The organism is Vibrio sp. Isolate33 (assembly GCF_022397895.1).
GTDB lineage: Bacteria > Pseudomonadota > Gammaproteobacteria > Enterobacterales > Vibrionaceae > Vibrio > Vibrio pomeroyi.
In genome coordinates this window covers 57,672-115,342 of the sequence record NZ_JAKEUP010000006.1, presented here as the reverse complement: position 1 = coordinate 115,342, position 57,671 = coordinate 57,672, and the positions used below count along the sequence as shown (strand labels likewise).

The 57,671-nt window shown below is 43.1% G+C and carries 54 protein-coding genes and 1 riboswitch (1 of these 55 only partly in view); of the genes, 25 read left to right on the top strand and 29 right to left on the bottom strand.

Annotation, left to right across the window (positions count from 1 at the left end; all coding sequences use genetic code 11):
- The 9 genes from rfbC to tviB form a co-directional block, all read right to left on the bottom strand.
- Positions 1-302: the 5' portion of a dTDP-4-dehydrorhamnose 3,5-epimerase gene (gene rfbC / locus L1D37_RS11660; protein ID WP_239847984.1), read on the bottom strand. Its footprint begins 256 nt before the window's first position; 302 of the gene's 558 nt are visible here — the first part of the coding sequence; its start codon is at positions 300-302; its stop codon lies beyond the left edge, outside the window.
- Between the two features lie 5 nt (positions 303-307).
- Positions 308-1,189, bottom strand: coding sequence for a dTDP-4-dehydrorhamnose reductase (gene rfbD, locus L1D37_RS11655; protein WP_239848038.1), 882 nt, complete (start codon positions 1,187-1,189; stop codon positions 308-310).
- The gene (gene rfbA, locus L1D37_RS11650) at positions 1,189-2,076 is read right to left on the bottom strand and encodes a glucose-1-phosphate thymidylyltransferase RfbA (protein ID WP_239847983.1); all 888 of its coding nucleotides are present in this window, start codon (positions 2,074-2,076) and stop codon (positions 1,189-1,191) included. The genes rfbD and rfbA overlap by 1 nt, the downstream gene beginning before the upstream one ends.
- Entirely contained in the window at positions 2,076-3,173 is a 1,098-nt protein-coding gene (gene rfbB, locus L1D37_RS11645; RefSeq protein ID WP_239847982.1) for a dTDP-glucose 4,6-dehydratase, read from the bottom strand. Before rfbB ends, rfbA begins: the two co-directional genes overlap by 1 nt.
- 7 nt (positions 3,174-3,180) lie before the next feature.
- Entirely contained in the window at positions 3,181-4,344 is a 1,164-nt protein-coding gene (locus L1D37_RS11640) for a glycosyltransferase family 4 protein (RefSeq protein ID WP_239847981.1), read from the bottom strand.
- Positions 4,337-5,425 (bottom strand): glycosyltransferase family 4 protein, encoded by a 1,089-nt coding sequence (locus L1D37_RS11635; RefSeq protein ID WP_239847980.1) that lies wholly within the window; start codon positions 5,423-5,425, stop codon positions 4,337-4,339. Before L1D37_RS11635 ends, L1D37_RS11640 begins: the two co-directional genes overlap by 8 nt.
- Positions 5,426-6,579: 1,154 nt before the next feature.
- A complete protein-coding gene (locus L1D37_RS11630) occupies positions 6,580-7,863 on the bottom strand; it encodes an O-antigen polymerase (protein ID WP_239847979.1) in 1,284 nt (427 codons plus the stop codon).
- A 426-nt stretch (positions 7,864-8,289) separates the two neighbouring features.
- Positions 8,290-9,339 carry an NAD-dependent epimerase/dehydratase family protein gene (locus L1D37_RS11625; protein WP_239847978.1) on the bottom strand — a complete coding sequence of 350 codons (1,050 nt, stop codon included), beginning with the start codon at positions 9,337-9,339 and terminating at the stop codon, positions 8,290-8,292.
- A 101-nt stretch (positions 9,340-9,440) separates the two neighbouring features.
- A complete protein-coding gene (gene tviB / locus L1D37_RS11620) occupies positions 9,441-10,721 on the bottom strand; it encodes a Vi polysaccharide biosynthesis UDP-N-acetylglucosamine C-6 dehydrogenase TviB (RefSeq protein WP_239847977.1) in 1,281 nt (426 codons plus the stop codon).
- A gap of 615 nt (positions 10,722-11,336) precedes the next feature.
- On the opposite strand from tviB, the gene L1D37_RS11615 reads away from it, so the two are divergent.
- The 5 genes from L1D37_RS11615 to L1D37_RS11595 all read left to right on the top strand — a co-directional run bounded on the left by L1D37_RS11615 (position 11,337) and on the right by L1D37_RS11595 (position 15,687).
- Positions 11,337-11,771 (top strand): rhodanese-like domain-containing protein, encoded by a 435-nt coding sequence (locus tag L1D37_RS11615; protein WP_132940412.1) that lies wholly within the window; start codon positions 11,337-11,339, stop codon positions 11,769-11,771.
- 82 nt (positions 11,772-11,853) lie between these two features.
- Positions 11,854-12,321 (top strand): protein-export chaperone SecB, encoded by a 468-nt coding sequence (secB, locus tag L1D37_RS11610; protein ID WP_004741403.1) that lies wholly within the window; start codon positions 11,854-11,856, stop codon positions 12,319-12,321.
- Positions 12,322-12,515: 194 nt separating this feature from the next.
- Positions 12,516-13,562: an NAD(P)H-dependent glycerol-3-phosphate dehydrogenase gene (gene gpsA, locus L1D37_RS11605; protein ID WP_239847976.1), complete on the top strand. Its 1,047-nt coding sequence runs from the start codon at positions 12,516-12,518 to the stop codon at positions 13,560-13,562.
- A gap of 47 nt (positions 13,563-13,609) precedes the next feature.
- Complete coding sequence (gene cysE, locus L1D37_RS11600; RefSeq protein WP_048612489.1) at positions 13,610-14,431, top strand: serine O-acetyltransferase; 822 nt, start codon at positions 13,610-13,612, stop codon at positions 14,429-14,431.
- Positions 14,432-14,535: 104 nt separating this feature from the next.
- Entirely contained in the window at positions 14,536-15,687 is a 1,152-nt protein-coding gene (locus L1D37_RS11595) for a peptidoglycan DD-metalloendopeptidase family protein (RefSeq protein WP_239847975.1), read from the top strand.
- A 321-nt stretch (positions 15,688-16,008) separates the two neighbouring features.
- Here the strand turns inward: L1D37_RS11595 and L1D37_RS11590 are convergent, their stop codons facing one another.
- A complete protein-coding gene (locus tag L1D37_RS11590) occupies positions 16,009-16,644 on the bottom strand; it encodes a TetR/AcrR family transcriptional regulator (protein WP_239847974.1) in 636 nt (211 codons plus the stop codon).
- Positions 16,645-16,752: 108 nt separating this feature from the next.
- Complete coding sequence (locus L1D37_RS11585) at positions 16,753-17,916, bottom strand: nucleotide sugar dehydrogenase (RefSeq protein WP_239847973.1); 1,164 nt, start codon at positions 17,914-17,916, stop codon at positions 16,753-16,755.
- 152 nt (positions 17,917-18,068) lie between these two features.
- Here L1D37_RS11585 and rfaD point away from each other — a divergent pair, with 152 nt between their 5' ends.
- The 4 genes from rfaD (at position 18,069) to L1D37_RS11565 (ending at position 22,035) form a co-directional block, all read left to right on the top strand.
- Positions 18,069-19,010: an ADP-glyceromanno-heptose 6-epimerase gene (rfaD, locus tag L1D37_RS11580; RefSeq protein ID WP_239847972.1), complete on the top strand. Its 942-nt coding sequence runs from the start codon at positions 18,069-18,071 to the stop codon at positions 19,008-19,010.
- A 124-nt stretch (positions 19,011-19,134) separates the two neighbouring features.
- Positions 19,135-20,091 (top strand): lauroyl-Kdo(2)-lipid IV(A) myristoyltransferase, encoded by a 957-nt coding sequence (lpxM, locus tag L1D37_RS11575; RefSeq protein WP_239847971.1) that lies wholly within the window; start codon positions 19,135-19,137, stop codon positions 20,089-20,091.
- 113 nt (positions 20,092-20,204) lie between these two features.
- On the top strand, positions 20,205-20,951 hold the full coding sequence (locus L1D37_RS11570) for a glycosyltransferase family 25 protein (RefSeq protein WP_239847970.1): 747 nt from the start codon (positions 20,205-20,207) through the stop codon (positions 20,949-20,951).
- A gap of 4 nt (positions 20,952-20,955) precedes the next feature.
- Positions 20,956-22,035 (top strand): glycosyltransferase family 4 protein, encoded by a 1,080-nt coding sequence (locus tag L1D37_RS11565; RefSeq protein WP_239847969.1) that lies wholly within the window; start codon positions 20,956-20,958, stop codon positions 22,033-22,035.
- Positions 22,036-22,486: 451 nt separating this feature from the next.
- Here the strand turns inward: L1D37_RS11565 and L1D37_RS11560 are convergent, their stop codons facing one another.
- Positions 22,487-23,254 carry a glycosyltransferase family 2 protein gene (locus L1D37_RS11560; protein WP_239847968.1) on the bottom strand — a complete coding sequence of 256 codons (768 nt, stop codon included), beginning with the start codon at positions 23,252-23,254 and terminating at the stop codon, positions 22,487-22,489.
- 9 nt (positions 23,255-23,263) lie between these two features.
- Positions 23,264-24,295, bottom strand: coding sequence for a UDP-N-acetylglucosamine 2-epimerase (locus L1D37_RS11555; RefSeq protein WP_239848037.1), 1,032 nt, complete (start codon positions 24,293-24,295; stop codon positions 23,264-23,266).
- Positions 24,296-24,427: 132 nt separating this feature from the next.
- Here L1D37_RS11555 and waaA point away from each other — a divergent pair, with 132 nt between their 5' ends.
- Positions 24,428-25,690: a lipid IV(A) 3-deoxy-D-manno-octulosonic acid transferase gene (gene waaA, locus L1D37_RS11550; protein ID WP_239847967.1), complete on the top strand. Its 1,263-nt coding sequence runs from the start codon at positions 24,428-24,430 to the stop codon at positions 25,688-25,690.
- Between the two features lie 16 nt (positions 25,691-25,706).
- Here the strand turns inward: waaA and L1D37_RS11545 are convergent, their stop codons facing one another.
- The gene (locus L1D37_RS11545; protein ID WP_239847966.1) at positions 25,707-26,420 is read right to left on the bottom strand and encodes a 3-deoxy-D-manno-octulosonic acid kinase; all 714 of its coding nucleotides are present in this window, start codon (positions 26,418-26,420) and stop codon (positions 25,707-25,709) included.
- Positions 26,421-26,516: 96 nt separating this feature from the next.
- Between L1D37_RS11545 and L1D37_RS11540 the strand changes: the two genes are divergently transcribed.
- The 3 genes from L1D37_RS11540 (at position 26,517) to L1D37_RS11530 (ending at position 29,060) form a co-directional block, all read left to right on the top strand.
- A complete protein-coding gene (locus L1D37_RS11540; protein WP_239847965.1) occupies positions 26,517-27,581 on the top strand; it encodes a glycosyltransferase family 9 protein in 1,065 nt (354 codons plus the stop codon).
- A 1-nt stretch (position 27,582) separates the two neighbouring features.
- Positions 27,583-28,065, top strand: a complete 483-nt coding sequence (coaD, locus tag L1D37_RS11535; protein ID WP_239847964.1) for a pantetheine-phosphate adenylyltransferase — start codon at positions 27,583-27,585, stop codon at positions 28,063-28,065.
- 242 nt (positions 28,066-28,307) lie between these two features.
- Positions 28,308-29,060 (top strand): glycosyltransferase family 25 protein, encoded by a 753-nt coding sequence (locus L1D37_RS11530; RefSeq protein WP_239847963.1) that lies wholly within the window; start codon positions 28,308-28,310, stop codon positions 29,058-29,060.
- Positions 29,061-29,140: 80 nt separating this feature from the next.
- Here L1D37_RS11530 and L1D37_RS11525 read toward each other — a convergent pair whose 3' ends face one another.
- From L1D37_RS11525 to radC, 6 genes are all read right to left on the bottom strand, one after another.
- Positions 29,141-30,145, bottom strand: coding sequence for an NAD-dependent epimerase (locus tag L1D37_RS11525; protein ID WP_239847962.1), 1,005 nt, complete (start codon positions 30,143-30,145; stop codon positions 29,141-29,143).
- Positions 30,146-30,236: 91 nt separating this feature from the next.
- Positions 30,237-31,046 carry a bifunctional DNA-formamidopyrimidine glycosylase/DNA-(apurinic or apyrimidinic site) lyase gene (gene mutM, locus L1D37_RS11520; protein WP_239847961.1) on the bottom strand — a complete coding sequence of 270 codons (810 nt, stop codon included), beginning with the start codon at positions 31,044-31,046 and terminating at the stop codon, positions 30,237-30,239.
- Between the two features lie 3 nt (positions 31,047-31,049).
- Positions 31,050-31,586, bottom strand: coding sequence for a hypothetical protein (locus L1D37_RS11515; RefSeq protein ID WP_239847960.1), 537 nt, complete (start codon positions 31,584-31,586; stop codon positions 31,050-31,052).
- 204 nt (positions 31,587-31,790) lie between these two features.
- The gene (gene rpmG / locus L1D37_RS11510) at positions 31,791-31,958 is read right to left on the bottom strand and encodes a 50S ribosomal protein L33 (protein WP_002535344.1); all 168 of its coding nucleotides are present in this window, start codon (positions 31,956-31,958) and stop codon (positions 31,791-31,793) included.
- A gap of 13 nt (positions 31,959-31,971) precedes the next feature.
- On the bottom strand, positions 31,972-32,208 hold the full coding sequence (gene rpmB / locus L1D37_RS11505) for a 50S ribosomal protein L28 (RefSeq protein WP_004728407.1): 237 nt from the start codon (positions 32,206-32,208) through the stop codon (positions 31,972-31,974).
- A 291-nt stretch (positions 32,209-32,499) separates the two neighbouring features.
- Positions 32,500-33,174 carry a DNA repair protein RadC gene (gene radC, locus L1D37_RS11500; protein WP_239847959.1) on the bottom strand — a complete coding sequence of 225 codons (675 nt, stop codon included), beginning with the start codon at positions 33,172-33,174 and terminating at the stop codon, positions 32,500-32,502.
- 225 nt (positions 33,175-33,399) lie between these two features.
- On the opposite strand from radC, the gene coaBC reads away from it, so the two are divergent.
- The 3 genes from coaBC to lpxL all read left to right on the top strand — a co-directional run bounded on the left by coaBC (position 33,400) and on the right by lpxL (position 36,391).
- A complete protein-coding gene (coaBC, locus tag L1D37_RS11495; RefSeq protein ID WP_239847958.1) occupies positions 33,400-34,641 on the top strand; it encodes a bifunctional phosphopantothenoylcysteine decarboxylase/phosphopantothenate--cysteine ligase CoaBC in 1,242 nt (413 codons plus the stop codon).
- Between the two features lie 139 nt (positions 34,642-34,780).
- Entirely contained in the window at positions 34,781-35,371 is a 591-nt protein-coding gene (gene slmA, locus L1D37_RS11490; RefSeq protein ID WP_004741428.1) for a nucleoid occlusion factor SlmA, read from the top strand.
- A gap of 39 nt (positions 35,372-35,410) precedes the next feature.
- Positions 35,411-36,391 carry an LpxL/LpxP family Kdo(2)-lipid IV(A) lauroyl/palmitoleoyl acyltransferase gene (gene lpxL, locus L1D37_RS11485; RefSeq protein ID WP_239847957.1) on the top strand — a complete coding sequence of 327 codons (981 nt, stop codon included), beginning with the start codon at positions 35,411-35,413 and terminating at the stop codon, positions 36,389-36,391.
- A gap of 132 nt (positions 36,392-36,523) precedes the next feature.
- Here lpxL and pyrE read toward each other — a convergent pair whose 3' ends face one another.
- On the bottom strand, positions 36,524-37,165 hold the full coding sequence (pyrE, locus tag L1D37_RS11480; protein WP_239847956.1) for an orotate phosphoribosyltransferase: 642 nt from the start codon (positions 37,163-37,165) through the stop codon (positions 36,524-36,526).
- A gap of 106 nt (positions 37,166-37,271) precedes the next feature.
- Positions 37,272-37,988: a ribonuclease PH gene (rph, locus tag L1D37_RS11475; protein WP_019826449.1), complete on the bottom strand. Its 717-nt coding sequence runs from the start codon at positions 37,986-37,988 to the stop codon at positions 37,272-37,274.
- A gap of 248 nt (positions 37,989-38,236) precedes the next feature.
- On the opposite strand from rph, the gene L1D37_RS11470 reads away from it, so the two are divergent.
- A complete protein-coding gene (locus L1D37_RS11470) occupies positions 38,237-39,103 on the top strand; it encodes a YicC/YloC family endoribonuclease (RefSeq protein ID WP_239847955.1) in 867 nt (288 codons plus the stop codon).
- 279 nt (positions 39,104-39,382) lie between these two features.
- On the opposite strand, the gene L1D37_RS11465 is transcribed toward L1D37_RS11470, so the two are convergent.
- From L1D37_RS11465 to L1D37_RS11455, 3 genes are all read right to left on the bottom strand, one after another.
- Entirely contained in the window at positions 39,383-39,595 is a 213-nt protein-coding gene (locus L1D37_RS11465; protein WP_017071067.1) for a cold-shock protein, read from the bottom strand.
- 313 nt (positions 39,596-39,908) lie between these two features.
- Positions 39,909-40,334 carry a phosphate-starvation-inducible PsiE family protein gene (locus L1D37_RS11460; RefSeq protein ID WP_026084101.1) on the bottom strand — a complete coding sequence of 142 codons (426 nt, stop codon included), beginning with the start codon at positions 40,332-40,334 and terminating at the stop codon, positions 39,909-39,911.
- Positions 40,335-40,549: 215 nt separating this feature from the next.
- Complete coding sequence (locus L1D37_RS11455; protein WP_239847954.1) at positions 40,550-41,920, bottom strand: NCS2 family permease; 1,371 nt, start codon at positions 41,918-41,920, stop codon at positions 40,550-40,552.
- A 58-nt stretch (positions 41,921-41,978) separates the two neighbouring features.
- Positions 41,979-42,078, bottom strand: a riboswitch (purine riboswitch).
- A gap of 301 nt (positions 42,079-42,379) precedes the next feature.
- Between L1D37_RS11455 and gmk the strand changes: the two genes are divergently transcribed.
- The 4 genes from gmk to recG all read left to right on the top strand — a co-directional run bounded on the left by gmk (position 42,380) and on the right by recG (position 48,058).
- Complete coding sequence (gene gmk, locus L1D37_RS11450) at positions 42,380-43,003, top strand: guanylate kinase (RefSeq protein ID WP_017629495.1); 624 nt, start codon at positions 42,380-42,382, stop codon at positions 43,001-43,003.
- Between the two features lie 116 nt (positions 43,004-43,119).
- Positions 43,120-43,392: a DNA-directed RNA polymerase subunit omega gene (gene rpoZ, locus L1D37_RS11445; RefSeq protein ID WP_009848003.1), complete on the top strand. Its 273-nt coding sequence runs from the start codon at positions 43,120-43,122 to the stop codon at positions 43,390-43,392.
- Between the two features lie 39 nt (positions 43,393-43,431).
- On the top strand, positions 43,432-45,558 hold the full coding sequence (spoT, locus tag L1D37_RS11440; RefSeq protein ID WP_017629494.1) for a bifunctional GTP diphosphokinase/guanosine-3',5'-bis pyrophosphate 3'-pyrophosphohydrolase: 2,127 nt from the start codon (positions 43,432-43,434) through the stop codon (positions 45,556-45,558).
- 421 nt (positions 45,559-45,979) lie between these two features.
- Positions 45,980-48,058, top strand: a complete 2,079-nt coding sequence (gene recG / locus L1D37_RS11435) for an ATP-dependent DNA helicase RecG (RefSeq protein ID WP_239847953.1) — start codon at positions 45,980-45,982, stop codon at positions 48,056-48,058.
- Between the two features lie 280 nt (positions 48,059-48,338).
- Here the strand turns inward: recG and envZ are convergent, their stop codons facing one another.
- Entirely contained in the window at positions 48,339-49,634 is a 1,296-nt protein-coding gene (gene envZ, locus L1D37_RS11430; protein ID WP_176680708.1) for a two-component system sensor histidine kinase EnvZ, read from the bottom strand.
- A gap of 155 nt (positions 49,635-49,789) precedes the next feature.
- Positions 49,790-50,509 carry a two-component system response regulator OmpR gene (gene ompR / locus L1D37_RS11425; RefSeq protein ID WP_008218409.1) on the bottom strand — a complete coding sequence of 240 codons (720 nt, stop codon included), beginning with the start codon at positions 50,507-50,509 and terminating at the stop codon, positions 49,790-49,792.
- A 177-nt stretch (positions 50,510-50,686) separates the two neighbouring features.
- Between ompR and greB the strand changes: the two genes are divergently transcribed.
- A complete protein-coding gene (greB, locus tag L1D37_RS11420) occupies positions 50,687-51,166 on the top strand; it encodes a transcription elongation factor GreB (protein ID WP_239847952.1) in 480 nt (159 codons plus the stop codon).
- A gap of 662 nt (positions 51,167-51,828) precedes the next feature.
- Positions 51,829-54,159, top strand: a complete 2,331-nt coding sequence (locus tag L1D37_RS11415) for a Tex family protein (RefSeq protein ID WP_239847951.1) — start codon at positions 51,829-51,831, stop codon at positions 54,157-54,159.
- Between the two features lie 127 nt (positions 54,160-54,286).
- Here L1D37_RS11415 and L1D37_RS11410 read toward each other — a convergent pair whose 3' ends face one another.
- Together L1D37_RS11410 and bioH are read right to left on the bottom strand one after the other, a co-directional pair.
- Positions 54,287-54,760, bottom strand: a complete 474-nt coding sequence (locus tag L1D37_RS11410; protein ID WP_017063078.1) for a hypothetical protein — start codon at positions 54,758-54,760, stop codon at positions 54,287-54,289.
- Positions 54,761-55,099: 339 nt separating this feature from the next.
- A complete protein-coding gene (gene bioH / locus L1D37_RS11405; protein ID WP_239847950.1) occupies positions 55,100-55,876 on the bottom strand; it encodes a pimeloyl-ACP methyl ester esterase BioH in 777 nt (258 codons plus the stop codon).
- Between the two features lie 93 nt (positions 55,877-55,969).
- Between bioH and L1D37_RS11400 the strand changes: the two genes are divergently transcribed.
- Complete coding sequence (locus L1D37_RS11400; protein ID WP_239847949.1) at positions 55,970-56,683, top strand: ComF family protein; 714 nt, start codon at positions 55,970-55,972, stop codon at positions 56,681-56,683.
- Positions 56,684-56,792: 109 nt separating this feature from the next.
- Positions 56,793-57,377, top strand: a complete 585-nt coding sequence (gene nfuA, locus L1D37_RS11395) for a Fe-S biogenesis protein NfuA (protein WP_026084098.1) — start codon at positions 56,793-56,795, stop codon at positions 57,375-57,377.
- The last annotated feature ends 294 nt before the right edge of the window (positions 57,378-57,671 follow it).

The following is a 57,671-nucleotide window of genomic DNA, read 5'->3' as shown; positions in this document are numbered from 1 at the left end:
TCACCAACCCATTGACCAAACGTCGGAGAGCCCTTTCGAATATCTACTGCCACATCAAATACCTCACCTGATACTACACGAACAAGCTTACCTTGTGTGTTTTCGGTTTGGTAATGCAAACCACGCAAAATACCTTGTTTAGATTTGGAATGGTTATCTTGTACAAATTGAGTCGGTTTTCCCGTTACTAGTTCTTCAAATTTTTTTTGATTCCAGGTTTCCATAAAGAAACCACGGTCATCACCAAACACACTTGGTTCTATGATTTTCACATCAGGAATACGAGTATCGATTACTTTCATTTTTGTTATTCCGTATACGCTTGAATATTGTTTAATGCAGCCTTCCAATCGCTCGCTTTAACCGAGAAACCTAGAGTTATTTTTTTGGTACCTAATCGAGAATTGTTTGGGCGCTTAGCTGGTGTTGGGTATTGGTCAGTGGTAATACTCGTTAAGCTTGGTTTATTTGCAAGAACTCCATGCTCAACGGCAACCCCAAAAATGGTATCAGCAAAGTCAAACCAACTCACATGTGGTAAACCCGAGTAATGGTAAACACCGTAATCCACCGCATCACCTTGGGTAATGCACTTAGCGATTTGAATCAATGCACCCGCAATATCGCCCGCATACGTCGGTCCACCAAACTGGTCACCAACAATACTTAATGCGTCTCTATTTTCTCCTAAACGCAGCATTGATTTCACGAAATTGTTGCCGTTCTCACCAAAGACCCATGCCGTACGAAGTATAATGTGTTTATCACACGCCTCGGCAACAGCGATTTCACCGGCGAGCTTACTTTTACCGTAAACCCCTTGCGGGTTTGTAGCATCTGTTTCCACATACTCACCCGCTTTATTGCCCTCAAAGACATAATCGGTCGAGATGTGCAGCATTGCAGCACCTACACTCTGAGCGGCTTGCGCCAAGTATTTAGGGCCATCACGGTTTATCGCGTAAGAAAGGTCGACTTCCTCTTCAGCTTTGTCAACAGCGGTATGAGCCGCGGCATTAATAATGATGGTTGGTTGAAATTCGGTAACAGCAGAATAGACCGCCTCTTGATTAGTAATATCAAGATGCTCTCTATCCAAGCCGCGTATCATGATATTTTCCTTATTGACCAACTGATCAGTTAAACAAGAGCCCACTTGACCATAACAACCAGTAATGAGTACTCGCATCATTTTACCGCCTTGTTCTGAGTTTCGCTCACTAATCGCGTCAAATATTGGCCATATTCATTTTTCATCATTGGTTTGGCTAGACTAAGAACTTGCTCATCACTCAACCAACCGTTACGCCATGCAATTTCTTCTAAACAAGCTACTTTCAAGCCTTGAACATTTTCAATTGTTTGAACGAAAGAAGACGCTTCATGCAGGCTCTCATGCGTACCAGTATCTAACCAAGCAAAGCCACGACCAAGTAGCTCTACGTTTAATGAGCCGTCATTTAAGTACATTTCATTTAGTGTCGTAATTTCTAGCTCACCACGATGAGATGGCGTCACTTGCTTAGCCATTTCCACCACGCGATTATCGTAGAAATACAAACCCGTTACTGCATAGTTGGACTTTGGTGCTTCCGGTTTCTCTTCAATTGAAACGGCTTTCATCTGTTCATCAAATTCGACCACACCAAAACGCTCAGGGTCTTTCACTTGGTAACCAAACACGGTTGCACCCGACTCTCTTGAAGCGGCGCTTTGTAGCGTTTTGGAAAAAGATTGACCATAGAAGATATTATCACCCAGTACTAAACAAACGCTGTCATCACAGATAAACTCTTCACCGATAATAAACGCTTGTGCTAAGCCATCAGGGCTTGGTTGAATTGCGTATTCAAGGTTGATACCAAAATCAGAGCCATCCCCCAGCAGGCGCTTAAAACCTGCGTTGTCTTCTGGTGTCGTGATTATTAAAATATCTTTTATACCAGCAAGCATTAACGTCGAAATTGGGTAAAATACCATCGGCTTATCGTAGATAGGCAATAGCTGCTTGGATACGCCGCGGGTCAATGGATATAAACGTGTGCCGGAACCACCCGCTAATACAATACCTTTCATTAGTTACCTTCCTTTGATTCAACGGCTTCTACACCCAAACGCTCACGTTGGTAGCTACCATCTTGCACGTTTTGACACCATTTTGAGTTGTCTAAGTACCATTGTACTGTTTTACGAAGACCTGTTTCAAACGTCTCTTCTGGCGTCCAATCTAGTTCACGTTGCATTTTAGATGAGTCAATGGCGTAACGACGGTCATGACCGGGACGATCTTGAACGTAAGTGATCTGCTCTGCATACGCTGACTCTTTAGGTACTAGCGTATCTAAGATGTCGCAAATTGTATTAACGACTTCGAGGTTTTTCTTTTCGTTATGGCCGCCGATATTGTAGGTCTCACCTACTTTACCTTCAGTGACTACTTTGTAGAGCGCTCTTGCATGGTCTTCGACAAATAACCAGTCACGAATTTGATCACCTTTTCCGTAAATAGGAAGATCTTTTCCTTCCAGAGCATTTAAGATGACCAGTGGGATCAGTTTTTCAGGGAAGTGATATGGGCCGTAGTTATTTGAGCAATTAGTAACGATAGTTGGCAGGCCGTAAGTACGCAACCATGCGCGAACTAAATGATCACTTGATGCTTTTGAAGCAGAGTACGGACTAGACGGCTCATAAGGTGTCGTCTCTAAGAACATTGGTAACTCCTCCCCTTCTGGCACCTCATCTGGATGCGGGAGGTCACCATAAACCTCATCAGTCGAGATATGATGGAAGCGAAACTCTGCTTTTGCTTTGTCTGAAAGCGTATTCCAGTACTCGCGAGTAGCTTCCAGTATGGTATATGTACCAACGACATTGGTTTCAATAAACGCAGCGGGACCAGTGATTGAGCGATCAACATGCGATTCAGCTGCAAGGTGCATTACCGCATCAGGTTGATATTGCTCAAAAACACGGGCAAGCTCTGAACGATTGCAGATATTCACTTTCTCGAATCCATAACGTTCGTTCGAATCGACTTCAACAAGAGACTCTAAATTGCCAGCGTAGGTTAGGCAATCCACATTAACAACTTCATCGTTAGTGTTCTCTATTATATGTCTAATAACAGCACTTCCTATAAATCCAGCACCGCCTGTTACCAAAATTTTCATTAATCAATTACTCACAGTCAAAATAGCAACCTAAAGTTTGCTTTACAATATGTTTAGAATGATACTTTCTATCAAAAAGAATCTTCGAACGCCCTTTATTTCTATCAATCAAAGCGCTATCTATATTAACAATAGCTGATGCTAATGAAATAGACGATTTAGGCTTAATAAGATCGCCATTCCAACGGTCAATAACAGTTTCATTACAACCAGGAGCATCGGTAGTCACGATATATTTGTCGTAATATAGGGCCTCGATTATAGCGCGGGGAGTTCCTTCTCTATAAGAAGGGAGTACTACCACATCACTCAATTGGAAATATTGAAAGATATTAGGCTTGTGTTCAAAAAAAATCGAATTTCTTAATTTCGTGTTGGAAATTTTTGTTTTTGTCATACCTGATGCTTCATCTAGCGATGGAGAACCTATATGTAGAAAAACGAAATCATCTCTTACCAGATTGATACGTTCAATAGCTTCTATATACTCATTGATACCTTTTTCAAACAATGCTCTGCTAGGGTATAAAACAAGTAACTCATGCCCCGAGAATCCATGCTGTTTTAAAAATTCCACCTTGCTTATAGGTTTAACCTCATGGCTTGGAACCATGCTTGGATCAAATCCGGAACCGTTAGTTACTAAGACCTTATCTGACTTCAGTAGTCCCTTAGATAGAAAGTAGTTTGCATCATCATGATTCTGAAAGAATATATTATTAGATTTCCTACCCAAAATACGATAGACCCAATTAACTAATAATCGGCCAAACCGATAGCTAACTTTATCGTAGGAATAGAGGAGTCCCATCCCCGTTACTGATAGGTATAGTCTATTTTTATTATTAGATATAATACTAGCAAGCCCGCCAACAACATTAGCTTTATGTGTAAAACAATGAATAATATCTGGTTTAAGTTCTAATATTTTTTTTAATATAAACATAAACAAATTTATAATCGATAGTAACCCAATAGACCTTCCAGAAAAGTCTGCAGTATGCGTTATAACGCCCATACGTTTCAAGTCACCAATAAAACTACCTTCCGGACTAGATGCAGTAGAAATACTATGTACTTCATGTCCTTGCTCAATCAAGGCTTTGATAATTGGATAACGAAACTTGTATAAAGCGCCATCAGAGTTACAGATTAATAGACATTTAGCCATTAAAATCACCTTCAATAAAGTCTAAGTATCTATCGCATTGTGACTCAAGAGTATACCCCTCCCTTACCACACGATTACCTTCAAGTCCTATTTTTAACCTGAGCTTTTCATCATTGATAAGTTTAAAAAGCATTTCATACCATTCATCATCATCGTGAGCGTATAACCCCGACTCACCATGCTTAACTAAAACACTATTCTCGCCCACAGGACTGCAAACCACAGGTTTAGACATTGCCATATATTGAATCAATTTAAAAGCACACTTACCTTTTTCAAAGCGAGAGTCACTCAAAGGCATTATACCTATATCAATATTACTTAGCTCCAATATTTCATTCTCTTCCGACCATTGAATTACTTTATTTCTAAAACGCAATTTTTCACAAAACTCTTTATCGGCACCAATCAAGTGAACTTCGACGTCTAAATCTTCCTGCAAGCGCCTAATCGCACTCTCAACACTTAGCAGGTATTGGGATGAAGTTGGGGAACCTATCCAACCAATAACAATTTTGTTGTCACTTCTGGAGCGTTTACATTTTTCCTTATCATACCTTTGGTATTCAATCACAGTTGGTATTTTAATTACTCTGCGAGCTCCCACTCCCTTAGCAAATCTTAGTATATATTCACTACCAGCATTAACTCCGCTTGCCCATTGGATAATTCGACGATGCTTGTTATAAAGAAAAGAAAAGAAATTACTTCCTTTAAACTTATCATAATTATGCCAAACAGCATCATCATAATCTAAAATATAATTACGCCCAGTCACTTTGAACATCCATTCAAAGATAGGAGGAAAGTACGGAATCACCTCTTTCTCAATTACTAAAGTAGATTTATCGTCAAATAAAAGATATAAAGAAACTGCCAGTCTTTTTAAAATTGCCCATATTGCGAGAAAGTAATATAGCTTATTACCTGAGTATTTAAGAGTCAAATAATCATCACAAAAAAGGGGGGAGTGAACAACCTTGTACCCTTTTTCAATAAGAAAAGGAAAATATTGTAGACTGCGATATCTACTGCTGGCACCTAAACTTTGATGCTTAGTTAGATAAAATATCTTTTTCATTGTTAATTTTCTCTCGGATATGATAGAAACAATACATGATAGAAACAAGTTCCATGATAACACTTGCAATTAGGATCGAGTATTCATTGAAAATTCCGGACAATGTTATTATTACAATAAAATTAACACATAGTGATATGATGCTAATTTTAAAAACATGGGAAACAAGATTAAACTTAAATAGTAAAAAAGACTGAATTGAAGTAAACATTGAAAGTGTAGCTGATATAAAAAAGAACATAAAAAATATTGGCTTCATATCGTACAAACAATAACTAAGTATACAAACAAATATAACTGACGAATAAACAAACCGAGAACTATAATATAAATACTCCTTCATCACATGAAAAAATGATGCTGCATTATTGATTGATGATTTAGCTATTTTGTCAACATAGTAACTACTTGAAATATACGTAGTAACGAAAATAAAAATAGAAACCATCAACATATAGTTACCTATTATCACTATATCCTTCTCTAATAGTAGTATTGGCATCAACAGTGCGTAAACTCTTCCCCCCAATATTGATAAACAATTTTGCATGTAAAAATACTTACCGTCGAGTATATTTAGACTACACAAAAAACCAGGTGAAGCATTGCCTTTTCGGGAGATGTTAACCCGCCAACTTAAATAATAAACAACGCATTCGACCAGTCTGTATATAAGGACCAAATATAGAACCCAACTATAATAAGGAAAAAATATCAATATAGGGAAAATAGAAAACAAAACAACAGGGAAAGAAAGTATATAACTATATTCTTTATTAACAAAGTAAAATGAACTATATGAAACATTAATGGAAGAAAACAAACAAATAAATTGCATAGCTAATATTATATTTATTTCCATGTCAAAAAATAAATATAATATAACTGAAATTAGCGTAGAAAAAGGAATTGCTACCAGAATTTTATAGTATAAAATCCTGGTCACATCACCAGTAAAGCTTTCATCTTCAGAAGATAGCTTCGATAACATGTACTTTAGTGGAAATATATCTACTAGAGTCAAAAATATCACACAAATAGGGATTAAAATAACAACCTTTGAGTAATTATATTCATCCATCACAATACTAGAGATAAACATTAAGCCTAGATATAAGCCCGAGTTAGCAGCTCGAAAAGAGAATCTTCCTACGCTATTCCATATTGATTTGTTTAACATAGAGCAAAGCAATCCTCTTGAATAATGCACATACTAACAGTAAAAAAGATAAGTAAAGGATAGTGTCATTAAATTTATAAGCAACTAATGACAAGACACAAACAGGTAAAAATGATGCATACAAAAAGGTTACAGTGAAGTTTCTCTTCATTTTAGAAAAATAGTCTACAGCTGACAATACAAAACCTAAAACAATAGATGATAGAAAAGCACCCAATAAAGATAGCTCATTTATAATAGCGAGATGCATAGTATAGACATTTGTAACAACCTCTCCCACCTCGATAAAATCTAACACAGAGGAATTAACTGAAATATACTCAAAACCCAAAACCTTATTAACAATCAGATAAAACTTGTTCAGTATTGTTGGTAGATAAGGTTCAACTATTACACTGTTGTGTGTAAATAGTTTTTCGTCTAAAGCATAAAGTGCGCCTATTGCATAGTCGTAGGGATAAAGGAGAACATTTATAGTCAAACTCGATAGATCATTCAGACTATCTAGACTTCCCACATCATTGTCTATAGCTTTCCCTGTAAAAACAGAGAATAAAATAATGAACAAGTAAAATAATACAACTGCAATAATACCAAAATAAATTAATCTTATGTCATTAGTGTATTTCAGTCGGTACTTCACACCGAACATCATTATTATACATGTGATAAAGTTAATTTTAGCCCCAGTCAAAAGCAGACTAAGCAATACCACAACTATTCCAATGCATTCTATCTTAGACAATTTGGTAAAACATGACTTATAGACAGTAATACAGCAACTTAAAGAGCCAAATATATAATAATAAATCAGTACTCCCGCATCATTATTAATTTCATTAATACTTGCTCTTGCTTGCCCGCTAAAGAGAAAGTTAAAAAGACCAATTTCATTTTCAATAGTTACTATAAAAACCAAAAATAGAGAAAACCATATCATCCAGGATAATTTTGTTAGTCCTGCTATATTTTTCAAATTTTCAAATTCATATTTATCATAAAAAGCTAGATTTAATTTATCTTTGAAAGATAAATAAAAAATAATGTATGCTAAATTAAAGAATAACAAATAGCATAGCAAATACAATCGAATCTCGACACTAAGCTCTCCAAAAGAAGATAGATCGAGTTGAGCTAGAAAAATTGCAAACAGCCAGGTAATATTGAAAACAAGAAAAAGACTAAGCCCTCCATTATTTAATCTACTTTTTAAAGCAATGACCGTAAATATCATTAAGAACAAAAATATCATAAACATAAAATAATCATTTAAACCTAGATAATCAGAGTGACATCATTTAAATCTATGCGTTGCCAGGTTGCATAATATTTAATTTTAATACGGTAATAAATACATCTATATCAAAGGCCACATAACAACTTAATAAACCCCCTATAAGTTATCTTAAACTAAGATATAGAGAAATCTAACCCTGGTTAACTCCAATATAAAATCACTCCAGCTACAAACTTCTATTCGAGAATAGTGACGTTACACAGAGCCTTGCTAACAACATAATATCCCTCAATAAATAATCTAAAATAATTATGAGTTGACATATCAGCTATTGCTCCAAGAAATATCGCTAGCTCTCGAGTCAAATTTTTAATTAGTTTTCCAATGAGAATAGATCCCCTATCCTTTTATAGTGAACACCAGGCTTCAAAGAAAACATCCACCGTACTATTTAACTGGTTGAGTGCCATATTTCTGTACATACCAAGATATGGCATGTTTAATTGCTTTCTCTATTCTATGGGTTGGCTCATAACCTAATTTCAATTTAGCTTTTTCTATACTAGCTTGGGAGTGTCTAACATCACCCGTACGAAATTCTCTATAGGATGGTAATGTAGAAAAATTGAAGTTTAATTCATTTAGTGAACTCTGTATCAAGCTATAAAGCTCATTTAAAGTAGTCCTATCGCCAAGGGCAACATTGTATACTTCATCTTTAGCTTCATCAGGTGCTAATGCAGCTAGAATGTTCATCTGTACTGTATTCTCAATAAAGCAAAAGTCTCGACTCGTTTCACCATCACCATTAATAAACACTTCTTCTTTGTTAATCATTGATGCTGTCCACTTTGGTATAACTGCCGCATAAGCACCTTGGGGATCCTGTCTAGGTCCAAACACATTGAAATAACGTAGACCAATAGTTTTAAAGCCGTAAGTACGTGCGTAGACTCCAGCATAAAGCTCATTTACATATTTAGTAACAGCGTAAGGCGATAGTGGGCTGCCAATATTTTCTTCTATTTTTGGTAACGCAGGATGGTCACCATAGGTTGAACTGCTCGCAGCATAGGTAAAACTATTCACTTGAGCTTCTTTTGCTGCCGTCAACATATTTACGAAACCACTAATGTTTGCAGCATTAGTTGTAACAGGATCTGCAATTGACCTCGGCACACTGCCCAGAGCTGCTTGATGGAGCACATAGTCGACAGCAACATCACCTAGACCAATAGCTTTCTCACAATCGGCGTAATTTCGAATATCGCCTTCAATAAAAGAAAAGCGCTTCCATTGCTCCTCAGTTACAAGCGAACGCACTTCATCCAAATTGTGCTTATGTCCTGTAGCAAAGTTATCTAATCCAACCACTTTTTGGTTTAATTTCAAGAGTGTTTCGAGCAGGTTTGAACCGATAAAACCTGCTACTCCTGTAATTAACCACTTTTGGGGAGATTTCGTTAATTGCTTTTTTATTTGATCATATTGAGTCATATCGGTCACTTATTTAAGCTTAATGATTAAAGGGAAATAAAAGTACTATTATTACTATAACGTGCTAACTTTCGTAGTACATTATTTTAGATTTGAGAGTATTAGAGGCGTATGTCTGCATCGCTTTTTTCTAAGACATATTTTAAGTCATACAATACATGCGTTTCTTTACCAAACTCTCTAATTTTTTCTGCACCTAACTGCTTGAATTCATTATGTGACACAGCTAAAACAACACCATCATAGTAATTAAGTTGTGCTTCCTTGATGACCGATAAACCATACTCATGTTGTGCTTCCTCGTTTGAACACCAAGGGTCAAGAACATCAACGTTAATATTGTATTCTTTAAGTTCAGAAACAATATCGATCACTTTAGTATTCCTAAGGTCTGGGCAGTTTTCTTTAAACGTTAAGCCCATCACAAGTACATTAGCGCCTTCAACATGAATACGCTTTTTAAGCATACTTTTAACCAACGTAGACACTACATACCCCCCCATGCCATCATTCAAACGACGACCTGCTAGAATCATTTCCGGGTGATACCCTACTGTTTGAGCTTTATGTGTTAAGTAATATGGGTCCACACCAATACAATGGCCGCCAACAAGACCAGGACGAAATGGTAAGAAGTTCCATTTCGTACCTGCCGCTTCTAATACTTCAAGAGTATCAATATTTAATTTATTGAAAATAATTGAAAGCTCATTGATTAATGCAATATTCACATCTCGCTGAGTATTTTCAATGACTTTTGCAGCTTCTGCTACCTTAATGCTTGATGCTTTGTGTGTACCAGCGGTTATTATCGTTTTATACAATTTGTCTACAAATTCAGCAACTTCATCAGTAGAACCACTAGTCACTTTCAGAATATTAGTTACACGATGCTCTTTATCACCAGGATTTATACGCTCAGGAGAGTAACCAGCAAAAAAATCTTTATTGAATGTTAACCTCGCTACACTTTCAACAACAGGAATACATACTTCTTCAGTCGCGCCAGGGTAAACTGTTGATTCATAGATGATAATATCACCCTTAGAAATAACAGAACCTAGAGCTTCCGACGCTTTAATCAACGGTGTCAAGTCTGGTTGTTTGTACTCATCAATAGGGGTAGGAACGGTAACAATATAAACGTTACAATCTTTTAGCTCTTCAAGCGAAGCTGTATAGGTAAGATGAATGGCTTCTGCTAACTCATCACTCCCACATTCTAAGGTACTATCGATACTTTTAGTTAATTCATCAATACGACTTTGGTTAATATCAAAACCGATAGTTGCTTGCTTTTTCCCGAATTCAACGGCTAGAGGTAGCCCAACATAACCTAATCCAATAATACCAATATTCGCTTTTTCTAACGAAAAGTTCATATAATTTCACCTGATAGATATAAAAATTTATCCACCTCAGTCACTCCTTCCCTACTAACTCTGCGAACTCATTTGTTAGCACTCTGTCAACAAAGCTTACTTTTGGGAACGCTACCGCCCTTAGGTTTAGCTCCCAAAAGCAGTCAGTAGATGAAGGCTTACCAAGATAAGCACAGTAATTTTAAATGGACGAGATTGTAGCAAATAGCATGTGTATACTCTACGTTTATATTGGGATGCCGGTACTAAACTTCGCCATTACAGATGACCTAAAAGAAAATTTTACATACCGCAAAACTTTGTCTCTCAACAAATACGAGATTAGAAACGCAAAAAGCACAGCAATTTTACTCTGAGTTTAGTCCTTCAATTTAACTATTTTCTCCCCCCTCCCCCTTGAGGTAATTAATCACAAATAGAGAAAAAGTACATCTTGTAGTACTTGGTAAAAAACAGCAGAACGAGACGCAAGCAGACTCTCAACGACTAGCATTAGCAGATTCACCTCAACAGCATTTACCCCACCACTACACCCTTCCCCTGTATTATCCCAACCTTTCTCGCTATACTCCTACCCTATAATTTTTCGCCCAATAACGAATAAGAGTTCAAGACATGCAAGAGTTAGTTCCATTTGTTCAAGAGAATATGATTTTAGCCATCGTATGGATCGGCTTGGTTGTTGCCATCATTGCGAACGTTATCAAGACATCAAACGCGGCCTACAAAGAGATCACGGCAGCGCAAACGACACAACTGATCAACCGTGAAAACGGGGTTGTGGTTGATATTCGTACAAAGGATGAGTTCAAAAAGGGCCATATTACTGACGCACTTCACATTTTACCGTCAGACATCAAATCAAATAGCTTTGGTAGCCTTGAAAGCCATAAAGCTGACCCAATCATCGTAGTATGCAAGACAGGTCAAACAGCTCAAGAAAGCGCTAACTTGCTAGTTAAAGCAGGTTTCGAAAATGTAAGCGTGCTGAAAAGCGGCTTAGTGGCTTGGAGCGAAGCTAACTTGCCTTTAGTTAAAGGTAAAAAGTAAGCTGGCCTAGTAAACTAACTTTCGGGCTTTGTTCGATAGATATAATGAACAAAGCCTAATTTAAATTTTTAAGGACAAGAAAATGGCTGAAGCAGCACAACAAGACGCACAACAAAACTTCGCAATCCAACGTATCTTCCTAAAAGACGTATCTTTCGAAGCGCCAAACTCTCCAGACATGTTTCAAAAAGAGTGGAACCCAGATGTAAAACTGGACCTAGACACTCAAAGCCGTGAACTAGGCCAAGGCGTTTACGAAGTAATCCTTCGTCTAACAGTGACTGTTAAAAACGCTGACGACACTGCATTCCTTTGTGAAGTTCAGCAAGGTGGTATCTTCTCTGCAAGCGAAATGGAAGCTGGTCAACTGGCACATTGCCTAGGCGCATTCTGCCCGAACATCCTATTCCCATACGCTCGTGAAACAATCTCTAGCCTAGTGGTTAAAGGTACGTTCCCACAACTGAACCTAGCACCTGTAAACTTCGATGCTTTGTTCATGAACTACCTACAGAACCAAGCTCAGCAAGCTGAAGGCGAACAGGCTTAAGTTTCAAAGTAGAACTTAACTCTAACGAGTGCTTAAATAGCTTATTTTATAAGAAGCTTAGCTTTTAAATGCACATCGCAGCTTCTGCGATGTGCATTTTTTCTTTACACTGTTACTTAGATAAAGAGCTATTTTTTATTAGTAGCAAACATTCCAGAACTCTTCGATTTCCCTCATTATTTTTAGGTGGAAGCATGACAGAAACAACTCGCCCGACTCACACGACAAACGCTTACGGTAAAGACATCGCCATGACGGTAATTGGCGCAGGTTCTTACGGAACCTCTTTAGCTATATCTCTAGCGCGTAACGGTGCAAACGTTGTTCTTTGGGGACATGACCCTGTTCATATGGCTCGCCTTGAATCTGAGCGTGCGAATAATGAGTTTCTGCCGAATATCGACTTTCCAGAAAGCCTGATTATAGAATCGAACCTTGAGAAAGCTGTGACAGCAAGTCGTGATCTCCTAGTCGTCGTTCCTAGCCACGTGTTTGGTATCGTTTTAAATAGCCTTAAACCTCATTTATCAGAGAACTCTCGTATTTGCTGGGCTACAAAAGGATTGGAACCAGAAACTGGCCGCCTACTTAAAGATGTCGCACACGATGTACTTGGTGATGGTTACTCATTGGCAGTTCTATCTGGCCCTACTTTTGCCAAAGAGCTTGCGATGGGTATGCCGACCGCAATTTCAGTTGCCTCGCCTGACGAAAACTTCCTAAAAGAGCTACAAGAGAAAATTCACTGCGGCAAAACATTCCGCGTGTATGCAAACTCAGATTTCATTGGTATGCAACTTGGCGGTGCAGTTAAAAACGTTATCGCGATAGGTGCAGGCATGTCAGATGGTATTGGCTTTGGTGCTAACGCTCGTACAGCGTTGATCACGCGTGGTTTAGCTGAGATGAGTCGATTGGGAGCAGCACTTGGCGCACAACCAGAAACTTTCATGGGCATGGCTGGATTAGGCGATTTAGTACTGACATGTACCGATAACCAATCACGTAACCGTCGCTTTGGTTTAGCGCTTGGCTCAGGTAAAGACGTCGACACTGCACAAGAAGAAATCGGCCAAGTGGTCGAAGGTTATCGCAACACCAAAGAAGTTTGGTTACTATCAGAACGCATGGGCGTTGAGATGCCAATTGTTGAACAAATTTATCAAGTGTTGTATCAAGGGAAAGATGCCCACTTAGCGGCGCAAGACCTACTTGCTCGAGACAAGAAGTCAGAGCGATAACATCACGCATCAAGTCGTGGAATGAAATAGATAAGATGGATGGCAAAATGAAACACTGTGAACAACAAAAAGTTTGGCAATGCATTGTGAAGGAAGCTCGACAACAGTCAGAGCAAGAGCCTATGCTTGCGAGTTTTTACCATGCCACGATCATAAACCACGAAAGCTTAGGCGCTGCACTCAGTTATATTCTGGCAAACAAGTTAAAGACCGCCTCAATGCCTGCAATGGCAGTGCGTGAAGTGGTTGAACAAGCATTTAAGCAAGACCAATCGATTATTGATGCTGCCGCTTGTGATATTTGTGCAACAGTGACTCGAGATCCGGCGGTAGAGATGTATTCAATGCCTCTACTTTATCTTAAAGGCTACCATGCTCTGCAAGGTTACCGAGTCGCTAACTGGCTATGGAAACAAGGTCGTATTGCTCTTGCGACTTACCTGCAAAATCAAATTTCAGTCGCTTGCCAAGTAGATATCCACCCGGCTGCACGTATCGGCAAAGCAATCATGCTCGACCACGCAACAGGCATTGTGATTGGTGAAACGGCTGTCGTCGAAAATGACGTTTCGATTCTTCAAGACGTGACCCTTGGCGGTACCGGTAAAGAAGGCGGTGATCGTCACCCTAAGATTCGCGAAGGCGTGATGATTGGTGCCGGCGCTAAAATTCTCGGTAACATTGAAGTGGGTGAAGGCGCGAAGATTGGTTCTTGTTCTGTGGTTCTTCAGGCTGTACCACCTCATACTACCGTGGCGGGCGTGCCTGCAAAGATTGTCGGTAAACCAAAGACTGACAAGCCATCTTTAGACATGGATCAGGGGTTCAATGGCCGCTCTCAGAACTTCATCCATGGTGATGGGATTTAAGCAACGGTAGCGGGAGACGAGTATCGAGGTGCGAAAGTAATTGCGAGCATCGATGAGATTCGAATAGAACATAAACAACCTACAAGTAGATGAATAACAACTAAATGACGATAATGATGAAACAAATTCGAGCCATTAGTTCGACTCTCCTGATATCAGCGAGCCTCTGTGTTGCTCTTTTATCTACATCGTCATTTGCTGCATCTCAAGGTGAACTGAAAGGTGTATCTAGCGAGATATCTCGCCAACAAAAGAATCTATCCTCACAACAGAAAAAACTCGATAGCCTACAAGCGAGCCTCAAAAAACAAGAGCTCTCCATTGCTTCGCTTGAAAAAGCTATCCTAGACAGTAAGAAGCAGCTGAATACCGCTAATGCTAATATTGCGAATCTAGACACCAAGATCAAAGCGCTCACTGCACAGAAGAAAGTCCAGACCGATAAGCTAGAGCAACTAATTCAGACTTACTACATGACAAGCCGTGCTAAAGCCTCATCGCACATCCTAAATACTGGCGTTGAAGAAGATCGCATCAGCCATTATTACCAACATCTTGCTAAAGCCCGCTCTGCAACGATCAAAACGATTGAACAAACTCAACTTGAGTTAGAAGAAAGCCATAAGCAACGCCAACTTGAACAAGAACAAATTGCAACACTATTAAAACAACAAACTACCAAGCGCGATACGCTAGCCAAAACCCAAACACAACGTAAGAAAACCGTTGGTAGCATCAAGAAAAACATTTCGGGTGATAAAAACTATTTGGCAGAACTTCAACGAAATGAAACTCGCCTGAAAGCTGAAATAGCGAAAGCAGAGAAGGCGGCTCGTGAGAGACGTAACGCCGTTCCTATGGATGGTTTAGCTAAACGCAAAGGCAAACTACCTTGGCCAATCAAAGACAAAGTTCTGCATAACTATGGTTCACGCCAGACCGGCCAAGTAAATTGGAAAGGCATGGTGATCAATGCCAAGTACGGTCAGCAAGTAAAATCCGTCTACTCAGGGACAGTGGTCTTTGCCGAGTATCTGCGTGGCTATGGTTTAGTAGTACTACTTGACCACGGTAAAGGCGACATGACGCTCTACGGCTTTAACCAAGCACTTTTAAAGAAAGAAGGTGACAAGGTTAAAGCTGGCGAAGCTATTGCTCTAGCCGGTGACACTGGTGGCCAAACTCGCCCATCACTGTACTTTGAGATTCGTAGAAATAGCCAGGCTCAAAATCCGAAGAGTTGGTTGGTTAGGTAAGAGCAGATACGGGATACGAGTAATCGAGGTGCGAAGAGCTTAAAAGCAGACGTTCAATGTCCCGGAAGCAGAAAGGTTAAGAGTAGGTTCGAGGAAAATATACTAATAGTCTTGAGCAATCCAAAAGAGTTAAGAGAGCTTGAACTAGTCGCGAACACAACCCCGTCATTCCAGAATTGAGGAACGAAATATCTGAAATCTCGCTATGATATTTCTAGCCTCGAGGATAAAGAAAGATTCCCTATCGCGCTCGTACCTCGCTGTAGGGAATGACGCCGTTCTTCGTTACCAGAATCCCGTCTACTCGTATCTTCACTTTTATTAGCTGTTCAACGCCCTTACACCATCTTCCAACAATGTCAGCTGTTCAAAACCTTGCATGGTCGCAATCGGCTTAACGGTCGCGATCATCTGCAGCATACCTTGGTGAACCACCTGTTCCGTTATTTGTGCTTTTGGAGACATCGCAGACTGGTAAGCTAACCACCCCGATGCAATCAAGTGAAGAGAAGTCACCATCGACTTCATCTCTGAATCTGTCGCTTTCAGCAAGTTCAATTCAACAAAAGCTCTCATGATATCAACAAGATTAGTTTGTAACCTCTCTTGTACAGCCATGTAATCAAGGTGAAGTTGCTCGTCACGAGACAAGATTTCAGGAAGGTTTGCGTAGAAAAAACGATACTTCCACATCAGAGTAAATATCGAATCTAAATAGTGTTTTAGTAGCGTGAGGCTCTCTTTCTGACCTTGGATGGGGGTAAACCTTTCAAGCAATTCAGTAGAGTAGAGGGTAAAGATATCACGGACAATTTCTTGCTTATTACGAAAGTGGTAGTAGAGGTTACCAGGGCTGATCTCGATGTGGTCAGCAATATGATTAGTCGTAATACTACGCTCACCATGCTCGTTAAAAAGCTCTAAAGCAGCGTAAACAATCTTGTCACGTGTTTTCATTATTTATTAGTATCCCTATCCGTTTAGTGGTTCAGTATATCGCCACTAAACAGATAGATCGAGCTGTTAACATCTGGTCTAATTAGCACGAGCTAAAATAGAACCAAATCAATCACTACCAAACAGATCTCGTGTGTACACCTTGTCTGCCACGTCTGCGATCTCTTCGACCATTCGATTTGAAACAATCACATCGGATACCGCTTTGAACTCAGCAAGATCAGAATAGACTTTCGAGTTGAAAAAGTGCTCTTCTTTCAATACCGGCTCAAACACAACAACTTCGATACCTTTAGCTTTCAAGCGCTTCATGATCCCTTGAATGGAAGAAGCACGGAAGTTGTCCGAACCTGCCTTCATGATCAAGCGATAAATGCCGACCACTTTAGGAGAGCGCTTGATGATTGAATCCGCAATAAAATCTTTGCGGGTACGATTAGCGTCAACAATAGCACCAACGATGTTGTTTGGTACATCTTGGTAGTTAGCTAATAGCTGTTTGGTATCTTTGGGTAAGCAGTAGCCACCATAACCAAACGAAGGATTGTTGTAGTGATTGCCAATTCGAGGATCTAAGCCTACTCCCTCTATGATCTGGCGAGAATCCAATCCATGTGCTTCCGCGTAAGAATCAAGTTCATTGAAATATGCAACGCGCATTGCTAGGTAAGTATTAGAGAAAAGTTTTACGGCTTCAGCTTCGGTTGAGTTGGTGAACAAAACATCGATATTCTCTTTCTCTGCACCTTCAACAAGAAGATTTGCAAACACTTTAGCTCGCTCAGAGCACTCACCAACAATAATTCGAGAAGGGTTCAAATTATCGTACAACGCTTTACCTTCACGCAAAAACTCAGGGGAGAACATGATATTTTCGCAGTTCAGTTCTTGTTTGATACGCTCAGTGTAGCCAACAGGTACCGTTGATTTGATGATCATCACTGCTTTCGGATTTACTGCTATCACATCTTTGATAACAGACTCAACGGAGCTGGTGTCAAAGTAGTTGTTTTTAGGATCATAATCGGTAGGCGTTGCAATGATGACAAACTCAGCACCTTTATACACTGATTTGTCGGTCGTCGCCCTGAAGTTGAGCGCTTTATTTGCCAGAAAGTGTTCTATTTCAGCATCAACAATAGGCGACTGCTTATTGTTAAGCATTTTCACTTTTTCATCGATGATATCCACTGCAATCACTTCATGATGCTGTGCTAACAACATCGCATTTGAGAGACCTACATACCCTGTACCGGCTACTGCAATCTTCATGATAATACCTATAGTTTTGAGCGATTAACTCAACAAAATTTATAACTTAGCTTGCCGTATCATACTCCGGTTGGAGAATTATTCCACTAGCCCGCCTTATCCATTCCTTGCTATACTCGTGATAGTTTTGTATTCAAAAGAGTTAGAGAATTATGATTATCGTAACCGGTGGTGCTGGCATGATTGGCAGCAATATTGTTAAGGCGCTTAACGAAGCGGGCCACAACGATATTCTAGTCGTCGACAACTTAAAAGACGGTAAGAAGTTTAAAAACCTTGTCGACTTAGACATCACAGATTATATGGATCGTGATGACTTTCTAACTCAAGTAATGGCTGGCGATGACTTCGGCCATATTGAAGCGATTTTCCACGAGGGTGCATGCTCTACAACCACTGAGTGGGATGGCAAGTACATGATGCTTAACAACTATGAGTACTCAAAAGAGCTGCTTCATTACTGTGTCGAACGTGAAATTCCGTTCCTATATGCCTCTTCCGCTGCAACGTACGGTGAAACTGATACTTTCATTGAAGAGCGCGAATACGAAGGTGCATTGAACGTATATGGCTACTCAAAACAACAGTTTGATAACTACGTTCGTCGCTTAACGGCTGATGCAGCAGCGCACAACGAGACACTTTCACAGATCGTAGGCTTCAGATACTTCAATGTTTATGGCCCGCGCGAACAACACAAAGGTAGCATGGCATCAGTTGCCTTCCACCTAAACAATCAAATGAACGCTGGTGAAAATCCAAAACTGTTTGCAGGCAGCGAGACCTTTAAGCGCGATTTTGTTTATGTTGGTGATGTAGCGGCAGTAAACCTGTGGTTCTTAGAAAATGGCGTTTCTGGCATTTTCAACCTCGGCACTGGCAATGCAGAGTCCTTTGAAGAAGTCGCAAAAGCTGTGATCAAATATCACGGTAAGGGAGAAATTGAAACCATCCCATTCCCTGAACACCTAAAAGGTGCTTATCAAGAGTTCACCCAAGCTAACCTAACGAAGCTTCGCGGTACAGGTTGCGATATTGAATTCAAATCTGTCGCCGACGGTGTTTCGGAATATATGAAGCTTGTTAACGCATAACACTTTTTCAAATATTGCTTTAATGATGGGCTCAGTTGGTGAACCTATCATTAAAGCAAATGTAATCATTTCCTGAATAGCGAGCTCATAGCTAGCTCTCTGATTAAAATAATGTAGTGAATGAATGACCACACAACGCAATGATTTTGATCCAAAAGCTTACAATCCTGAGTTTGAATGGGGTTTTCTAGCACCTAAATACTGGGGAACTTGGATTGCTGTTTTGTTATCGTCTTTAGTCTGCTTCTTGCCTAATAGCATTCGTTTAACATTAGCTAAGTTTATGGCTAAGCAAGCGGTAAGAATTAAGAATAAGGCTAACCACCGAGCTCGTGTGAATCTTGAGATGTGTTTCCCTGAGCAATCTATCGAAGAGCGCGAAGAAACTCTCTATCAGTCATACGTCACTTCCATCTCATTTTTGATGGGGTTTGCTTCACTGACACTCAAGAGTAAAAGTTGGCTAGAGAATAACACTTCGATAAACGGCCTGAGTAACCTAACCGATATTACAGACAGTGGCGAGAATGTTATCTTGTTAGTACCACACACGTGGGCTATCGACATCCCTGCAGTATTACTCGCATCACGTAATCTACCGGTGTCTGCAATGGCGAAAGCTCAGAAAAACAAACTCAGTGACTGGTTGATGCATCGTCAGCGAGTGCAATACGGCGGCCGAGTTTATGACCGTAGTGGTGGTATAAAGCCTTTCATCAAATCCGTTAGAGATGGTTACCTAGGTTATTACCTTCCAGATGAGGATCTTGGTCGCGAGCACAGTGTCTTCGTTGATTTTTTTGCTACACAAAAAGCAACTATTTCAGGCCTTGGTCGATTATCTAAACTGAGCAAGGCTAAAATTGTTCCACTATTCGCTCAATACGATAGCAACACTGGCCAATACACTCTGGACTTCTACCCTGCTCTACCCTTCCCTACAGGAAGCGAAGAACAGGATGCTCGTATGATGAATCAATGCATTGAAGATTATGTAAGCAAAAATCCTGAGCAATATATGTGGATCTTAAGACTACTTAAGACTCGCCCGGAAAGTAATGACAACCCGTATCACAGATAAACATAAACCTGAGATATTATAGATGAGAAATCATACAACTAGAGCATTCACGCTCCACAAAGATCCTATCATGTTTATTATTACCCGATCGCTTAAGATGTAAGAGAATTACCATGACTAAAATTTTTGTCATAAACTTAGAATCTTCGACAGAGAGAAAAGAGAACATTAGTCGTCAACTAGATGAACTATCTCTTCCTTTTGAGTTTTTTTCTGCGATAGATGGCCGAATGTCTCCTCCTCATCCGCTACTGAAACTTTATAACGATGATTTAAGCCAAACATACAGAGCAAAGACACTGAGTGCGGGACAGCTAGGATGCTATGCAAGCCACTTTTTATTATGGGAAAAGTGTGTTGAACTCAATCAGCCAATAATCGTAATTGAAGATGATGCTCTTCTATATAAAGAAGAATTCCTTAACTTCATTCGAGATATTAGTGATATACCAGAAAATGTAGAGTGTGTGAGATTATTCAAAAATAAACGCCGTAAATATGATTCTTACGAAGTGTTCGAAGCTAAATCCACTAGTATTCATAAGTTCACTAAAGGGCATATGAGTGCAACAGCCTATTTCTTGAGGCCTTCAGGGGCGAATAAATTCCTTGAACATTCAAAAGAGTGGTATATGGCCGTAGATATTTATATGGACCGATTCTGGCAAAACGATGTTGAATGCTATGGAACCGCAGCTCCTTGTTTAACAAACGACCCTAAGTTTGATTCTGATATCGGGTATGAAAAACGCACTAGCACCAGAAGCTTATTCAAGAAATGTAAGCGTGAGTGGTTCAATTTAAACGAAACAATTCAACGTAATTTACATAATATAAAATTCAAATACTCGAAGCGGTAACTCAATGAAAATTCTTATTGCTAGTTCTTACTATCATGCTCGAAATAGCGTACGCCCTGAAGCCGAAATGTTTGTTGAAATGGTAAAGCAAGGCCATGAGGTAACAGTTATTACCCAAGGAGATGCAGAATACACTCAACGGTTTAGAGAGTGTGGGGTGAAAGTTATTGATGCATACCCTAATAAAAAGATTTGTTTAAAAACTATCAGGGCTTATAAGAAAGAACTTAAAAATAAAAGCTATGACATCTTTTATGCATTTAATTCCAAAACAATCCCAAACGCGGCGTTTGCTTGTATTGGTACAGAAACCAAATTAATCACATATCGCGGGACTACAGGCGGCCTACATCGCCATGATCCTTCCGCTTACCTTACTCACCTACACCCAAAAGTCAGCGGCATTGTTTGCGTATCAAAAGCTGTTGCTAACGACGTTAAAAAGAGAGCTTGGTGTGACAAAGAAAATGTAGTAACTATTTATAAAGGTCATGAACTAAACTGGTATACTGTTCAAGCAAATAAGCCGGAAGAATTTGGCTTAGATTCAAGTAAAGTCATTGCTGTATGTGCCGCGCATGTAAGGCCAAGTAAAGGGATTGATGTTCTAATTGAGGCTACACACTTTGTTGAAAACCCTGACTTCCACCTTCTTTTAATTGGCAGTGGTTACGAGCCTTACTTTGATATGGCCCAAAAAAGCCCTATGTCGGAGAGAATCCACTTCATTGGTCACAGAAAAGATGTTCCATCGATAATGGCAATGGCTGACTTTCAAATCCAGCCATCGATCAGTGGGGAAGGCCTTCCAAGAACGATCGTTGAAGCCATGGCTAATGGGACACCATCAATCGTAACGACAACAGGTGGCTCTCCAGAGCTAATTGAAGAAAACGAAACTGGTCACATTGTTCCCGTAAAAAACGCTCAGTTATTAGGTGAATCTATAAACAATATGGCAAATAATAAAGAACAATGCGTGGAGATGGGACGTAAAGCAAAGATCAGACTTCAGCGCTACTTTTCGTCATCAGAAACAGTAAAACAGCACATTAACTTTTTTGAAAAATTAACTAAGAAATAATTTAATGCTATTAGGGTAGGAGAAATGATTTAACCTACCCTAACAATTGAGTTTTTATCTTTGATAATTTTATTTATCACTTCTTTTTGAATCTTAACTATCGCATTTAGTTGTTCCGAAGAACTCAACTGGTAATTGTTCTTGTCATTGGCTAAGGGTTTAACCCTAATGTTTTTCCGTTCTAGACCATCTTACACCACAAGTAGTACATTTATCAGATAACTCAGGGACACTCTACCCCATACGCCTGATGAGAAGATAATGATTTCGTCCACACCTGAAAGCGTTTTATGTAGTCGCATCTCCGTCAAAACAATCCCGGTACCTAAAAGTAACTAGAACCACCTTCTACAATCAAACCACCCAAAAGTTATGGCCACAACCAAGGGTTAAGATCATCCCCTACATTGTAAATATCTGATAGGCAATACTCCAATTTAAAAGCCACTGGTTAGCTCCTTTCTTTTTCGATAAGCCACAAACCGACATATTTATTGAAATTCACTTGAGCGTAAGTCATCGCCATAATGAAGCCCACACTGCCATCCATAAAGCCACGGCGGATAATATAGACTAAGAAGAACGTCCATATAGCTCGCAGTAGAGCGAGGAATAAGCCGTGTGATTTCTTACCTTTACGATGGTATTTTTGAGAACCAAGCCAAGCATATTGCGCCGCTTTATCTAAACCATGACCATAATCACGATGGGTGTAATGAAGAAGAAAACCCTTCAATATCCCTGTAGAGCCTTGCTCTGGAACGACCGTCTCATGAACTTCATCAAGCGTATAACGAGAACCTTCTCTCTTAAACAGTCTTAATACTGCACGAGCACTGCGACCATGCTTAAGCGTTGTTCCATAGAGCGTCACTCCCCAAGGAAGTTTGTAAGCAGTGTGTTTGATTTGATCTTGTTTTAATAGTTCAACTAGAGCATTACTCATCTCTTCATCTAGAGCTTCGTCTGCATCAATTGATAGCACCCAATCACATGTCGCTTTATCTAGCGCTCGCTGCTTTTGCTTACCAAAGCCAGGCCAATCTGTGATGGTCACGTTATCTGTATATTTTTGGCATATTTCAACGGTTGCATCTGTTGAGCCACTGTCTAAAACAATTAGTTCATCGGCAATATCAACAACAGATTTAAGGCAAGTTTCAATTCGGTCTTCTTCATTCTTGGTAATAACAATGACAGACAGGGTATGTTTTCTCATTATTCAGCCCTAGAATTTCCAATAGTTTAATGATTTACGGATCTTAAAGTTACGAATCCAATTTTTGGGTTTCTTATCTTGCCAACCACTTTCTAGCACTTCGGTAATAGCACTCAGAACTCTCGCTGAGGATTGTCCATCTAAATATGGCGTTATCGATGGGCCATAATTAGCGATAGCTTTGTCTCTTGCTTCATCCGGTAGCATCGCTTGTTGAATTGCTGACTCTAACTGCTCTGCTTGAGTAATATTGATGAAGCTCGCTTGAGGATCTCGATTATTTACCGTAACAACTGGCTTATTGAGCAACAAAAACTCCTGAAATATCGATGAGTTATCACACACCATCACATCAGCACGATGCTGCATTTCAACCACTCGATCATTATCAAAGAACAGAAGGTTGTCGCCTTCCAACGCCTGATATTTTTCTCGTGTCTCTTGCTTCATTTTAGGATGCAGTGTGACTAACCACTGCCACTGGCTCAGCTTGCTTAGGCGCTTAAACTCTTCATAAACCAATTCAGCACAAGATAAGCTTGGTGAAAAAGTGGAAGCAAATAGAATTTGCGGCCTTTCAAAATGCTTGTCACTGGCTTGGTAATTAAACAAGCTATCTAGCTTCAACCAGCCGGTCTCTTTGACTTGAAAATAGCCACGCTGCTTAGCTAATGGTTCCAATGAGTTACTTCTTTCATGGCCTTCTGTGCAATACAAATCAAATAGACCACGCTCAGGATATAAGTTCCCTCGTTTACTCTCATTCAAACCGTGAAACACTTGCACCTTCAACCCTGGAATGAAAGCAGGAACGCGATCTCCGGGTACTAAGACAGCACAAGGGTTATAGGCGACAGCTTCTGTCAAAGACACGCGCTGCTCTTGATCTAATAAAAGATGTTCAGAAGCATCCTCACCAACGAGCAACCACTTTACGTCATGGCCAAGTTGCTTCGCGTAGTTATAAAATGGACGAAGGATAGCAAATGAGTAGTTTTGCTCGACATAGAGCAAAAAACGATAGGATTGATCGGTTTGAATAAGCGATGAGATAGAGTTCACCATTTCCGTTTGAAAGTGTCACTAAGCATTTAATTATAACGCTCTTTACTTTCGAGATTGAAGAAAATACTCTTCTCATTACTGATTTTACCCTCTGGTGTCACTGTTCTTATGCTTATACGACTTATATACACTCTTATATTGTCATTGGCCTCTCCACTACTCCTCTATGGGCTTTATAAGAGCAAACCCGGCAAACCAAGTTTCGGCAAGCGCTGGAAAGAGCATTTCGGTATCACGCCGCAAGTTCAAGGTAAAAGCCCTATCTGGATTCATGCGGTGTCGGTGGGTGAATCTATTGCTGCAATCCCTATTATCAAGCAATTGAAGCAGAGAGCACCAAATCAAGCCATCATTGTTACCACGACAACCAGCACAGGTGCTGATCAAATAGACAAGCTTGGTGATTTGGTCGAACATCGCTACATGCCGATTGATTTTTCTTGGTGTGTACGAGGCTTCCTTAAATCAGTTAAGCCAAAACAGATGCTGATTATGGAAACAGAGCTTTGGCCAAACACGCTGCATTGCGTCGCGAAAGCTGGGATTCCTATATCAGTACTCAACGCTCGTCTATCTGAACGTTCATGCCAACGCTACGCCAAATTCCAACCCGTGTTTAACCTTCTAGCTAATAACCTTTCTCAGGTACTCTGCCAATACTCTAGTGATGCGGAACGTTTTGTTAGGCTAGGCCTAGATAAAGCATCTGTGCATGTGACGGGCTCTATCAAGTTTGATATTGAAGTCTCTGCTGAACAAGTTGAAAAAGGCAAAGCATTGAGGAAGCAAATAGGTTTTGAACGCGCTGTCTGGATTGCTGCTAGTACCCACCAAGGTGAAGACGATGTTGTTTTAGATGCTCATAAGCAACTTTTAAAATATAACCCGAATGCACTACTGATCATCGTGCCTCGCCATCCCGAGCGATTCAACCAAGTGACAGAACTCGCGAGGCAGCACGGCTTCAACACCGTTACTCGAACTGGTCAGCAACCATTAACACCTGATGTTGAAGTCTATATAGCTGATACTATGGGCGAAATGTTGGTACTACTCGGCGGCGCTGATGTCTGTTTTATGGGCGGAAGCCTTATTGAAGATAAAGTTGGAGGGCATAACCTGCTAGAACCAGCAGCTCTACAGCTACCCTTACTGAATGGCCCTAGCTACTTTAATTTTAGCGAGATCACCGACAAACTGCTTGAAGCTCAAGCTGTCACTATTTGCCAAAACAGCAATGAAATAGCAGGCCAACTCAAAGAGCTGTTCACACAACCTAACTTACGTAAAGATAAAGGCTTAGCGGCTTATCAAGTGGTTGAGCAGAATCGAGGGGCGTTGGATAACACCTTACAATACATTATTGGCTAACAACCATTCGGTTTCGTTAGCCTTGGTAGCCTGTTAAAAGAGGCTCCCAATCCGACTCTTGCCATTGAATCTGGCGCTTGTTCACTTCTTTCAAGAACGAGCGCTTTAAGCGATTCAAGTTCCCTTCTTTCCAGTCATCACCCGCTTGCTGACCACACTTATCAAAGTCAATAATCCACACCTTTTGTGAATCATCAAGCAGGATATTATGAATGTTGAGATCAGTGTGATTAACCCCAGCATCGTGCATTTTACGTATTTCTTGACCAATTTTTTGATAGATATCCGCGCCTATCGGATTAGCTACCAAGACATCAACCAGATCTTTCGCATTGGGGATTCGTTCCGACATCAGATCTGCACGATAAAATAGTCCGCTTTTGGTCGCCCTAGCGGCAATAGGCTTGGGTACATTCACACCAGCAGTAGCTAATACATTAAGAACATTAAGCTCCATCGCGCAGCGCGTGCTTTCCCAATCAGAGAAACGATATTGGTCTTCAACGAGTTTGCCAAATAGCCCACCACGACGATAGTGACGCAACGCAACTTGCATTCCATCAAGCTGAATAAACCAGGTGGTGCCACGCCCCTGAGCACTTCCTGAAATAGATTCTCGTTGCTGCCAGTATTCTGCCTCAAAGATCTGAACCATATCATCCTCCGATACTTGAGCCAGAAGTTCAGGGTCATACCAAATTGTTTGGTTGTTGGTGCTAATCGTTTCCATCTATGAGGCCTTTGGGTCGCTTTTCGTCATTGCTATTTTACAACTAATGCGAGTATCTGCATAATCCTGATGTTATTCACTTTTTTCGGGCACTTTATGTCACTGTTCTCAACTGCACCTCAATCTCTTTGCATACTTCGCCTATCCGCGATTGGCGATGTTTGTCATGCTATTTCTGTGGTTCAAGCCATCCAGAAGCAGTGGCCTGAAACGAAAATCACTTGGATAACTGGGAAAATAGAAGCCATGCTGATCGGCGACCTGCCGGGTATTGAAGTGATTGTTTTCGATAAGAAACAAGGCTTCAAAGGAATGCGTGAACTATGGCGCCAATTGTCAGAACGAAAATTTGATGCGCTGCTACACATGCAAGCCGCACTCAGAGCCAGCGTACTTTCCTGGGGAATAAAGGCGAAGTGTAAGGTGGGATTTGGCAAAAACCGTACTCGTGAAATGCAATCACTCTTTACTAATCGCCACTTGCCTATTTCAGACAAGTTTCATGTATTAGATAACTTTGCCGAATTTGCTCGCTACATCGGTGTGCCCTTCGATAAACCCCAATGGGATATTCCTTTAACGCCGGAAGACGAACAATTAGCCATCGACACCATGGCTGGGAAACAAACCTTGGTTATCTCTCCTGCAGCAAGTAAAGATTCACGTAACTGGTTAACTGATCGATATGCTGCTATTGCCGATTATGCAGTAGAAAAAGGGATGCAAGTGGTACTGTGTGGATCTCCTGCTCCACGAGAGGTAAACCTTGGTAAGGACATCGAAGCGCTATGCCAATCTTCTGTCATCAATTTAATTGGCAAAACTAACCTAAAACAACTCACCGCTGTACTCAAGCATGCGAGCGTGGTAATCGCACCTGATACCGGTCCTGCACATCTGGCAACGACACAATCAACACCTGTCATCGGGTTATACGCACACAGTGATCCTCGAAGAACAGGGCCCTACAATGACCTTGATATCGTAGTCAGTGTTTATCAACAGCACGTAGAAGCGCAACAAGGGAAACCGGTTAAAGACCTTCCGTGGGGAACTCGAGCAAAAGGCGATGATTTAATGAAAGACATCACGCTCGACATGGTACAGCAGACTTTCGACAAAGCTTTAAACTCTATTAAAACACCAAGCAAGGACAGCTAATATGACCACACACGTTATCTACCCAGGCACTTTCGATCCGGTAACCAATGGTCACCTCGATATTATCGTCCGTGCTGCGAGCATGTTTGATCATATCACCGTAGGAGTGGCTGCGAGCCCAAGCAAAAAGACCATGTTTAAGTTAGATGAACGAGTAGAACTGTTGCGTGATGCCGTGTCTCACTTGCCTAATGTATCTGTTGAAGGCTTTTCTGGTTTGCTTGTCGATTTTGCCAAGCAACAGAAAGCTAACGTATTGGTGCGTGGTCTAAGAACAACCATGGATTTTGAGTACGAATTCGGTCTCACTAGTATGTACCGCAAGCTCCTACCAGGCCTTGAAAGCGTGTTTCTGACCCCTTCAGAAGAGTATGCTTTCCTCTCTTCGACTATTGTTCGTGAAGTCGCGATACATGGCGGCGATATAAGCCAGTTTGTACCACAAAAAGTTGCAGATGAAATTAAATTGAAAACGGTGAAATAATCCTGTATTCAAAAACAAAAATAGCGCCCATTGAGCGCTATTTTTGTTAATATTTATAACTTAATTCCCCCCCTAACACAGTCGCTCTTACACTACAGAGTCAGCAATAGTCAATCAGCTATACTGCCTCAATATTCTTGAAGCCCGTCACAACCATAATAGCTAAATAGGTGAACCGTCATTACAAAAAGCTAGGCTAGTGGTAACATGGTCACTACAAATAAAAAAATCAATATAGCTCTATGAAATCATACTGTATCACCTTAAAAGCGAATCATTGTAGGCAGAAATCAACAGCCGACGCCCTCAAGGATGTTCAGGTTGATTTTGAGTTTTTTATTGGAGTGGATGCGCGAGTCGATGATCACCCCTTACTAGAAAGAGTTAAAAGTAAGGAGTTTCTATACAATATGGGAAGAGTACACGCTATTGGCGAAGTCGGATGCTATGCAAGCCATTACCTCATCTGGCAAAAGTGTGTCGAGCTTAATGAACCCATTTTAGTTTTCGAAGATCATGTTGATATTGAAACGGACACTTTTCGAAATACTTTGGCCATTGCAAAGCAGCATATTGAGCAATGTGGTTATATTCGATTGCAAAACAGTAAGAACAAATTAAATTATCCAGTCTGTAAATACGAAAACCAAAACTTAGTAAAGTACTTAAAAGTACCTCAAGGGACTGCTGGCTATGCGCTATCTCCAAATGCCGCAAAAGCATTCATTAAACATAGTCAAACTTTTAGACACCCTGTTGATGTATTCTTGAGAAACACTTGGATCCATAATCAACCGATGTTTGGTGTCAATCAAGCTGGAATGCAACGAAATAGTAAGCCTTCGATCATTGGTAACCGTAAGCATCAAGGTAAAAAATGTTACTTTGTCGCCTCAATGAAGCTAATCAACAAATTGAAAAGCATGATGCTCAACCTATTAACAAACCTCAATCACTTAGTTGTTTTGAATAAAGAGTACAGCCCAAAGTTATAGAATGAGAAATGAAATAGCCTTGTGCTCAAAACAAAAATAGCGCCCATTGAGCGCTATTTTTAATTCAAAACCATCAACTATTACAGCGAGTAATAGGCTTTATACCAATCAGCGAAAGCTTTAGCACCTTCTTGGATTTTAACCTGGGGTTTGTAGCCAACTGCTTCAAACAGATCTTCCGTATCAGCGTAAGTCGCGTACACGTCACCTGGTTGTATTGGCATGAAGTTCTTCTTCGCTTCAATGCCTAAAGCAGTTTCCAATGCTTCAACGTAATCCATTAATTTAACTGGGCTACCATGACCAATGTTGAACACACGGTATGGTGCAGAGCTAGTTGCTGGCGAGCCTTGCTCTACCGTCCACTCTGGCTGTTTTGCTGGAATGCGGTCTTGTACACGAATAATGCCTTCAACAATATCATCGATATAAGTGAAGTCACGCATCATGTCGCCGTTGTTATAAATATCGATCTCTTTGCCTGCCACAATTAAATTCGCAAACTTAAACATCGCCATATCTGGGCGACTCCAAGGGCCGTAAACTGTAAAGAAGCGTAAGCCTGTTGTCGGTACTTCGTATAAATGAGAATAGGTATGCGCCATCAGTTCATTCGACTTCTTAGTCGCTGCGTACAATGAAATCGGGTGGTCAACACTATCTGCAGTGTGGAATGGCATTTTCTGGTTCAAGCCATATACCGAGCTTGATGAAGCATAAACTAAGTGTTCGACCTTGTTATGACGACAGCCTTCTAGAATAGCCAAATGACCAACAAGGTTACTATCAGCATATGCCATCGGGTTATCGATTGAGTAACGAACGCCAGCCTGCGCCGCTAAGTGAATAACACGGTCAAACTTTTGCTGTGCGAAAAGCTCAGCGATGCCTTCTCTATCCGCAAGATCAAGCTCGATAAATGTAAGGCTTTCATGTTCGATACGTTTAAGGCGATCATGTTTCAGAGAGACTTCGTAGTAGTCATTTAGGTTATCGATACCAATAACCTCATGCCCTGCCGCACATAGTCGCTCTGAAACTGCAGAGCCAATAAAACCAGCAACGCCAGTTACTAAATATTTCATTCTACTATTCTCAATTCGTATAATTATTGCAATTGTAGCTACTAGACCGTATATCTACTAGCTTAAAAAAGTGAACATAGGTTCAGTTTTTCTATACCTGACATTGAGAGCAAAAAAATGTATTCCTTTGCCCTACCTTTTGCTCTTCAAGCTTTTCACCACAACTAGGGCACTCTTCCCCCGCTTTTCCATACACTTGCAGTTCTTGTGCGAAGTATCCGGGCTTGCCATCTGCTTGGGCGAAATCTTTTAGGGTAGTACCACCTTGTTTGATAGCGGTCGCAAGTACTTGCTTGATCTCTCTAGTTAACAAGATCCATTCTTCTTTTGTCACTTTGCTTGCGGGGCGCAAAGGATGGATTCGTGAAGAAAATAGCGCTTCATTGGCGTAGATATTACCGACACCTACTACGACTTTGTTGTCCATGATGAACTGCTTGACGGCAACCTTACGCTTTTGGGCCTTCTCAGCGATGTAGTCAGCATTAAAGTCGTCAGTTAGCGGCTCAGGGCCAGAGCCAAGCAACACAGGATGAATCTCATCAGGCGCCGACCATAACCATGCTCCAAAGCGACGAGGGTCGTTATAACGCAGCACCTTACCATTAGTAAGCTTTAGATCCACGTGATCGTGCTTTGCCGCGGGGAAATCCGCATCTAATACGCGCAGTGAGCCCGACATCCCAAGGTGCACTATGGCAGTACCAGTATCAGTTTCAATCAACAAGTACTTTGCACGACGCGAGATCGAGCGAATCACCTGCCCTTCTAACAGCTTAAGCTCTTCTGGGATGTCCCAACGTAATTTAGGCGTACGAAAGGTAAGAGTCTTGATGGTCTCGCCGACTAAATGAGGTGAGATCCCCATACGGCTTACTTCAACTTCGGGTAATTCAGGCATAGTTTAGTCGTCCGATTTTGAGGAATTGTCTGAGTTAAGACTTGGAAACAGGTAGATCTCTTCAATAGACACCGCCAGCCACTGATCATTCCAGTTTTTTAATAACCAAAAATCAGGCAGCTGATAATATGTAATACGCTGGGGTTCTTCTTGGTCGTGATACCAAACTTCAACAGTGTGTGGTGTATTTAACCGAGGCGTAAGGTCTGTGTAGGTTTGTGAGTCGATTTCCGTGCCCACAAGCTCTTTCCAACGTTGTGACAGTTCTTGTGCATTCGTCGCTTGTTTTGGCTCAGGACCTTTCATTTGATAAACCCACTGACCATCTTCTTGTACGATTGACCACTTCGCAAAGTGCAAAGCTTGAAGTTCTGATTCAGGATTTAAGAGATAAGGGTAAGGACTGCTTACCTTAAGTTCTAATTCGGGCTCAGGTTCAATGAGATAAGCTTTGATCAATGTTGGAAGGTTTAACACGCCAATAAAAGCGATCACGCTTAACATGAGTATGTTGTTCCACCTACGTCCACGATATCTCATCTGATCCTGCTCATCTAACCTATTGAGTAATCAGTATATCGTGAAAGTGGCAATACTTTCCATGTTGCGCGGTTTTCTATCGAGTGGGCGCTATATCAAGTAAGAACAATTGAGTTACTCAAATTTTGGATATAAAAAAACCCAGCGATTAAGCTGGGTTTTTCAATTCTTTCTTCTACTGAAGAAGAGCAAAAAAAGCATCAATTACTTGATTTTCGCTTCTTTGTACATAACGTGTTGGCGAACTACTGGATCAAACTTTTTGATCTCAAATTTGCCTGGCATGTTACGCTTGTTCTTATCAGTTGTGTAGAAGTGACCAGTACCTGCAGAAGATACTAGACGAATTTTCTCACGAATGCCTTTAGCCATTGCTTAATTCCTCTTAAACGTTTTCGCCACGTGCACGGATATCAACAAGAACAGCATCGATGCCTTTCTTATCAATGATACGCATGCCTTTAGCAGTTAGACGTAGTTTAACAAAACGTTTTTCGCTCTCTACCCAGAAACGATGAGTTTGTAGGTTCGGCAGAAAACGGCGCTTAGTAGCATTGCGTGCGTGTGAACGGTTGTTACCCGTTACTGGACGCTTACCAGTTACTTGGCATACTCGGGACATGAATGTCTTCTCCAATCGTTTCAGCTCGATATCAACCTTGGTGGCCGAACCTCTCTATCAATTAAAATAGAAGGTAAAAACCGTTATGGAAAATCCATACAAGGCTATCAAAGGTCGCGCATTATACTAACTTGACACGCATTGCTCAAGACCCGAACAGATCCTTTTTACGGATTTCGTGATCTTTTTTTGTGCAGCGCAGCTTGCTTGAGTAATCAGAGCTGATTTTAGGTCTAAAAATGTGGGCGGAATAATAGCAGATTTAACGTAACTAACAACCTAAAATGTGATTCAAATCCATCCACGCTCTGCAAAAGAGACAACTTCGCCATCTCCAACGACAAAATGGTCGAGAATTCGGATGTCCACCAGCGCTAATGCATCGGTTAAACGGCGTGTGATTCGTCTATCTGCTTGGCTTGGCTCTGCGACACCCGAAGGATGGTTATGCGCTAAAATTAATGCCGCCGCATTATGATGGAGTGCGCGTTTGACTACTTCTCTCGGGTAAACCGATGCAGCATCGATGGTTCCTTCAAACATCACCTCGTCTTTTATTACCCTATTTTGATTATCTAGGAACAATATATAGAAGGCTTCTCGCTGGCGATCACGCAACATACTCGAAAGGTAAAGCTTGGTATGACTTGGACTGGTTAAGGCGTCCCCTCGAGATAAAGTCTCCGCGAGGTAGCGCTGCGTCATCTCTAACACAGCCTGCAGTTGAACGTATTTAGCCTGCCCCATTCCTTTATGAGCGCAGAACTCTGCCTCCGTTGCTGAAAAAAGATGCCTTAGCGAACCAAAATCTTTAATTAACTTGTCCGCCAACTCCAAAACGTTCATTCCTTGTGTACCCGTTCTAAGAAATATAGCTAATAGTTCAGCATCACTTAACGAATCTGGTCCTCGATTCAATAACTTTTCTCTTGGCATCGATTCGGCGGGCATTCTATTTATCGGCATATATAAAGCTAATCATTGGTCATGAACACGATCCATCAGCTTAATGAGCTTGCACTCAGAGATCCTTTGATGGAGATAAAAGGCAGCGAGTCCCTAACAAAATCGTGTAATTGATAAGTTTGATAACACCAACTTGATGAGCGTCAACTCTGTTCGAGTTCTGCTTCTAGGCACTCATCCTTTGTTCTGATATCGTAAGTCGCAGAAAAATTAAGGAACAGAATCATGCAAACACAGGTTAATCCACTGAGTAACGCTGACCAACAAGGCCTAGCAGGGAAAAAAATTCTTCTTGGTATTAGTGGTGGTATCGCTGCTTATAAATGTGCCGAGCTGACTCGTCGCCTAATTGAACGTGGCGCGCAGGTACAAGTCGTCATGACCAATGCAGCCAAGGAATTCATCACTCCCCTTACCATGCAGGCAGTCTCGGGAAGGCCTGTGTCTGATAGTTTGCTTGATCCTGCTGCTGAAGCTTCAATGGGACACATCGAGCTCGCAAAGTGGGCTGACTTAGTATTATTAGCCCCTGCAACCGCTGACCTTATTGCACGCATGACTGCTGGCATGGGTAACGACTTACTGACGACTCTGGTTTTAGCAACCGATGCGCCAGTTGCGGTATCTCCAGCAATGAACCAACAAATGTACAGCCACCTAGCTACCCAAGAGAACATAGCAACGCTAAAACGCCGTGGTTGTGAAATCTGGGGACCAGCTGCAGGCGAACAAGCATGTGGTGATGTCGGTATGGGACGCATGTTAGAGCCAATGCAGCTCGTACATCGCTGTGAAGACTTCTTCCAACCTAAGCCACTTGCTGGCCGTTCTGTGCTTATTACTGCAGGCCCGACTCGTGAAGCGATCGACCCTGTACGTTACATTACTAATCACAGCTCAGGAAAAATGGGCTATGCATTAGCTGAGGCAGCCGCGAAACAAGGTGCAACAGTGACTCTAATCAGTGGCCCTGTATCACTTGCGACACCAAACAAAGTAACTCGTGTTGATGTAGATAGCGCACAACAGATGTTTGATGCTGTTACAGCTCACGCTGCTCAACACGATATTTTCATCAGCTGCGCCGCAGTTGCTGATTATCGCCCTGAGACCATCGCAGACCAGAAGCTCAAAAAGGTCGATGGCAAAGACGACATGACAATTCAAATGGTTAAGAACCCAGACATCGTCGCCTCTGTTGCTTCAATGGCTGAAGGTCGCCCATTTACTGTCGGCTTCGCAGCAGAAACTCAAGATATTGAGAAATACGCCCGCGGCAAGCTGGAACGAAAGAATCTCGATATGATTTGTGCCAACGATGTATCTGTCGAAGGTCAAGGCTTCAATAGCAGTAGCAACGAGCTGCATCTTTATTGGAAAGGCGGCGATAAATCTCTGCCACTGGATAGCAAAGACACCCTTGGTTTCCAGATCCTCGATCAGATCCAACAACTCATTGTCGAATAAACACACGATTTAGCTCTGACAATCTGCTGACACCTCTCGATTCTGTTGACCTAGGTCTTACAAAACTAGGAAACAGAATTGAATGGTGTTTATAATCCTTCTTCACTCAATCCTCATCTTTAGGAAAGGAAGTAAATAGATGGCTGGTACTCGAAAATCAAACCGTCGTGAAGAAATCCTGCAAGCTCTCGCACAAATGTTGGAATCGACCGAAGGTGCTTCTCGTATCACAACGGTAAAGTTGGCCAAGCAAGTGGGTGTTTCTGAAGCTGCGTTATACCGCCACTTCCCAAGCAAAGCTCGCATGTTTGAAGGCCTGATCGAGTTCATTGAAGAAGCGTTGATGTCTCGAATCAACCGTATTCTGGATGAAGAGAAAGACACACTAGAGCGCATTCGCTTAGTGCTACAACTGATCTTAGTTTTCTCAGAACGTAACCCTGGCCTGACTCGAATTTTGTCTGGTCATGCTCTAATGTTTGAAAATGAACGCCTACGCGACCGCATAAACCAACTTTTCGAACGCATTGAGACGCAACTACGCCAAATTCTGCGTGAAAGAAAGCTTCGTGAAGGGAAATCATTCCCGGTTGATGAGAAAATCTTAGCCGCGCAATTGCTCGGTCAAGTTGAAGGCAGCCTAAATCGCTTTGTGCGTTCTGACTTCAAATATCAACCGACAGAAAACTTTGATGCTTATTGGGCTCTGCTAAGCGCTCAGATTAAGTAACAATCAAATTAAGTAGCAATCAAATCTTAAGTGATGGTTATGACGACGAAAACTTCTCCGACAAGCAGCACTGCACAACACGTTATTACTAAGCCGCCTTTTACTCTGGCGCTACTCCACCCTAAATATTGGGGTGTTTGGTTCGGCTTTGGGCTATTGGCGCTTATCGTTAACGTTCTACCTTACCGTATCTTATTGCTGTTAGGTCGCTCGTTAGGCTCTCTTGGTGCTCGTTATGGTAAAAAGCGTGTGGCAGTCGCAACACGTAACCTAGAGCTTGCCTTCCCAGATAAGCCAGCAGACGAAGTCGCAGCAATGGTCAGTGAGAACTTCAAGAACACCGGTATGGCACTGATCGAAACTGGCATTACTTGGTTTTGGCCTACGTGGCGCTTCAAGCGCATCCTAGTAGACAAAGACACTCAGATGCTGCGTACGCACAAAGCCAATGGCAAAGGCGTTCTTCTGTGCTGTGTACATGCCTTGAACCTAGAGATCACTGCACGGGCAATGGCCGTGCTTGGTATTTCAGGTTTAGGTGTTTATCGCCCGCACAACAACCCAGCTTATGAGTTCATTCAATACCGTGGTCGTACTCAAAACGGCAACCGTCTGATTCACCGAAAAGACGTGAAACGCATGATTCGAATTCTGCGTCAGGGTGAGATCCTTTTCTATCTGCCGGATCATGATTACGGTCGTAACAAGTCTGTGTTTGTGCCTTTCTTCGCAGTAGAAGATGCGTGTACTACCACAGGTACCAGCATTCTTGCGTACACCAGCCGATGTGCACTTGTTCCGGGTTCAGGTTTTAGAAATGCCGATGGCAAGTATGAAATCATGGCCGACGAGTCGATCGAGGATAACTATCCGCAAAAAGATGAGAAAGCGGCGGCGGCTTACATGAACAGCTATCTAGAGAAGATTATCTTACGTGCTCCTGAGCAATGGATGTGGCTACACAAGCGCTTCAAGACAATGGAAGACCCAGAAGCTGAACGCGGCATTCGTTATAAATAGAACTCCTATCCTTAGATAAGAAGCTCACTTCAATAGAAAAGTAAAAGGCCCGAAAGATATTTATCTCCCGGGCCTTTTACTTTTCTATTCTAAACTTAGAACACTAAACCGTTAGGTTCGACGCTTCAGGAGTTAGATTCCGTATTGAGCGCGGTAGGCTTTTACTGCGTCTAGATGTGCAGCATCTGCGCCTTTCTCTTCAAGGAAAGACACAAGGTCAGTCAGGCTAACGATTGAGATGATTGCACAACCGAAATCGCGTTCAACTTCTTGGATTGCAGACAGCTCGCCTTTGCCTTTCTCTTGGCGGTCGATAGCAACAAGAACACCCGCTAGATCCGCGCCGTTCGCTCGGATGATTTCCATCGACTCACGAATCGCAGTGCCTGCCGTGATCACATCGTCTACCAGCATGATACGGCCTTCCAGTGCACTACCCACTAGGTTGCCACCTTCACCGTGGTCTTTCGCTTCTTTACGGTTAAAGCAGTAAGGCGTGTCTACATCGTGATGATCTGCCAGTGCAACCGCTGTTGTCGTCGCGATTGGGATACCTTTGTATGCAGGGCCAAATAGTACATCGAACTCAATACCTGAATCAGCCAATGCCGCTGCGTAGAAGCGACCTAAGCGTGCTAGGTCACGACCTGTATTAAACAATCCAGCATTGAAGAAGTAAGGGCTCTTACGGCCAGACTTTAAAGTAAACTCACCAAACTTAAGTACTTCTTTCTCTAGTGCAAATTCAATAAATTCACGTTGATATGCTTTCATGTTCTTCCTCTACGTTTATTCAATAAAACTTAACTTACGCTCTGCACTACCCTTTCGAGTTTTACAGACAAAAAAATAGCCCCTTATGAAAGGAGCTATCTAAAAACTATTCTGCTAACGCCGACTTCTGCGCTTCAACAATATCGGCAATGCCCTTATTTGCCAGGGCTAAAAGCTGCATCAGCTCTTCGTGGCTGAACGGTTCGCCTTCTGCGGTGCCTTGAATCTCAATCATCTTACCGTCTTCCGTCATTACAACGTTCATGTCGGTATCGGCTGCTGAGTCTTCAACGTACTCAAGGTCACACAGTGCTTGTGCACCAACGATGCCCACTGAAACTGCCGCTACGTGGCCTTTCATTGGGTTCTTTTTCAGTTTGCCGCTTGCTAGTAGGCTGTTGATAGCATCAGCCATTGCTACGCTTGCACCTGAGATAGAAGCAGTACGTGTACCACCGTCTGCTTGGATAACATCACAATCGACAGTGATCATGATTTCACCCATGACTTTCAGGTCAACAACAGCACGTAGGCTACGCGCGATCAGACGTTGGATTTCCATCGTACGACCGCCTTGCTTACCGCTCGCCGCTTCACGACGGTTACGAGTGTGCGTTGCACGTGGCAGCATGCCGTATTCAGCGGTTACCCAACCCTTACCTTGACCTTTCAACCAACGCGGTACGTTTTCTTCTACCGTCGCATTACATAGAACTTTAGTGTTGCCGAACTCAACTAATACAGAACCCTCAGCATAAGCTGTGTAGTTACGAGTAATTTTAATTGGACGAATTTGATCTACAGCGCGGTCATTTGGACGCATTGGTATCTACCTTATTAACAGTCTGAAGTGATTTACTATCGAAAGAGTGCATCACCTAAGAAAGGGGTGAGACAGTTTTGATTGGGGCAAGATTATATAGCAGTTTATCTTTCAAATCTATTTGCCGTTCAAAGCTATTTATCTTGAAAGGCTATTTATAGTGAAAATCAATCGACTTCGGGTGCAACTCGTATCGTGATACTATGCGTGCGCGTTATTTTCAGAATGATAAAAGACAGGAAAATTCGATGATTTATAGTATGACCGCGTACGCACGCAAAGAAGTAAAAGGCGATTGGGGTACAGCAGTATGGGAAATCCGTAGTGTAAACCAACGCTACCTAGAAACTTACTTCCGTATGCCTGAACAGTTCCGTGGTTTAGAGCCACTCCTACGTGAGCGTTTCCGTAAGCGTCTAGCTCGCGGCAAGGTTGAATGTAACCTACGCTTCGAAGCAAACCCAGCAGCTAAAGGTGAGCTAAGCATCAACGAAGGTTTAGCACAGCAAGTAATTAATGCGGCTAACCAAGTAATGACCATGACTGGCGAAGAAAGCCGTCTGAACCCATTCCAAGTGATGAACTGGCCTGGTGTGATGGAAACTCCAGAGCAAGACATGGATGCCATCAACAAAGAACTGCTAGACGCATTCAACGATGCGATTGCAGAGTTCATTGACGCTCGTGCTCGTGAAGGTGAAAACATGAAAGCGCTAATCGTACAGCGCTTAGATGCGATCACTGAAGAAGTAGTGAAAGTTCGTGCACGCATGCCTGAAATCCTAGAATGGCAACGTGAGCGTCTGCTTAACAAGTTTGAAGAAGCGAAAATTGAGCTTGAAGGTTCTCGCGTTGAACAAGAGCTTATCCTGCTAGCACAGAAGTCAGACGTAGCCGAAGAGCTAGACCGTCTAGATTCTCACGTGAAAGAAGCCAATGCAGTATTGAAGAAAGGTGGCGCTTGTGGCCGTAAACTGGACTTCATGATGCAAGAGTTCAACCGTGAATCAAACACGCTAGCGTCAAAATCTATCAGCACAGACATCACAGCATCAGGTGTAGAGCTGAAGGTTCTTATCGAACAGATGCGTGAGCAGATCCAAAACATTGAATAACAGTCTGTTAATAGCAGTCTTGATTCACTAAAAATGAGCTCCTAGTTTTAGGGGCTTTTTTTATGAATACAACAATGACAATCACGGCAAGTCAGTGAGCAAGCAATTACGCAGGAGATTGTTTAGAGCAAAGGATAGATACAGCTATAGATAGAACCGAGCGGGTGTAACAAAGGGATTTAAGCGTTTTTTGAAGAGGGTGTTACGGTGAAACTGAGGGGGTTAGGCTTGAGAGAAAGTGACGCAAGTTGCTGTTGCAACCTGCGCCGACTCAAAATCTTATAGAGCTACAACGTTTGCAGCTTGAAGACCTTTTTGGCCTTGCTCTACTTCGAAAGACACTTGTTGGCCTTCTTTAAGAGTTTTGAAACCTTCAGAAGCGATAGCACGGAAGTGTACGAATACGTCAGCGCCGCCGTTGTCTTGAGTTAGGAAACCGAAACCTTTCTCTTCGTTAAACCATTTTACTACGCCGTTTACTTTGTTAGACATGATGTGTCCCTTATATAAAAATAAAAAATTAATCGCCAAAAAGTGCGATGCGCTGAAAGCTTGAATTATTTAATGTATCTATGAAGCTAAGGGAAACACTGAGAATAACAATGAAGCAATACTAAGGGTTTTACTTTACAACTGGATGTTTCATTTAATAACCCTGAAAACAGAGCGAGGACATTCTTGGTGATCCTAGCTAGGTTGTAAAGCGTTATTTAAAGAAAACGACGTTTTTTCGCTCAAGCTCCCCTTATTAAAAAACCCAGCGCTATCGCTGGGCTTCATTTATAAAGTCTTAACCTTCAAAGTTTTACTCATCTGGCTGTTTGGTTCGAAGATCCACATACGGCCAGTAATGATGTCCAACACGAATTAATAGTGTTGCTGCGGCCAAAATAAATGCCGCTAAAGATAACCAAACGATCAATACCGCATCGAGTTCTTTCATGCCCAAAGTAATGTAGCGAGCAATCGCCATCATCGCGATGTAGATAGGATACCTAACTGGAATCTTACCGTTCACCACAAACTGCTGAACCATGGCCAACACTTCGAGATAGATAAACATCAGCAGAATATCGGTCAGTTGCACTCGGCGTTCAGCGAATACATGCATGAACTCTTCGACCATCGCGAACAGGGTCGCCAGCGTGATCGCTACCAGCAGTACCGCTTCCATAATGTGGAATACTTTTAAAAACGGCTTACTAAAAGATTTAGGTAAGTGAGAAGGCATAGTCACTCTTCAAAAAATAATTAATCCAGTCTCTACAGTAGCATGCATCAATATAAGTCGCGTACTCTCAAAGCATCGACTTTAGGATAACGCCACCAGTTACACGTCTAGAAACGGCAAATACAAAAATGGCCCTACATTCGCTGTAGAGCCATTTATTGGTCTTTTACTGCCTGTTCTTAACAAACGCTCCTACCTAGTCCTACCTAGCTGCCTTATAGCAGAATCAGGTAAGTTAGGAACACCACACACAGTCCGTAGATTAGTGAGTGAACTTCTTTGCGCTTGCCCGCGACAACCATAGTGAATGCGTAGCTGATGAAGCCCATCGCCATACCGTTTGCTGGTGAGAAGCTTAATACTGTGAACATGATAGTGAAGAAGGCTGCAATGCGTGACTCTTTCTTTTCCCAGTTGATCTGACCAAGACGACCTACCATGTAGATGCCCACTACTACCATCGCAGGCGCAACCATAGCTGCCGAGAAGATAGAGAAGATTGGGTATAGGAATAGCGAGATTAAGAACAAACCTGCAACCATCACTGCCGCTAAGCCCGTCTTCGCACCTTGAGAAGAGGCAATGCCCGACTCAGAGAACGCGGTGATCGATGTTGTACCAAGAATCGAACCAATCACTGTACCACCCGCATCCGCCACTAGAGCTGACTTAGCGTTTGGCACCTTGCCATCTTTATCGATGATACCCGCATCACGACCAACACCAACAATCGTGCTCAAGCCATCGAAGAAATCAACAATCAGGAAGATAAGCACGATGAACAATAGGTCGAACATTTTCTCAGGTGTGAAAGCAGAGAAATCAAAGATAGCGCCGAAGCTGCCTGCCATGCTTGGTGGCATCGCAACTAGCTGCTCTGGGATTGGCGCGTTTGATGTACCCATGAATACGTCAGCAAGAATGGTCAACACGATAGCCGAAACGAACGAGATGAATGTCGCCAACTTAATGTCACGAACCATACAGCCAAGTGCGATGAAAATACTCACGTAAGCGATGATCACTTTTGGATCGGAAATGTCACCTAAGCCAACCAATACGAATGGGTTAGAAACGATGATGCCTGCATTCTTAAGACCCAAGAAAGCGATGAACAAACCGAGAGAAACCGTAATCGCCAACTTCAAATCTTCCGGAATCGACTCAATCATCGATTTACGAATATTGGTTAACGAGAACGCGAGGTAAAGAATACCGGAAAGGAAGATACCAAATAGCGCTTCATTCCAAAGTACCGCTACCGAACCACTTAGCAACAAACCTTTGAAGAAGCCGTTCATGCTCATACCTGGCGCAAGCATTACTGGATAGTTACCCCAAATACCCATGATTAGGGTCGCGATCGCCGCTGACAGAGCCGTCGCAGTAAACACGGCACCTTTATCCATGCCTGGAATATCACCCAGAATCGCTGGGTTGACCGCCAAAATGTAGCTCATTGCCAAGAAAGTAATGAAACCCGCGTACAGCTCAGTGCCAATCGTGGTTTTTCTTTCAGTGATTTTAAACATCGAATCAAGCGAGCCAGAGGTGTTCTGGGCTTTCAGGGTGGAATCGGTACTCACAACAAAACCTTTGCAATAAATTAAGAATTTGGTGATTCAAATGCTGTGAGAATAGAGAGGTCTCTACACTAAAAACTGTAGTCACCAAGGTAGGCTCGGTAGTAGAAACATCTAGTCCATATCACTAGACATATACAGCATTTAATCGTTTGCGCGGATTGTAAGGATTGAGATTAAAACTTCAACAAATTTTGTCCAGATCACATAAAAAAGTACCGATGACGAGTCATTACATTTCTACAAAGATCATCGAGAAGATCATTCGCTAATAAATAACGATCAAGCCAGTTGTTCTCAATCATCTAAATATGCTACTCTTCGCCTCCATTTTTCTGACCTAAATTTCACCAGTTGCCGCTATATACGCGCAATTACCGGAACGTAATTAAGGTCAGTGCTATCTTTTATAGTGTCGGTTTATCGCCTTCACTCAATCCAACCAACAGTGGAAATATACAGATGGGCAAAGGTACTCTTTACATCGTATCTGCACCTAGTGGCGCAGGTAAGTCGAGCTTGATCTCAGCAATGCTAGAAACCAATCCAACCTACGCAATGAAGGTATCTGTTTCACACACCACTCGCGGTATGCGCCCTGGTGAAGAAAATGGTGTTCACTACCACTTCGTAGAGAAGCACCACTTCGAAGACCTGATCAATAAAGGTGAGTTCCTAGAGTACGCTGAAGTATTCGGCAACTACTACGGTACTTCACGCGTTTGGATTGAAGAAAACCTAGACCGCGGTATCGATGTATTCCTAGATATCGACTGGCAAGGTGCTCGTCAGATCCGTGAACAGATGCCTCAAGCGAAGAGTGTATTCATTCTTCCACCATCAAATGGTGAGCTAGAGCGTCGTCTAAATGTTCGTGGTCAAGACAGCGACGAAGTTATTGCGAAACGCATGAGCGAAGCAAAGTCTGAAATTTCTCACTACAGTGAGTATGACTATGTGATCGTGAATGATGACTTTGATGCAGCCCTAATGGACTTCAGAGCAATCATTCGTGCGGAGCGTTTGAAAGAAGATAAGCAAGCAGCTAAATACAGCGGCATGCTTACAGCACTACTGGCGGAATAATCTAGAACTAGATTTTCCATTGAGATAAGTATACGGTGATCTAGAAAGTCTCTAGTTAAACTTGTATACTTTCTCGTCATCAAAAATTTATTAGTTAATTACTATTTGGAGTCCTCATGGCACGCGTAACTGTTCAAGACGCTGTTGAAAAAGTTGGCAACCGTTTCGACCTAGTTCTTATTGCGGCTCGCCGCGCACGTCAAATGCAAACTGGCGGTAAAGATTCACTAGTGCCTGAAGAAAACGATAAGCCAACGGTTATCGCTCTTCGCGAAATCGAAGAAGGTCTTATCACTAAAGACGTACTAGATGCTCGTGAGCGTCAAGAGCAACAAGAGCAAGAAGCGGCTGAACTTGCAGCAGTAAGCAGCATCGCTCACACTCGTTAATAACGTCATTCGAACTAATTAACCTTCCGGGCCTTTAATTTGTATCTATTCGATAGCCTCAAAGACGTTGCCCAAGAATACCTAACAGAGCCTCAAATTGAGGCTCTGCGTCAATCTTATGTGGTAGCGAGAGACGCCCATGAAGGGCAAACCCGCTCAAGCGGTGAACCATACATTATCCACCCTGTAGCTGTTTCAAGAATCCTGGCAGAAATGCGTCTGGATATCGAAACCCTGCAAGCTGCTCTACTTCATGATGTGATTGAAGACTGTGATGTCACTAAAGAAGATCTAGAGGAAAAATTTGGCAATACCGTTGCTGAATTGGTTGATGGTGTATCTAAGCTGGATAAGCTTAAATTTCGTGATCGCAAAGAAGCGCAAGCAGAGAACTTCCGAAAGATGGTTCTCGCCATGGTGCAAGACATCCGCGTTATCTTGATCAAATTAGCTGACCGTACTCACAACATGCGCACGCTTGGGGCACTTCGTCCTGACAAAAAGCGTCGTATTGCTCGTGAAACCCTAGAGATCTATTCTCCGCTAGCTCACCGTCTTGGTATTCATAACATCAAGACCGAACTAGAAGAGCTGGGCTTCGAAGCCCTCTATCCTAACCGTTATCGCGTACTGAAAAACGTAGTGAAAGCTGCGCGTGGTAACCGTAAGGAAATGATCCAACGTATCCATAGCGAAATCGAAGGCCGTCTTGAAGAAGTCGGTTTGCCTGCTCGCGTACTTGGTCGTGAAAAGAACCTGTTCTCCATCTATAACAAGATGAAAACCAAAGAACAGCGTTTCCACACCATTATGGACATCTACGCTTTCCGCGTAGTGGTTGATACCCCAGATACTTGTTATCGCGTACTTGGTCAGGCTCACAGCTTGTACAAGCCTCGCCCAGGCCGCATGAAAGATTACATTGCGGTACCAAAAGCCAACGGCTACCAATCTCTGCACACATCAATGATCGGCCCTCACGGGGTGCCAGTTGAGGTTCAGATCCGTACTGAAGATATGGATCAAATGGCGGACAAAGGTGTCGCGGCGCACTGGTCTTACAAAGGCAATGGCTCACGCAGCAGTAATGGCACAACCGCACAGGTTAAAGCACAACGTTGGATGCAGAGCTTACTTGAATTGCAACAAAGCGCTGGTAACTCATTCGAATTCATTGAAAACGTTAAGTCTGATCTGTTTCCAGATGAGATCTTCGTATTCACGCCGAAGGGCCGCATTGTCGAACTTCCTGCAGGCGCAACAGCGGTCGATTTTGCTTACGCGGTGCATACCGATGTCGGCAACATGTGTGTAGGTGCTCGTGTAGACATGAACCCTTACCCACTCAGCAAATCGCTGAAGAACGGCCAAACCATTGAGATCATCAGTGCTCCGGGCGCACGTCCGAATGCTGCATGGCTCAACTACGTAGTGACATCTCGTGCGCGTACTAAGATCCGTCAGGTTCTGAAAACGATGCGCCGTGAAGAGTCTATTACGCTAGGTCGTCGTCTACTGAATCACGCACTTGGTGAACACTCTATTGCCGATATCGGCCAAGAGAACCTTGAGCATGTGTTGTCAGACTTACGCCTAGATAACGTTGAAGACTTGCTAGCCTCAATTGGTCTTGGTGAGTTGATGAGTATCGTTATTGCTCGTCGCCTGCTTGGTGATGCTGACGAACTGACTGAAGTGGAAAACAACAGCGACACACCTAGGAAGAAACTTCCGATCCGTGGTGCTGAAGGTCTACTGCTAACGTTCGCTAACTGTTGTCACCCGATTCCAGATGATCACATCATTGCCCATGTATCTCCAGGTCGTGGCCTTGTGGTTCACCGTGAAACGTGTCCAAACGTTCGTGGTTACCAAAAAGAACCAGACAAATACATGGCGGTTGAATGGTCTGACGATTACGACCAAGAGTTCACAGCTGAACTTCAGGTTGATCTGCAGAACCACCAAGGTGCACTGGCTGAGTTAACTAACGTTATCTCAAAAACAGGCTCTAACATTCACGGTATTTCTACCGAAGAACGTGATGGACGCTTGTACACAGTGACAATCTTGCTGACCACCAAAGATCGTGTCCACCTTGCGAGCATTATGAAGAAGCTACGTGTGATGCCACACGCGCTCAAAGTAAGACGTCGTAAGAACTGATCCAAGAGCAGATAAGGGATTCGAGATGGCGAGATGCGAAGAGCAAAAGACTTCGTGACTCACTATCTTGGCTCCACATCTGCTTTTAGTTTTTTGAATATCGATAGATAAAGCAGATGAGAGATACGAGTCTCGAGATGCGAGGAGCAAAAGCTTTTCACCACTCAACCTTTCGTATTTCGAGTCTGCTTTAATTTTTTTTACTGCCCTGTTCTTCCATCCCTCGACAAATCCAAGCTCCTCTTTGCTCTTAATCTCTTCGAATCTCGTTTACCCTCATCCCGAATCTGCTCTTATCTCTTCGTATCCCGTTTACTCGCATCTCGTATATGCTTCTAAATCTGCTCTTGAGCTTTATCCTGTACAAAAATCCAGTAAAATGCTTGAATAGATTATCTCTCTTACGTTTATGAGCCTTGTTATGTCACAGCTTTTATCTGCTATCCCTCTCAACTCTTTATCTGGAGTCGGCGCTAAAGTCGCAGAGAAACTGGAAAAAGTTGGGCTTAACAACGTACAAGACCTACTGTTTCACTTGCCTTTGCGCTATGAAGATAGAACACGTATCTACCCAATCGTAAAACTGTATGCTGGCCTATGGGCTGCGGTTCAAGGCAAAGTAATGCACGTCGATACCATTTTCGGCAAACGTAAGATGTTGGCGGTAAAGATCAGTGATGGTAACGGCACCATTACTCTGCGCTTTTTCAACTTCAACGCAGGCATGAAGAACAACTTTGCCGAAGGCAAACAAGTCCATGCCTATGGCGAGATAAAGCGCGGAAATATGGGACTTGAGATCGTCCATCCTGATTACAAATTCTTTGCCCCAAGGCAGCAGCCAGACGTTGAAGCAAACCTGACTCCGGTGTATCCAACTACTGAAGGGCTAAGACAAGTCACGCTGCGTAATCTGACAGACCAAGCCTTAGAGCTTATCGACAAAGCAGCCGTCAACGAGCTGCTACCATCTGGCCTATACGACCACCAAATTACCCTAGCACAAGCACTGCATGCCATTCACAGACCACCTCCGGGCATTGACCTAGAGCTGTTTGATGAAGGTAAACACCCTGCGCAGCTGCGCCTGATCATGGAAGAGTTACTGGCTCAAAACCTGTCGATGCTATCGGTTCGCAGCAAAGGGCAGCAAGACAAAGCGATGCCTTTTCCTCCAGTAAATACGCTTAAAGATAAGCTACTGGCTCAGCTGCCGTTTTCTCCAACCAATGCTCAAGCACGAGTGACTAAAGAGATCGAAGCTGATTTGGAAAAACCTCATCCTATGATGCGTTTAGTGCAAGGGGATGTAGGTTCAGGTAAAACCTTGGTTGCTGCATTGGCGGCAGTTCGAGCGTTAGAGCATGGCCAACAAGTCGCTTTGATGGCCCCAACTGAACTATTAGCAGAGCAGCACGCAATCAACTTTGCCAACTGGTTTGAAGCAATGGGTATTCAAGTTGGCTGGCTAGCAGGTAAACTCAAAGGTAAGGCTCGTGAGACTGAACTGGCGCGTATTGCCAGTGGCGAAGCACAAATGGTAGTGGGTACTCATGCCCTGTTCCAAGAGCATGTCGAGTTCAAAAACCTTGGCTTGGTCATCATTGATGAGCAGCACCGATTTGGTGTCCACCAGCGACTAGAGCTGCGTGAGAAAGGCGCAAAGCAAGGTTACTACCCTCACCAGTTGGTGATGACAGCAACGCCAATTCCACGAACATTAGCAATGACGGCCTATGCCGACCTTGAAACCTCAATCATTGATGAATTACCGCCAGGGCGAACACCCATTCAAACCGTGGCCATTCCAGATACCAAGCGTGATGACATTGTTGAGCGCGTGCGTAATGCGTGTCTTAACGAGGGCAAACAAGCTTATTGGGTATGTACGCTGATTGATGAATCCGAAGTATTAGAAGCGCAAGCTGCGGCTGATACTGCTGAAGAGCTGCAACGAAAACTACCTGATGTGAAAATAGGTTTGGTACACGGACGAATGAAGCCTGCCGAGAAACAGGCGGTGATGCAGGAGTTCAAAGAGAACAAACTTCACCTATTGGTTGCGACGACGGTGATTGAAGTCGGTGTGGATGTTCCGAATTCGAGCTTAATGATCATCGAAAACCCAGAGCGTCTTGGCCTAGCACAACTGCACCAATTACGTGGTCGTGTGGGTCGTGGCTCAGTCGCCAGTCACTGTGTATTGTTGTATCACTCTCCACTGTCTAAAACCGCTCAGAAGCGCTTAGGCGTGCTGCGAGAAAGTAACGATGGCTTTGTGATAGCACAGCGTGATTTAGAGATCCGCGGCCCCGGTGAGCTACTTGGCACTAAACAGACAGGCTTGGCTGATTTTAAGATTGCCGACTTAGTTCGTGACCAACGTTTAATTCCTGAAGTGCAGCGTATCGCGCGTCATATTCATGATAGCTACCCAGACAACGCCAAGGCGATCATCAATCGTTGGCTGGGTGAACGTGATGTCTATTCTAAGGCGTAATTAGTACACATATTCCAGCTTAAAAAGCAAAAAGGCTTCCATAAGGAAGCCTTTTTAATGCGCGTTACTTTCACAAGCCAGAGCGAGATTCCCTACTCGTTCGTTCCTCACGATAGGGAATGACTCAAAGAGAAAGTGCGCGTCGTAACCCGATTATTCCGACTAACCTCAATCTATCACTATCTCTAGCGTCATCCTCTAGAGGGAAGAATGACCGAGTCGGGGATCTCTTAACAACTCCCCGAACCAAACTCATCGTAATCACACGGACCGATGACAACTAAGGCTTAACCGGGAAACTGATCTGCGCTTTCAAGCCACCTTCACTCCGGTTATTCACTACGACCGCACCTTGGTGTTGGCTGACAATACGTTTCACGATCGCCAAGCCTAAACCTGTCCCTTCGCTGCCACGAGCGGTGTCACCACGAGTAAACGGTTCAAACAACTTACCGATCTGGTCTTGTGGGATACCCGGACCATTATCTTCCACGGTTACCCAAGCCAATTTATTATCCGCCGTCATGCCAGTTGATACCTTCACCCAACCATTGCCATAACGCAGCGCATTTACTACTAAGTTACTCACCGCACGCTTCATTGCGATAGGGTTACCCAGTGCTGGCTTCATCGATTCTGGAATATCAGTTTCAATCTGTACCTCATAACCACCTTCTGAGCTCGACACCTCACGCGCAATATCATCGACGAATACCGCTTGGAACGACTCACGATCGACCGGCTTTAAATAGTCCATAAACTGACTGATGATCTCGTTACACTCTTCAGTATCACTGATGATCCCTTCCGCTAAGTAACCATCTTCTGGCGACATCATCTCAGTCGCTAAGCGAATACGAGTCAATGGGGTACGTAAATCATGACTGATACCGGCCATCAACAAGGCGCGGTCTTCTTCCAGCTCTTGGATGCCTTTCGACATTTGGTTGAATGCACGAGTTACCGAGCGAATCTCTTGTGCACCTTGCACTGGCAATGGCGGCGGAATGTCACCGCGCCCGACCCCTTGTGCGGCTTTCTCTAGCGCAATCAACGGGCGGTTTTGCAATCGGATGAACAGCCAGCCACCCGCGACAATCAGCATTGCCATGATCAAGCTGTTACGAAATAGCGGCGCGAAGTCTTCTTCTTGCAGCTCAGACAGCGGAATACGAATCAGAGAGTTGGGCAGCTGATCGATATCCATCCACAACACATAACTCTCTTTGCCGAGAATCAACCGCACTTCGGTTTCAGAACCGAGCTCTTTGGTCATCTCCTCACTCATCAGGTCAATCGCTACTGCATGGTAGTACTCGCCCGCGGCTTCGCTGTCCTTGGCATGAACGGTTACCCCTAGCTGCTCAAGCACACGCTGGCGCAGCGGTGCATCAATTTCGATATCACTGCCTTGGTCCAACACTAGGTTTAACTCATGTGCCAATATCTTATTAAACTGCTGCAAACTCGGCATCAAAGCATAGTTAAACACGGCGTAGTAAGAAAAAATTTGGCTAGCTACCAATAGCGTTAAGAAAAGCACTATCGACTGAGTGAAGGAGCTACGTATGCGCATAGAAAACCTAAAGTGAAAGGTGGAGAAACAGAGACATAATAGAAACTATAACTCTAAACCATTGTGCTGAATAGAAAACGGGCCATCACATATTAATGAGATGGCCCGTAAAATGACAGAATCGATAAAGCTGCTGTAGAGCTTATTAAGCTGACTTACACAGCCTTACCATCTGGAACGAACACGTAACCCAAACCCCACACCGTTTGGATGTAGCGAGGTTTGCTTGGATCCTCTTCCACTAGACGACGCAGACGTGAAATCTGAACATCAATAGAACGTTCCATTGCTGAATATTCACGGCCACGAGCCATGTTCATCAGTTTATCGCGAGACATTGGCTCACGCGCGTTAGTCACTAGCGACTTAAGTACCGCAAATTCCCCTGAAGTAAGCGGCATTGGCTCTTCACCACGGAACATTTCACGTGTACCTAGGTTCAAGCGGAACTCACCAAACTCAACCACAGACTCTTCTGTGCTTGGTGCACCCGGCGCTTCAATCACTTGGCGACGCAGTACCGCTTTAATGCGAGCAAGCAGTTCGCGTGGGTTAAATGGTTTCGGTAGGTAATCATCAGCTCCCACTTCCAAGCCCACAATACGATCCACTTCATCACCCTTTGCCGTCAGCATCAGGATAGGTAGCGAGTTGTTTGCATTTCTTAGACGACGACAGATCGAAAGACCATCTTCGCCCGGCAACATTAAGTCCAATACCATCAAGTGAAAGTTTTCACGGGTTAACAGGCGGTCCATCTGCTCACTGTTTGCCACGCTACGCACTTGAAAGCCTTGCTCTGACAGATAGCGCTCTAACAAAGCACGTAAACGAGCATCGTCATCGACCACTAAAATTTTGTAGTTTTCTTGCATGTAATGGTTCCACCTATTAAAGCTCAAACCTAAGGTTAAGCATTCTTGGTAAATGTGTATTGGTATAAGACATTAAAAATGTAACATTCTTGGAGAAAAAGTCGCCTAAAGAATTGTTAACGTATGTTGCCTTTCTATATATTCTATCTTAGAACATCATTTCATTAAGTCAGATTTATGAAAACAAACCTAATCACTCGTGAGGGTTATGAAAGACTCACAAAAGAGCTTAACTTTTTGTGGCGAGAAGATCGTCCAGAGGTCACCAAGAAAGTGACTTGGGCTGCAAGCCTTGGCGATCGCAGCGAAAATGCCGATTATCAGTACAACAAAAAACGCCTCCGAGAGATCGATCGCCGCGTTCGTTATCTAAGAAAACGTCTTGATCAGGTAAAGGTTGTGGATTACTCACCACAACAAGAAGGCAAGGTGTTCTTCGGAGCTTGGGTCGAGATCGAAAACGACGACGGCGACACAAAGACATTCCGCATTGTTGGCCCTGATGAGATCTATGGTGGCGTGAAAAACTACGTGTCTATTGATTCGCCGATGGCGCGTGCGCTGCTTAAGAAAGAAGTGGATGACGAATTTACGGTAAGAACCCCAGAAGGCGAAAAAGAGTGGTTCGTTAACTCGATTCGCTACGCAGAAGGCTAACTTCTATCGGATGACTAGGCAGCGACAAACCCTTCGCCGACATTACAAACGCCAGATAAAAGAAAACCCCGCAAGGCTTTCGCCTAGCGGGGTTAAGTCTCTATCGCAGCAATCCGGCTACTGTTTATCTCTTCGAGATAAGGTGCTCCCTGCATCTTTCCTTGATAGTGGCTAAATCCTTTAACCAATTTCCTTTTTGTTCATCGCCATCCTAGCGGTGTCCATTCTAGCCTGTCATCCTGACTGGCGAATCTCATCCAGAGATTATGACTTCCTTGCTGACCACTCATCCTAAGTAATCAAATCTTCATCCTGAAGATACCTAGTCCATTAGGCTTTTTCCTGTTCCTGCCAACTCCCTGTCGACAAGTTAAATATTACGGGAAATGGCGCTATTTCCTAGATAGTCCCAAAAAACATTTCAGGTAAGAAATATGCCCATAAAAACTCAACACAATAAAATCAGTAAGTTAGGTTTATTTTAAGACGATTTCATCGGTTTGAAGTGACTTAGTCGCACATCACTTGTAAGAGATCTCGCACAAAGTGGGTATCACAAACGGAAATTCGACTTCTGACAGGATAATTACACAGTCAAAGCTAGAAAAAGCGTAGGCTCACCCCCATGTATTTATCACGATATTAAATAAGAGATTCATCGGATGAGCCAAGCTATCTGTCGACTGATTGCTGAAGAACTGAATGTTCGTTCAGAGCAAGTCACCGCCGCAGTAAACCTAATTGACGACGGTAACACCGTTCCCTTTATTGCCCGCTACCGTAAAGAGGTCACGGGTGGCTTAGACGATACCCAACTACGTAACCTTGATAGTCGCCTTTCTTACCTTCGCGAACTTGATGATCGCCGCCAAACGATTCTTAAATCGATTCAAGACCAAGGTAAACTCACGCCAGAACTCGAGCGTGATATCACTCAAGCCGACAGCAAGACCCGCCTAGAAGATTTATACCTGCCTTACAAACCAAAGCGCCGCACCAAAGGTCAGATCGCAATTGAAGCAGGCCTAGAGCCACTGGCCGATACGCTATGGACTGAACCACAGCACGATCCTGAAACCGAAGCAGCCAACTTTGTTAGCAACGACAAAGGCATTGCCGATACCAAAGCAGCACTCGATGGCGCACGTGCGATCATCATGGAGCGCATTGCAGAAGACGCCAATCTGCTTGAAAAGATTCGCCAACACCTAAACCGCAATGCAGAGCTTGGTGCTCGTGTTGTGGCAGGCAAAGAGAATGAAGGTGAGAAATTCAAAGACTACTTCGAGCACAACGAAGCTCTGAGCAAAGTACCGTCTCACCGTGCACTTGCCATGCTGCGTGGCCGCAATGAAGGCTTCCTAACACTGGCGATGAACGCAGACCCTGAACAAGAAGAAGGTGTACGTGGTTCTTACTGCGAGAACATCATCTCTGATCACTACGGCATTACCTTAAGCAGCGCACCTGCAGATGCATGGCGCAAGCAAGTGATCAGCTGGGCATGGCGCATCAAGGTTTCGATGCACATGGAAACCGAGCTAATGGGTTCCATGAAAGAGCGTGCTGAGATCGAAGCGATTGAAGTATTCGCGACCAACCTTAAAGACCTGCTAATGGCTGCACCTGCTGGCCCTCGAGCAACCTTAGGCTTGGATCCAGGTTTACGTACCGGTTCAAAAATCGCCGTCGTGGATTCAACCGGTAAGGTTCTAGCGACAGAAACTATTTACCCTCACCCACCACAAAAGCAATACGACAAATCAGCACACGTTGTTGAGCAGATGGTGCGTCAGTTCAACGTTGACCTAATTGCGATTGGTAACGGTACGGCTTCACGCGAAACCGACAGCTTTGTGGCTGACGTAATTAAACGCGGAAACCTAAAAGCGCAAAAAATCATTGTTAGCGAAGCAGGTGCTTCCGTTTATTCAGCGTCTGAGTTAGCGGCGAAAGAATTCCCGAATATGGACGTATCGATCCGTGGTGCGGTGTCTATCGCTCGTCGTCTACAGGATCCATTGGCAGAACTAGTGAAGATTGACCCTAAATCGATTGGTGTGGGTCAATACCAACACGACGTTAGCCAAACCATGCTTGCTAAGCGCCTAGATGCGATTGTCGAAGACTGTGTAAACGCCGTAGGTGTTGATGTGAATACTGCGTCTGCCGCGCTACTTACTCGCGTAGCTGGCCTTTCTAGCACTATCGCTCAGAACATCGTGGATTTCCGTGATGAGAATGGTCGCTTCGAAGCTCGTACTACGCTGAAGAAAGTTGCTCGCTTGGGGCCAAAAGCCTTTGAACAGTGTGCTGGTTTCCTACGTATTATGGATGGTAAGAACCCGTTAGATGCATCATCGGTTCACCCGGAAGCTTACCCTGTGGTGAAAACCATCGCTGAGAAAAACCAGAAAGACATCAAATCTCTGGTAGGTAACACTGACTTCTTACGTGGTTTGCACGCGATTGATTACACCAATGAAAACTTTGGTGTTCCAACGGTCACCGACATCATCAAAGAGTTAGATAAACCGGGACGCGACCCTCGCCCAGAGTTCAAGACTGCAACCTTCGCTGATGGCGTAAACAGCGTTTCAGATCTAGAACCAGGCATGATTCTAGAAGGCGTGGTGTCGAACGTGGCCAACTTTGGTGCCTTCGTGGATATTGGTGTTCACCAAGATGGCCTAGTACACATTTCAGCGCTCACCGATCGCTTTGTCTCTGACCCACGTGAAGTGGTTAAAGCTGGCGACATCGTGAAAGTGAAGGTGATGGAAGTGGATGTTCAGCGTAAACGTATTGCACTGAGCATGCGTATGAAGGACGAACCGGGACAAGACAACCGAGCTCAACGTTCAAGTACACCTCGCACGCAAAACCGCTCGAATCCAAACTCACAAGGTGGTCAACGCCGTCGTGAGGAACCACAACAAAATGCCGCGATGGGTGGTGCATTTGCCGCTGCTTTTGCAAAAGCGAAAAAGTAATCCGTTAGCTCATCTAAAAAACGGATTAGCTTAAAAACAGAAAACCTGCATCCCTTAGGGTATGCAGGTTTTTTTATTATGTGTTCAAAAAAGACATCGATGTTTGGTTGGCTCATAAACTTTTGATTTATAAGACTACCAACATCTCTGATGGAGCATGAGGCGCAACAGCATGACCATAATGATACTTTATGACCTTACGTCGTTTCTCCATCTGTCCTTCCTGAATCGCCGCATCTAAAACATGCTTTGGCAGGCGGAAACGCATGGTATAGCCTTTGCCTTGATCAGCACTGTATGTTTTCAGTGCCAATAAGCTGAACAGCCTATCAAAAGGGTCTTGTGGCTCTTCTTGGCTAACCGAATTGGCCTCTGACTCGTTCTCCATTTCATAACCTGGATGGTCTGAAGGATCCCAAGCTGACTGCTGCCTTCGTTTATCGTCTGATTTTACCTTACGCTCTGCATTGGTTCTTGCCAATGCTACTGCGGGAGCAACAGGTTCTCGGACTCTATTATCACGCGCAACTTGCTCTGTTTGCACATTAACGGACGGGGCGATTAGTGGCACACTCACTGCAGTTGCAGGTGACACAATCATCGCGAACTCTCCTCAAGAATCGCCCATCACTATTGCCATAACACTGTTGTACCGAGAACGCACAACAGGTATAGCCCAACTTACCGCAATCAGCTCTGGAGAGAGTTAGGTCTGAGTATCATGCAGTGCATTGGTGTTATACCAATCGTAGTAAATAACTGCTCACCCTAGCTTGTTAAAACGCTCGATAACGGCGTTAGAACTTTTGATTGTAGAATAACTACTTATCAAAAAGCTCTGCCTTGTTCTCAAGCCTTTTTCCTACGCTATTGTTGAACACTTACTTACTGTGATTGGTATTAGGTTATATATCGACCAAGCCGGATATATATTTAGCAATTATTTTTGTGCGAAGCTGACAAGCTCACTACAAAAGGCATCCGCTTCAGTCATAAAGGGGGCATGTGAAGACTGAGTGAAAATGTATTGCTCAGTATGAGGCAGAGCATTGCCCAAGTCTTTGGCGACCTTGATTGGCACGAGCCCATCTAATCGACCATACAGACGCAGCATAGGCACTGAGATCTCAGGTAGCTGTTCACGCAGGTCAACATCAGACAGCATCTTTAAGCCCGCTAATAACGAATCAGGATTAGGCAGTGGACGAGACAGCACCGCTTGCTTGAGCTGTTTGACATCTTGTCTTGCTGACGGGCTGCCCATGGCTTGCAATGCCATAAAGCGTTCGATGGTGGTTTGGAAATCTTCCACCAGCTGTTCGGTGAATGCGGTTAATACGTTGGGCTGAATACCTCGCCATAATACCGGCTCTTTTTCGGCAGCAAATTTAGGCGAACTCGCAACCGTCACCAGTTTGCTCACGTAATCTGAATGATGGAGCGCCATGTGTGTCGCGACCAAACCACCGAGTGACCAACCGACCCAAATCGCCTGCTTTGGTGCTTCGGCCAACAGTTGCTGGGCTATCTCTTCAAGATCTTGAGCGTGGCAATGAGAACTGTGTCCATACCCTGGCAAATCGACAACGTGTACTCGGAAATCGGCCTCTAACGCATTCACGGTTTGCTGCCATACCGCACCGTTCATTCCCCAACCATGAACCAATACCAAATCGGGTCCTTGCCCTGAAACATGCCAATACAACGCGTCACTCATTCTCAATATTCCCTACTTTTTCCATCAGCGATAAACTGCGCTTTTCAGTATGGTGAGCAAAAGGAACACCATAATCCAAAAGCATCGCGAGCTATGTTATCCGATTGGCTACAAAAACACACACCACGTCTGGTCACACCTCAATGCCACCTGTGTAAGCTAGATAAATGTGCTAGCGATACGCATCCTCGATGGTGCAATTCTTGTCTCACACTCTTTGAGCCAGTACCTCGCTGCCAACGATGTGGCTTAAAAACCGTCACCGCCGTTGAACAGTGTGGTGAGTGTTTATCAAAGCCACCACCTTGGCATCGCCTCTATTGTGTCGGCGATTACACCTTTCCAACCGCTGGTTATATTCAACAAATGAAGTACGCCGACAAGTTCTGGTTTGCTCGCGACTTGTCGAAACTATTAGCCTCACGCATTGAGGAGCCCGCGTCGTTGCTCACGAGTGTCCCACTGCATTGGCAAAGGTACATTCATCGTGGTTTTAATCAGAGTCAGTTATTGGCGCGTTACACCGCTCATGAGCTCAACATCAGAAATGCCGTTTTATTTAGACGAACCCGCTCAACGATTTCCCAACAAGGGCTCACCAAGTCGGCAAGAAAAAGTAATCTGAAAGGCGCTTTCGTTCTGAAAAATTTAAACTTTTCAGCGACGGATTATTCGCACGTCGCGATAATTGATGATGTTGTAACCACAGGCAGTACTGTGTATCAATTATGCCAATTATTACTTGAAGTAGGGGTGAAAAGGATTGATATTTACTGCATCTGCCGCACTCCTGAGCCCTCTGGATAACTGGTGTGAGTCGCTACTTGTACAGCAATCCAACAAAAAAGGGCTGAATTACAAATCTGACAGGAGTAGAATGGCGCTAATAGCCTACAAATTTACTCAGGTATTCGTCGTGTCAAATATTACTATTACAGAAACAGCTCAAACTCATTTTGCCAATCTGCTGTCACAGCAGCCTGAAGGTACAAACATTCGTGTGTTCGTGGTAAACCCAGGTACACAAAACGCTGAGTGTGGTGTTTCTTACTGCCCAACAGATGCGATTGAAGCATCTGACACAGAGCTTAAGTTCGAAGCTTTCTCTGCGTATGTAGATGAACTGAGCCTACCGTTCCTAGACGAAGCTGAAATCGACTTCGTTACAGACAAAATGGGCTCTCAACTAACACTTAAAGCACCAAACGCTAAGATGCGTAAAGTATCAGACGATGCGCCGCTTCTAGAACGTGTTGAATACGCAATTCAAACACAAGTTAACCCACAACTTGCTGGTCACGGCGGTCACGTTAGCTTGGTAGAAATCACTGAAGACGGTGCTGCTATCGTAGCATTCGGCGGCGGTTGTAACGGTTGTTCTATGGTTGATGTGACTCTAAAAGAAGGCATCGAGAAAGAACTTCTTCAACAGTTCGAAGGTGAACTGACTGCTGTTCGTGATGCAACTGAGCACGATCGTGGTGAGCACTCTTACTACTAATCACTGATTTTGTGTTAATCGTTATTTGAAAGGTTGATGTGCAAGCATCAACCTTTTTTGTTTTCGGGCTGAGCATACACACTCTAATCTAGGCTTCCTATGCGCTTGTATTCCTTATGCTCCTCACCCATATTCCTGCCTCGTTACCATCTTGAGTAAGGTATTCAAGTGATCGCAATCGGTTCCTGATTCAATAATTCTCGGATATGAAAACTCGGATCTAGGAACTCAACGTCATTTCCCCTATATTAGAATGACTTTATAAGAAAGAATTCCAATGAGCTAAGGAGCGAG

Coding starts and splice junctions, on each gene's coding strand:
- rfbD (WP_239848038.1), bottom strand. CDS start 1,189: ATGCGAGTACTCATTACTGGTTGTTATGGTCAAGTGGGCTCTTGTTTA.
- rfbA (WP_239847983.1), bottom strand. CDS start 2,076: ATGAAAGGTATTGTATTAGCGGGTGGTTCCGGCACACGTTTATATCCA.
- rfbB (WP_239847982.1), bottom strand. CDS start 3,173: ATGAAAATTTTGGTAACAGGCGGTGCTGGATTTATAGGAAGTGCTGTT.
- L1D37_RS11640 (WP_239847981.1), bottom strand. CDS start 4,344: ATGGCTAAATGTCTATTAATCTGTAACTCTGATGGCGCTTTATACAAG.
- L1D37_RS11635 (WP_239847980.1), bottom strand. CDS start 5,425: ATGAAAAAGATATTTTATCTAACTAAGCATCAAAGTTTAGGTGCCAGC.
- L1D37_RS11630 (WP_239847979.1), bottom strand. CDS start 7,863: ATGTTTATGATATTTTTGTTCTTAATGATATTTACGGTCATTGCTTTA.
- L1D37_RS11625 (WP_239847978.1), bottom strand. CDS start 9,339: ATGACTCAATATGATCAAATAAAAAAGCAATTAACGAAATCTCCCCAA.
- tviB (WP_239847977.1), bottom strand. CDS start 10,721: ATGAACTTTTCGTTAGAAAAAGCGAATATTGGTATTATTGGATTAGGT.
- L1D37_RS11615 (WP_132940412.1), top strand. CDS start 11,337: ATGCAAGAGTTAGTTCCATTTGTTCAAGAGAATATGATTTTAGCCATC.
- secB (WP_004741403.1), top strand. CDS start 11,854: ATGGCTGAAGCAGCACAACAAGACGCACAACAAAACTTCGCAATCCAA.
- gpsA (WP_239847976.1), top strand. CDS start 12,516: ATGACAGAAACAACTCGCCCGACTCACACGACAAACGCTTACGGTAAA.
- cysE (WP_048612489.1), top strand. CDS start 13,610: ATGAAACACTGTGAACAACAAAAAGTTTGGCAATGCATTGTGAAGGAA.
- L1D37_RS11595 (WP_239847975.1), top strand. CDS start 14,536: ATGACGATAATGATGAAACAAATTCGAGCCATTAGTTCGACTCTCCTG.
- L1D37_RS11590 (WP_239847974.1), bottom strand. CDS start 16,644: ATGAAAACACGTGACAAGATTGTTTACGCTGCTTTAGAGCTTTTTAAC.
- L1D37_RS11585 (WP_239847973.1), bottom strand. CDS start 17,916: ATGAAGATTGCAGTAGCCGGTACAGGGTATGTAGGTCTCTCAAATGCG.
- rfaD (WP_239847972.1), top strand. CDS start 18,069: ATGATTATCGTAACCGGTGGTGCTGGCATGATTGGCAGCAATATTGTT.
- lpxM (WP_239847971.1), top strand. CDS start 19,135: ATGACCACACAACGCAATGATTTTGATCCAAAAGCTTACAATCCTGAG.
- L1D37_RS11570 (WP_239847970.1), top strand. CDS start 20,205: ATGACTAAAATTTTTGTCATAAACTTAGAATCTTCGACAGAGAGAAAA.
- L1D37_RS11565 (WP_239847969.1), top strand. CDS start 20,956: ATGAAAATTCTTATTGCTAGTTCTTACTATCATGCTCGAAATAGCGTA.
- L1D37_RS11560 (WP_239847968.1), bottom strand. CDS start 23,254: ATGAGAAAACATACCCTGTCTGTCATTGTTATTACCAAGAATGAAGAA.
- waaA (WP_239847967.1), top strand. CDS start 24,428: ATGCTTATACGACTTATATACACTCTTATATTGTCATTGGCCTCTCCA.
- L1D37_RS11545 (WP_239847966.1), bottom strand. CDS start 26,420: ATGGAAACGATTAGCACCAACAACCAAACAATTTGGTATGACCCTGAA.
- L1D37_RS11540 (WP_239847965.1), top strand. CDS start 26,517: ATGTCACTGTTCTCAACTGCACCTCAATCTCTTTGCATACTTCGCCTA.
- coaD (WP_239847964.1), top strand. CDS start 27,583: ATGACCACACACGTTATCTACCCAGGCACTTTCGATCCGGTAACCAAT.
- L1D37_RS11530 (WP_239847963.1), top strand. CDS start 28,308: ATGAAATCATACTGTATCACCTTAAAAGCGAATCATTGTAGGCAGAAA.
- L1D37_RS11525 (WP_239847962.1), bottom strand. CDS start 30,145: ATGAAATATTTAGTAACTGGCGTTGCTGGTTTTATTGGCTCTGCAGTT.
- mutM (WP_239847961.1), bottom strand. CDS start 31,046: ATGCCTGAATTACCCGAAGTTGAAGTAAGCCGTATGGGGATCTCACCT.
- L1D37_RS11515 (WP_239847960.1), bottom strand. CDS start 31,586: ATGAGATATCGTGGACGTAGGTGGAACAACATACTCATGTTAAGCGTG.
- rpmG (WP_002535344.1), bottom strand. CDS start 31,958: ATGGCTAAAGGCATTCGTGAGAAAATTCGTCTAGTATCTTCTGCAGGT.
- rpmB (WP_004728407.1), bottom strand. CDS start 32,208: ATGTCCCGAGTATGCCAAGTAACTGGTAAGCGTCCAGTAACGGGTAAC.
- radC (WP_239847959.1), bottom strand. CDS start 33,174: ATGCCGATAAATAGAATGCCCGCCGAATCGATGCCAAGAGAAAAGTTA.
- coaBC (WP_239847958.1), top strand. CDS start 33,400: ATGCAAACACAGGTTAATCCACTGAGTAACGCTGACCAACAAGGCCTA.
- slmA (WP_004741428.1), top strand. CDS start 34,781: ATGGCTGGTACTCGAAAATCAAACCGTCGTGAAGAAATCCTGCAAGCT.
- lpxL (WP_239847957.1), top strand. CDS start 35,411: ATGACGACGAAAACTTCTCCGACAAGCAGCACTGCACAACACGTTATT.
- pyrE (WP_239847956.1), bottom strand. CDS start 37,165: ATGAAAGCATATCAACGTGAATTTATTGAATTTGCACTAGAGAAAGAA.
- rph (WP_019826449.1), bottom strand. CDS start 37,988: ATGCGTCCAAATGACCGCGCTGTAGATCAAATTCGTCCAATTAAAATT.
- L1D37_RS11470 (WP_239847955.1), top strand. CDS start 38,237: ATGATTTATAGTATGACCGCGTACGCACGCAAAGAAGTAAAAGGCGAT.
- L1D37_RS11465 (WP_017071067.1), bottom strand. CDS start 39,595: ATGTCTAACAAAGTAAACGGCGTAGTAAAATGGTTTAACGAAGAGAAA.
- L1D37_RS11460 (WP_026084101.1), bottom strand. CDS start 40,334: ATGCCTTCTCACTTACCTAAATCTTTTAGTAAGCCGTTTTTAAAAGTA.
- gmk (WP_017629495.1), top strand. CDS start 42,380: ATGGGCAAAGGTACTCTTTACATCGTATCTGCACCTAGTGGCGCAGGT.
- rpoZ (WP_009848003.1), top strand. CDS start 43,120: ATGGCACGCGTAACTGTTCAAGACGCTGTTGAAAAAGTTGGCAACCGT.
- recG (WP_239847953.1), top strand. CDS start 45,980: ATGTCACAGCTTTTATCTGCTATCCCTCTCAACTCTTTATCTGGAGTC.
- envZ (WP_176680708.1), bottom strand. CDS start 49,634: ATGCGCATACGTAGCTCCTTCACTCAGTCGATAGTGCTTTTCTTAACG.
- ompR (WP_008218409.1), bottom strand. CDS start 50,509: ATGCAAGAAAACTACAAAATTTTAGTGGTCGATGACGATGCTCGTTTA.
- greB (WP_239847952.1), top strand. CDS start 50,687: ATGAAAACAAACCTAATCACTCGTGAGGGTTATGAAAGACTCACAAAA.
- L1D37_RS11415 (WP_239847951.1), top strand. CDS start 51,829: ATGAGCCAAGCTATCTGTCGACTGATTGCTGAAGAACTGAATGTTCGT.
- L1D37_RS11410 (WP_017063078.1), bottom strand. CDS start 54,760: ATGATTGTGTCACCTGCAACTGCAGTGAGTGTGCCACTAATCGCCCCG.
- bioH (WP_239847950.1), bottom strand. CDS start 55,876: ATGAGTGACGCGTTGTATTGGCATGTTTCAGGGCAAGGACCCGATTTG.
- L1D37_RS11400 (WP_239847949.1), top strand. CDS start 55,970: ATGTTATCCGATTGGCTACAAAAACACACACCACGTCTGGTCACACCT.